General features: G+C 68.2%; 45 protein-coding genes. 33 read left to right on the top strand and 12 right to left on the bottom strand.

Annotated elements, in window-relative coordinates; all coding sequences use genetic code 11:
* Positions 1 to 131 precede the first annotated feature (131 nt).
* The 3 genes from CA234_RS17680 (at position 132) to CA234_RS17670 (ending at position 5059) form a co-directional block, all read left to right on the top strand.
* The gene (locus CA234_RS17680; protein ID WP_241213566.1) at positions 132 to 2483 is read left to right on the top strand and encodes a S8 family peptidase; all 2352 of its coding nucleotides are present in this window, start codon (positions 132 to 134) and stop codon (positions 2481 to 2483) included.
* A gap of 57 nt (positions 2484 to 2540) precedes the next feature.
* Positions 2541 to 3404, top strand: a complete 864-nt coding sequence (locus CA234_RS17675) for an aldose 1-epimerase family protein (protein ID WP_126002373.1) — start codon at positions 2541 to 2543, stop codon at positions 3402 to 3404.
* 86 nt (positions 3405 to 3490) lie between these two features.
* Positions 3491 to 5059, top strand: coding sequence for a peptide chain release factor 3 (locus CA234_RS17670; protein ID WP_125975435.1), 1569 nt, complete (start codon positions 3491 to 3493; stop codon positions 5057 to 5059).
* On the opposite strand, the gene CA234_RS17665 is transcribed toward CA234_RS17670, so the two are convergent.
* From CA234_RS17665 to CA234_RS17655, 3 genes are all read right to left on the bottom strand, one after another.
* The gene (locus CA234_RS17665) at positions 5060 to 5296 is read right to left on the bottom strand and encodes a hypothetical protein (protein ID WP_125975437.1); all 237 of its coding nucleotides are present in this window, start codon (positions 5294 to 5296) and stop codon (positions 5060 to 5062) included.
* A 44-nt stretch (positions 5297 to 5340) separates the two neighbouring features.
* Positions 5341 to 6594: an MFS transporter gene (locus CA234_RS17660; protein WP_126002372.1), complete on the bottom strand. Its 1254-nt coding sequence runs from the start codon at positions 6592 to 6594 to the stop codon at positions 5341 to 5343.
* Between the two features lie 179 nt (positions 6595 to 6773).
* Positions 6774 to 9107, bottom strand: a complete 2334-nt coding sequence (locus CA234_RS17655) for a TonB-dependent receptor (RefSeq protein ID WP_126002371.1) — start codon at positions 9105 to 9107, stop codon at positions 6774 to 6776.
* 114 nt (positions 9108 to 9221) lie between these two features.
* Here CA234_RS17655 and CA234_RS17650 point away from each other — a divergent pair, with 114 nt between their 5' ends.
* Entirely contained in the window at positions 9222 to 9890 is a 669-nt protein-coding gene (locus tag CA234_RS17650) for a TetR/AcrR family transcriptional regulator (RefSeq protein ID WP_125975443.1), read from the top strand.
* Here CA234_RS17650 and CA234_RS17645 read toward each other — a convergent pair.
* Together CA234_RS17645 and CA234_RS17640 are read right to left on the bottom strand one after the other, a co-directional pair.
* Positions 9865 to 10392, bottom strand: coding sequence for a DUF177 domain-containing protein (locus CA234_RS17645; RefSeq protein ID WP_126002370.1), 528 nt, complete (start codon positions 10390 to 10392; stop codon positions 9865 to 9867). The genes CA234_RS17650 and CA234_RS17645 overlap by 26 nt on opposite strands.
* Complete coding sequence (locus CA234_RS17640) at positions 10389 to 10901, bottom strand: ubiquinol-cytochrome C chaperone family protein (RefSeq protein WP_125975447.1); 513 nt, start codon at positions 10899 to 10901, stop codon at positions 10389 to 10391. Before CA234_RS17640 ends, CA234_RS17645 begins: the two co-directional genes overlap by 4 nt.
* Positions 10902 to 11017: 116 nt before the next feature.
* Between CA234_RS17640 and bamE the strand changes: the two genes are divergently transcribed.
* From bamE to CA234_RS17605, 7 genes are all read left to right on the top strand, one after another.
* The gene (bamE, locus tag CA234_RS17635) at positions 11018 to 11494 is read left to right on the top strand and encodes an outer membrane protein assembly factor BamE (RefSeq protein WP_125975449.1); all 477 of its coding nucleotides are present in this window, start codon (positions 11018 to 11020) and stop codon (positions 11492 to 11494) included.
* A 111-nt stretch (positions 11495 to 11605) separates the two neighbouring features.
* A complete protein-coding gene (locus CA234_RS17630) occupies positions 11606 to 12127 on the top strand; it encodes an RcnB family protein (protein ID WP_125975451.1) in 522 nt (173 codons plus the stop codon).
* A gap of 271 nt (positions 12128 to 12398) precedes the next feature.
* Positions 12399 to 13784: a glycosyl transferase family protein gene (locus CA234_RS17625; RefSeq protein WP_125975453.1), complete on the top strand. Its 1386-nt coding sequence runs from the start codon at positions 12399 to 12401 to the stop codon at positions 13782 to 13784.
* Between the two features lie 92 nt (positions 13785 to 13876).
* Positions 13877 to 14800 (top strand): hypothetical protein, encoded by a 924-nt coding sequence (locus tag CA234_RS17620; RefSeq protein WP_241213565.1) that lies wholly within the window; start codon positions 13877 to 13879, stop codon positions 14798 to 14800.
* 141 nt (positions 14801 to 14941) lie between these two features.
* Positions 14942 to 15856, top strand: a complete 915-nt coding sequence (locus CA234_RS17615) for a sulfite exporter TauE/SafE family protein (protein WP_125975455.1) — start codon at positions 14942 to 14944, stop codon at positions 15854 to 15856.
* A 38-nt stretch (positions 15857 to 15894) separates the two neighbouring features.
* Positions 15895 to 16617 carry a TIGR02186 family protein gene (locus tag CA234_RS17610; RefSeq protein WP_125975586.1) on the top strand — a complete coding sequence of 241 codons (723 nt, stop codon included), beginning with the start codon at positions 15895 to 15897 and terminating at the stop codon, positions 16615 to 16617.
* Between the two features lie 64 nt (positions 16618 to 16681).
* Positions 16682 to 18358 carry a DUF87 domain-containing protein gene (locus CA234_RS17605; RefSeq protein ID WP_126002369.1) on the top strand — a complete coding sequence of 559 codons (1677 nt, stop codon included), beginning with the start codon at positions 16682 to 16684 and terminating at the stop codon, positions 18356 to 18358.
* Positions 18359 to 18502: 144 nt separating this feature from the next.
* Here CA234_RS17605 and CA234_RS17600 read toward each other — a convergent pair whose 3' ends face one another.
* On the bottom strand, positions 18503 to 19981 hold the full coding sequence (locus CA234_RS17600) for a M23 family metallopeptidase (protein WP_126002368.1): 1479 nt from the start codon (positions 19979 to 19981) through the stop codon (positions 18503 to 18505).
* Between the two features lie 236 nt (positions 19982 to 20217).
* Here CA234_RS17600 and CA234_RS17595 point away from each other — a divergent pair, with 236 nt between their 5' ends.
* The 5 genes from CA234_RS17595 to CA234_RS17575 all read left to right on the top strand — a co-directional run bounded on the left by CA234_RS17595 (position 20218) and on the right by CA234_RS17575 (position 25038).
* Complete coding sequence (locus CA234_RS17595) at positions 20218 to 22695, top strand: helicase-related protein (protein ID WP_126002367.1); 2478 nt, start codon at positions 20218 to 20220, stop codon at positions 22693 to 22695.
* A complete protein-coding gene (locus CA234_RS17590; RefSeq protein ID WP_126002366.1) occupies positions 22688 to 22999 on the top strand; it encodes a S4 domain-containing protein in 312 nt (103 codons plus the stop codon). The genes CA234_RS17595 and CA234_RS17590 overlap by 8 nt, the downstream gene beginning before the upstream one ends.
* A 67-nt stretch (positions 23000 to 23066) precedes the next feature.
* Complete coding sequence (fdxA, locus tag CA234_RS17585; protein WP_066722732.1) at positions 23067 to 23405, top strand: ferredoxin FdxA; 339 nt, start codon at positions 23067 to 23069, stop codon at positions 23403 to 23405.
* 257 nt (positions 23406 to 23662) lie between these two features.
* Complete coding sequence (locus CA234_RS17580; RefSeq protein ID WP_066722729.1) at positions 23663 to 24196, top strand: CarD family transcriptional regulator; 534 nt, start codon at positions 23663 to 23665, stop codon at positions 24194 to 24196.
* Positions 24197 to 24312: 116 nt separating this feature from the next.
* Entirely contained in the window at positions 24313 to 25038 is a 726-nt protein-coding gene (locus CA234_RS17575; protein ID WP_126002365.1) for a head GIN domain-containing protein, read from the top strand.
* Between the two features lie 16 nt (positions 25039 to 25054).
* Here the strand turns inward: CA234_RS17575 and CA234_RS17570 are convergent, their stop codons facing one another.
* Positions 25055 to 25507: an Rrf2 family transcriptional regulator gene (locus CA234_RS17570; protein WP_125975588.1), complete on the bottom strand. Its 453-nt coding sequence runs from the start codon at positions 25505 to 25507 to the stop codon at positions 25055 to 25057.
* 104 nt (positions 25508 to 25611) lie between these two features.
* Between CA234_RS17570 and CA234_RS17565 the strand changes: the two genes are divergently transcribed.
* Positions 25612 to 26505 carry an NAD(P)/FAD-dependent oxidoreductase gene (locus CA234_RS17565; protein ID WP_126002364.1) on the top strand — a complete coding sequence of 298 codons (894 nt, stop codon included), beginning with the start codon at positions 25612 to 25614 and terminating at the stop codon, positions 26503 to 26505.
* A gap of 58 nt (positions 26506 to 26563) precedes the next feature.
* Here CA234_RS17565 and pdeM read toward each other — a convergent pair whose 3' ends face one another.
* Both pdeM and CA234_RS17555 read right to left on the bottom strand, forming a co-directional pair.
* Positions 26564 to 27226, bottom strand: coding sequence for a ligase-associated DNA damage response endonuclease PdeM (pdeM, locus tag CA234_RS17560; RefSeq protein ID WP_125975469.1), 663 nt, complete (start codon positions 27224 to 27226; stop codon positions 26564 to 26566).
* Positions 27227 to 27267: 41 nt separating this feature from the next.
* On the bottom strand, positions 27268 to 28674 hold the full coding sequence (locus CA234_RS17555) for a M20/M25/M40 family metallo-hydrolase (RefSeq protein WP_125975471.1): 1407 nt from the start codon (positions 28672 to 28674) through the stop codon (positions 27268 to 27270).
* 69 nt (positions 28675 to 28743) lie between these two features.
* On the opposite strand from CA234_RS17555, the gene CA234_RS17550 reads away from it, so the two are divergent.
* From CA234_RS17550 to CA234_RS17540, 3 genes are read left to right on the top strand one after another with little or no spacing between them, the layout of a single operon-like run.
* Positions 28744 to 30384 (top strand): toll/interleukin-1 receptor domain-containing protein, encoded by a 1641-nt coding sequence (locus CA234_RS17550; RefSeq protein WP_164521860.1) that lies wholly within the window; start codon positions 28744 to 28746, stop codon positions 30382 to 30384.
* The gene (locus tag CA234_RS17545) at positions 30381 to 31001 is read left to right on the top strand and encodes a nucleotide synthetase (RefSeq protein WP_126002362.1); all 621 of its coding nucleotides are present in this window, start codon (positions 30381 to 30383) and stop codon (positions 30999 to 31001) included. Before CA234_RS17550 ends, CA234_RS17545 begins: the two co-directional genes overlap by 4 nt.
* A 43-nt stretch (positions 31002 to 31044) precedes the next feature.
* Positions 31045 to 32631, top strand: coding sequence for a TRAFs-binding domain-containing protein (locus tag CA234_RS17540; protein ID WP_164521859.1), 1587 nt, complete (start codon positions 31045 to 31047; stop codon positions 32629 to 32631).
* Here CA234_RS17540 and CA234_RS17535 read toward each other — a convergent pair.
* A complete protein-coding gene (locus CA234_RS17535) occupies positions 32621 to 33286 on the bottom strand; it encodes a Crp/Fnr family transcriptional regulator (RefSeq protein ID WP_164521858.1) in 666 nt (221 codons plus the stop codon). The two genes, CA234_RS17540 and CA234_RS17535, sit on opposite strands and share 11 nt — an antisense overlap.
* Before the next feature lie 118 nt (positions 33287 to 33404).
* Positions 33405 to 36023, bottom strand: coding sequence for a sensor histidine kinase KdpD (locus tag CA234_RS17530; protein ID WP_126002360.1), 2619 nt, complete (start codon positions 36021 to 36023; stop codon positions 33405 to 33407).
* A gap of 252 nt (positions 36024 to 36275) precedes the next feature.
* Here CA234_RS17530 and kdpF point away from each other — a divergent pair, with 252 nt between their 5' ends.
* The 13 genes from kdpF to CA234_RS17465 all read left to right on the top strand — a co-directional run bounded on the left by kdpF (position 36276) and on the right by CA234_RS17465 (position 56642).
* Positions 36276 to 36365 carry a K(+)-transporting ATPase subunit F gene (kdpF, locus tag CA234_RS17525; protein WP_093295902.1) on the top strand — a complete coding sequence of 30 codons (90 nt, stop codon included), beginning with the start codon at positions 36276 to 36278 and terminating at the stop codon, positions 36363 to 36365.
* 10 nt (positions 36366 to 36375) lie between these two features.
* Entirely contained in the window at positions 36376 to 38079 is a 1704-nt protein-coding gene (gene kdpA / locus CA234_RS17520; RefSeq protein ID WP_126002359.1) for a potassium-transporting ATPase subunit KdpA, read from the top strand.
* A gap of 12 nt (positions 38080 to 38091) precedes the next feature.
* On the top strand, positions 38092 to 40110 hold the full coding sequence (gene kdpB, locus CA234_RS17515) for a potassium-transporting ATPase subunit KdpB (RefSeq protein WP_126002358.1): 2019 nt from the start codon (positions 38092 to 38094) through the stop codon (positions 40108 to 40110).
* A 14-nt stretch (positions 40111 to 40124) separates the two neighbouring features.
* Complete coding sequence (locus tag CA234_RS17510) at positions 40125 to 40952, top strand: transporter (protein WP_126002357.1); 828 nt, start codon at positions 40125 to 40127, stop codon at positions 40950 to 40952.
* A gap of 13 nt (positions 40953 to 40965) precedes the next feature.
* Positions 40966 to 41538: a potassium-transporting ATPase subunit KdpC gene (kdpC, locus tag CA234_RS17505; protein ID WP_126002356.1), complete on the top strand. Its 573-nt coding sequence runs from the start codon at positions 40966 to 40968 to the stop codon at positions 41536 to 41538.
* Positions 41539 to 41546: 8 nt separating this feature from the next.
* On the top strand, positions 41547 to 42233 hold the full coding sequence (locus CA234_RS17500) for a response regulator (protein ID WP_126002355.1): 687 nt from the start codon (positions 41547 to 41549) through the stop codon (positions 42231 to 42233).
* 261 nt (positions 42234 to 42494) lie between these two features.
* The gene (locus tag CA234_RS17495; protein ID WP_241213563.1) at positions 42495 to 45494 is read left to right on the top strand and encodes a TonB-dependent receptor; all 3000 of its coding nucleotides are present in this window, start codon (positions 42495 to 42497) and stop codon (positions 45492 to 45494) included.
* An 87-nt stretch (positions 45495 to 45581) separates the two neighbouring features.
* Complete coding sequence (locus tag CA234_RS17490; RefSeq protein ID WP_125975493.1) at positions 45582 to 46640, top strand: glycoside hydrolase family 43 protein; 1059 nt, start codon at positions 45582 to 45584, stop codon at positions 46638 to 46640.
* A 26-nt stretch (positions 46641 to 46666) separates the two neighbouring features.
* Positions 46667 to 49003, top strand: coding sequence for a GH92 family glycosyl hydrolase (locus CA234_RS17485; protein WP_126002354.1), 2337 nt, complete (start codon positions 46667 to 46669; stop codon positions 49001 to 49003).
* Between the two features lie 17 nt (positions 49004 to 49020).
* Entirely contained in the window at positions 49021 to 50457 is a 1437-nt protein-coding gene (locus tag CA234_RS17480) for a glycoside hydrolase family 125 protein (protein WP_125975499.1), read from the top strand.
* A gap of 28 nt (positions 50458 to 50485) precedes the next feature.
* Complete coding sequence (locus tag CA234_RS17475) at positions 50486 to 52807, top strand: GH92 family glycosyl hydrolase (protein WP_126002353.1); 2322 nt, start codon at positions 50486 to 50488, stop codon at positions 52805 to 52807.
* A gap of 317 nt (positions 52808 to 53124) precedes the next feature.
* Positions 53125 to 56139 carry a TonB-dependent receptor plug domain-containing protein gene (locus CA234_RS17470; protein ID WP_241213562.1) on the top strand — a complete coding sequence of 1005 codons (3015 nt, stop codon included), beginning with the start codon at positions 53125 to 53127 and terminating at the stop codon, positions 56137 to 56139.
* A 212-nt stretch (positions 56140 to 56351) separates the two neighbouring features.
* Positions 56352 to 56642 (top strand): UvrB/UvrC motif-containing protein, encoded by a 291-nt coding sequence (locus tag CA234_RS17465; RefSeq protein WP_125975503.1) that lies wholly within the window; start codon positions 56352 to 56354, stop codon positions 56640 to 56642.
* 100 nt (positions 56643 to 56742) lie between these two features.
* On the opposite strand, the gene era is transcribed toward CA234_RS17465, so the two are convergent.
* The gene (era, locus tag CA234_RS17460) at positions 56743 to 57651 is read right to left on the bottom strand and encodes a GTPase Era (protein WP_126002352.1); all 909 of its coding nucleotides are present in this window, start codon (positions 57649 to 57651) and stop codon (positions 56743 to 56745) included.
* Positions 57652 to 57671 lie beyond the last annotated feature (20 nt).

Below are 57671 nucleotides of genomic sequence, written 5' to 3'. Positions count from 1 at the left end.
CGCAAGCGCCGAGCGCGGCCTCGGGGCTTCCCCGGCACCCGGGTAAACGCAAAAAAAACCACTCCGCGCGTAGGGGAAGACCCTCCTGACGAGAGGGTTTCGGTATGCGGGTGGCGTTGCGCGTAGGATGGATGCACACGGCGGCGCTCGGCGGGCTCGTGGCGCTGGGCGCGTGCAGCGGCGGCGGCGGCGGCGGGATTGCAAGCACGCCCGCGCCTGCGCCCGCGCAGATTCCCGCGCCGACTCCGACACCGACCCCCGCGCCCACCCCGACGCCCACCCCAACGCCGGTGCCCTCGCCTACGCCCACGCCCACGCCGGTACCGACCACCAATTACGACACGACCGAGTACCGCGCTACGGTGGGGGCCGTTTCGATGAACGCGCTCGTCGCCTACAAGAACGGTGCCACTGGCAGCGGCATCAAGGTGGGCGTGATCGATTCGGGCATCGACGTGCAGAGCGCCGAATTCGGCGACTGCTCGGGCGGGCTGGGCGTCGGCACCTGCCGCATCCTCGCCAGTTCGAGCGACCCGGGCGGCAACGGGTCGGTCGACGATGTCGGCGGCCACGGCACCGCGGTAGCCTTTACCATCGCGGGGCGGCGCAACGCTGCCGGCACGCAGGGCGTGGCATTCAATTCCCAGCTCGTCGTCGAGCGTGCCGACCAGCCGGGCAGCTGCAACGGCACCGATACCAGCACCTGCAAATTCTCCGACACCGCCATCGCCCAGGGGCTCGACCGCGCCCGGCAGGCAGGCGCACGCGTCGTCAACATCTCGCTCGGCGGCGATTCGGCCTCGTCGGCTCTCGCCTCCGCGATCGACCGCGCGACGGCCGCAGGGGTGATCGTGGTGATCGCCGCCGGCAATGACGGCAGCGCGAACCCGGACGCCTTCACCAGCGCGGCGACCAATGCCGCGATCTCGCGCGGGCTGGTGATCATCGCCGGCTCGGTCAATTCCAGCGACACGATTTCGAGCTTCTCGAACCGCGCCGGTTCCTCCGCTGCCGTCTATCTGGCCGCGGTCGGCGAGGGCGTACGCGCACCGGACGCGAACAACACCGCCTATATCTGGTCGGGCACGTCCTTCTCGGCGCCGCAAATCACCGGTGCGATCGCGCTGCTCGCCCAGGCCTTCCCGAACCTGACCGGCAAGCAGATCGTCGATCTGCTCTACGCCACCGCGCGCGACGCGGGCGATGCCGGAGTCGATCCGATCTACGGGCGCGGCGTGCTCGATCTTACCCGCGCCTTCCAGCCGGTCGGCACCATGTCGGTGGCGGGGACCAGCGCGGTGATTTCGCCGACGATCAACGGCACCCTCAGCGGGCCAATGGGCGATGCCAGCCAGGGCGCGCTGGGCATGGCGGCGCTCGATTCGTTCGGCCGCGCCTATGCGACGACGATCACCAACAGCTTCCAGCGCCAGAGCCTGTCACGCAACCTGCCGGCGCTGATGGCGACGCGGGACCGCAGCTTCTCGATCGGCGGGGATCAGGTGCGCGTCGCGGTGTCACTCGTGCCCACGGTCGATTCGGTGCGGATCGAGCGGCTCGGCATCACCAGCCGCGATGCCGGCGTGGCGCGGATGCTGGCGACGACGGTGAGCGGCCGGCTGGGTTCGAAGGCGCAATTCGCCTTCGGCGCCTCGCAGACCGGCAATGTGCTCACCGCGCAGCTGGCGGGCCGCGACGACCCCGCCTTCCTGATCGCGCGCGATCCGCTGAGCAACGCGGGCTTCGATACCGATGTCGGTGGATCGGCGGCGGTGCGGCAGATGATCGGCCCCTGGGGCCTGACCGTCGCCAGCGAAGTCGGCGACGTGCTGAGCCAGCGGGCGGGCGACGCGGCGGCGCTGCAGGCGCGGTGGCTGCGCTTCGGCTATGATCGCAGCACCGTGGCGGTGGACCGCCGCTTCGGCGGGCTGAACGCCAGCGTTGGCGTCACCCGCCTGTCGGAGGACAATACGGTGCTCGGCGCGCGATTCAGCGCCGGCCTGGGGGCGGCGCGGGCGAGCAGCCTGTTCGCCGATCTGGGCCTGCGCTGGGATCTCGGCCTGGGGCTGAGCGTCGGCGGATCCCTCCGCCAGGGCTGGACCAACGTCCGGCTGCGCGAGGGCATCCAGGGCGCGGGCCTGCTCCGCACCAATGCCTGGGCGGCGGACATCGGCAAGGACGGGCTGTTCGGCAGCGACTCGATCGGCCTGCGCATTGCCCAGCCGCTGCGGGTCGCGCGCGGCGGGATCGGCCTCACCCTGCCGCAAGGCTGGGACTATGATACGCTGAGCGTCACCAGCTGGAGCAGCCAGCGGATCAACCTCGCGCCGGTCGGCCGCGAAATCGATTACGAGCTCCGCTACCACTGGCGCTTCGCCGACGGCGATGTGAGCAGCAACCTGTTCCTTCGCCGCCAGCCGGGCAACATCGCCGCGATGCCGAGCGACCTGGGCGGCGCGGTGCGGCTGAGCTGGGGCTTCTGACGGCTTCCCCTGGCGGCGGCGCGCCTGTAGGGCGGGCAGGCTGCCAAGGGAGACGTGATGATCGAGATCGCCAGCGCGCGGCTGACTGCCGCGATCAACCCGCACGGGGCCGAGCTTTCCTCGCTACGCGACCCCGCCGGGCGCGAGCTGATGACCGACGGCGATCCCGCCTTCTGGTCCGGCCGGGCGCCGCTGCTGTTTCCGATCGTCGGGCGGCTGGTGGGCGACCGCTACCGGCTGGACGGCCAGGACTACAGCCTGCCCCAGCACGGCTTCGCGCGGCGCCGCGATTTCGCGCTGGCCGAGCAGGGTGCCGATCGGGTGACCTTCCGGCTGGAGGACGATGCCGAGACCCGCGCGGCCTATCCCTTCGCCTTCACGCTCGATGCGACCTATCGGCTGGACGACTCCACGCTGTGGATCGAGATCGCGGTAACCAACCGCGACACGCGCGACATGCCGGCCAGCTTCGGCTTCCATCCCGCCTTCGCCTGGCCGCTGCCCTATGGGCGTGCACGTGCCGATCACCGCATCCTGTTCGACGAGCCGGAATTCTCCTTGCTCCGCTACATCGGCGAGGGCGGCATCGCGCCGGACCGCCGAACCAGCCCGGTGGAGGGGCAGAAGCTGCCGCTCTCCGACGACCTGTTCACCGCCGACGCGCTGATCTGGGACCAGCTCGCCAGCCGCGGGCTGTTGTACGGGGCGGAAGACGGGCCGCAGCTGCGCATCCGCTTCCCCGATACCGGCCTGCTCGGCATCTGGACCAAGCCCGGCGCGCGCTTCGTCTGCGTCGAGCCCTGGTGGGGCATCGCCGATCCGGCGGGCTTTGACGGCGAGATCTGGGACAAGTCCGGCATCCAGCGGCTGGCCCCCGGCGAGACCCGGCGCTTCGGCATGGACGTGACGCTCATCGACTGAGCGACAGGGCGGCGCACTCGCTGCTGGATAAAGAACGCGTCTCCGACTAAGGCGTCGCGATTCTCCCTCCCGTTCGAAGCACCCGCATGTCCCCCTCCGATCGTCGTACGTTCGCCATCATCTCGCACCCGGACGCGGGCAAGACCACGCTCACCGAAAAGCTGCTGCTGTTCGGCGGCGCGATTCACCTTGCCGGTGAAGTGAAGGCGCGCGGTGCCGCCCGCCGTGCGCGCTCGGACTGGATGAAGATCGAGCAGCAGCGCGGCATCTCGGTCACCAGCTCGGTGATGACCTTCGAGCGCGACGGGATCACTTTCAACCTGCTCGACACGCCGGGCCACGAGGACTTCTCGGAAGACACCTACCGCACGCTCACCGCCGTGGACTCCGCGGTGATGGTGATCGACGTCGCCAAGGGCATCGAAAGCCAGACGCGCAAGCTGTTCGAGGTCTGCCGCCTGCGCAACGTGCCGATCATCACCTTCGTCAACAAGGTGGACCGCGAGGGCCGCGAGGTGTTCGCGACGCTCGACGAAGTGGCCGAGCTGCTCCAGCTCGACGTGGTGCCGATGACCTGGCCGGTGGGCATGGGCGGCACCTTCGAGGGCATTTACGACCTTGCGACCAAGCGCCTGCTGCTCCCCGAGGGCGATGCCCGTGAATTCCACGGCAAGGTGATCCAGACGACCGGGCTCGACGATCCGCAGCTCGACGCGATCGTCTCGCCCGACAATCTCGCCAAGCTGCGCGAGGATGTGGAACTCGCCCAGGCGGGCTATGCCGAGTTCGACGGGGAGGCCTATCGCAACGGCGACATGACGCCGGTCTATTTCGGCTCGGCGCTGAAGGAGTTCGGCGTGGACTCGCTGATCGCCGCGATCGCCGAGTTCGCCCCGCCGCCGCACGCGCTGCCGGCCGAACCCGCGCCGGTCGAGCCGACCCGCGACGAGGTGACCGGCTTCGTGTTCAAGGTCCAGGCGAACATGGACCCGAACCACCGCGACCGCATCGCGTTCATGCGGCTGGTCTCGGGCACGTTCAAGCGCGGCATGAAGCTGACGCCGACTGGCCATGGCAAGCCGATCGCGATCCACTCGCCGATCCTGTTCTTCGCGCGCGAGCGCGAACTGGCGGACGAGGCCTTCCCGGGCGACATCATCGGCATCCCCAACCACGGCACGCTGCGGGTGGGCGATACGCTGTCCGAGCGGGCGGGGGTGCGCTTCACCGGGCTGCCCAACTTCGCGCCGGAAATCCTGCGCCGCGTGGCGCTCAAGGACCCGACCAAGACCAAGCAGCTGCGCAAGGCGCTGGACGATCTGTCCGAGGAGGGCGTGATCCAGGTCTTCTATCCGGAGATCGGATCGAACTGGATCATCGGCGTGGTCGGCCAGCTGCAGCTCGACGTGCTGCTCAGCCGGCTCGAGGCGGAATACAAGGTCGGCGCGGTGCTCGAACCTTCGCCCTATGACACCGCGCGCTGGATTTCGTCGGACGATGCCGCCGCCCTCAAGGAGTTCCTCGATCTCAACCGCGGCGCGCTCGCCAAGGATCGCGACGGCAATCCGGTGTTCCTGGCCAAGTCGGCCTGGGAAGTCGGCTATATCGCCGAGCGCTATAACAAGGTGAAGTTCGCGGCGACGCGCGAGCGGTAATCAGGCCGCGGCGCGCTGTTCCCGGCCGCGCTCGCCGAGACCGCTGGCGATCCAGTCGCGGATGCGCTCGGCGCGGCCGAGATCGGCTTCGAACTTGGCGAGCAGCTCCTCGGCGCCGCTGGTGTCGGTGCCGGCGGCACGCATCATGGCGAGGACTTCCTGCTGGGCGGCAATGTGACGCTCGGCGAGCACCACATTCTTCTCGGCTTTGACGAGGTCGGTCGGGGTATAGCTCATGTGGTTATTATAGAAGTAACTACGCGGCAGCGGGAATCGCGCGGCTATTCGACCCAGTCCGCCGCCAGCCGCCGGCTCGCCAGCGCCATCAGGATGCCGGCGACGAGATACAGGCCGAGCCCCGCCGCGATCGCGTAGCGCAGGCCGTCGGCGGCACCATAGGCAGGCGTCAGCTGCTGGGAGAGCAGGCCGATCACCCAGCTGCCGAGGCCCAGCCCGATCAGGTTGTTGATCAGCAGGAACGAGGCCGAGGCGGTGGCGCGCATCTGCGGCGGCACGAGGTGCTGGACGGCGGTGAGTACCGGCCCCAGCCAGACATAGACCAATGCCTGCGGCACCAGGAACAGCAGGAACGCTGTCTGCCAGCTCTGCGCCAGCACGCCTGCGACGAACAGCGGCAGGCCGAGGACGTAGCAGATGGCCGGCGCCAGCGCGTACCACTTCCGATCGCGTGTGCCCAGCCGGTCGCCCAGCCAGCCGCCGAGCAGGATGCCCGCCACGCCGCCGGTGAGTGCAAGTGCCCCGAAGAACTGACCGACCTGCGCCAGGTCGAGCCGGAAGCTGCGCAGGATCAGGCTCGGCAGCCAGAAGGCCACGCCGTAGCCGCACATCGATCCCGCCGCCGCGCCGAAGGCGAGCAGCCAGAAGCTCGGCTTGGCGGCGAGGATGCCGAAGACGCGGGAGAGGGGGACCTGGTCCTTGGCCGGCGCGGCGCGCGGGGGATCGCGGACGAGCAGCTTGAACGGCACCGCGATGACCAGCCCGAGCAGCCCGACGACGAGGAAGGCGGTGCGCCACTCCACCGCCTGGGCGATATAGCCGCCGAGCAGGGCGCCGCCCGCCGAGCCGAGCGGGATGCCGAGCGAATAGATCGACAGCGCGCGCGACCGGCGCTCGGCCGGATAGGCATCGGCGATCAGCGCATAGCTCGGCGCCACCCCGCCCGCCTCGCCAACCCCGACGCCGAGCCGGAAGAGGAACATGCTCGTGAAATGCTGCGCCGTGCCGCACAGCGCAGTGAACGCGCTCCATACGCCCAGCGAGACGGCGATCACCCAGCTGCGGCTGGTGCGGTCGGCCAGCATCGCCAGCGGGATGGCGAGGGTGGAATAGAGCAAGGCGAAGGCGAAGCCGCCCAGCATGCCGAGCTGCCCGTCGTCGAGCCCCAGGTCCGCCTTCACCGGCTGGGCGAGGATGGACAGGATCTGCCGGTCGAGGAAGTTGAAGATATAGACCAGCAGCAGCATCGCGAGGACGATGCCGCGCGGCGTCGCGGGACGGGTGGGGTGCGGGGGCATGATGGGTCCTTTGTGCGCCGGTGGTCGGCGTGATGCTAGCGCCGTGATCACCCTCACCCTCCCTACCGCCCGCGGCGGCGCCTCCCTCCCTCTCCCAAAGGGAGAGGGCGCTCATTCCCTCTCCCTTTGGGAGAGGGAGGGAGGCGCGAAGCGCCGGAAGGGTGAGGCTGAAAAGCCCCCTAGAACTTCACCGTGCCCGACACGAACACCTGGCGCGGGTTGCCATAATAGCCGGTCAGTACGCCCTCGGTCCCCAGCGTCGGTACATAGGTCCCAGCGGGCGTACGCAGGAAATCGCCCGTGTCGGGGTTCTGCGCGAGGAAGTTGTAGCCCGAGACGATGTAGCGCTTGTCGAACAGATTGCGGCCGTGCACCCCGATCGAGAATCGCTTGTCGATGTCCCAGTTGAGGTTCGCATCGAACAGCGTGAAGCCCGGTTGGTCGAGCATCGGCGTGCGCAGCTCGAACTGCTGCGAGGCACTGCGGTACGAGGCGGTGAAGCTCGCTGCGACCTGACCCTCGCCGCCGACCGGCACCGAATAGCCGATCGTGCCGCTCGCGGTCCAATCGGGCGTGTTCTGGATGCGGCGGCGGCTGGCGACGTCGATGCCGCGCGAATCGATGAAGCGCTTGTAGCGGGCATCGAGATAGCCGACCGACCAGTTGAGGTTGAGCGTCCCGCCGGGCGCCGCGAGGTCGCGCGCAGCGATCAGGTTGCCCTCGAACTCGACGCCCCGCATCCGCGCCTTGCCGGCGTTGGTGGTGATGCCGATGAACGTCTGCTGGCCGTTGATCGTGGTACCGATCGAGCCCGGCACCTGCACGTCGGTGTAATCGGCGTGGAAGGCAGCGAGCGCGAAGGTCAGCCGGCGATCGAACAGCGCCGCCTTGTAGCCGATCTCGTAGCTCGTGACGGTCTCGGGATCGAACGACATGAAGTCATAAACCTGCTGCGGCGTGCAGGCGCCGCCGCTCGGCGTGCGGCAGGCGCTGGTCTGGCCGCGCGGGTCGAAGCCGCCGCCCTTGAAGCCGTCCGCCCAGCTCGCATAGAGCGTGTGATCGGCGCTGGGCTTGAAGCTGACCGAGGCGCGCGGCGTGAACTTCTTGAAATCGGCGCTGCCGCGGAAGTCCGAGGTGGTGGCGAACAGCACACCGGTGCCGCCGAAATAGGGCGAGCCGCCGCCGAGATAGGTCTGGCGCAGCACGCGCGACTGACGCTGGTCCCAGGTGTAGCGCCCGCCCGCCGAGACGCTGAACATCGGGGAGAGGTCGTAGGTGAAGTCGCCGAACACCGCGACGGTATCGGTGTTCACGTCGCCAAAGGTCAGCGCGGTCACGCCGCCGGGCAGCCGCACGTCGAATACGGTGCGCGCCTTTGCGTCGAGATAATAGACGCCGAGCAGGCCCGAGAGGCTGCCGGTATCCACCAGCAGCTGCGCTTCCTGGCTGAACTGCTTGTTGTTGTAGAAGGCCGGCACGTCGACCTGCACCGCCGGCAGCGCGTCGAAGTCGATCGGGGTGGCGCTGTCGTCCTTGCGATAGGCGGTGATCGAGCGGAAGGTCAGCCAGGTGGCAGGGCGCAGTTCGGCGAGGCCGGTGACGCCCCAGGCTTTCACGTCCTGACGCGGATTGATCAGGCCGCCCTGCGAATCGAACACGTCCGCCAGTACGGGCGTGCCGCTGACGATGCCGGGGATCAGCCGGTGGCCGCCGCGGCTGTTGCTCTTGTCATGGGTATAGTCGCCCGAGACGCGGAAGAAGGCGCTGCTGCTCGGTTCATATTCCACCGTACCGCGCGCAGCCCACAGGTCCTTGTTGTAATTGTCCTCGCCGGTGGTGAGGTTGGTGCCGAAGCCGCCGCGGCTCAGCCGCGCGCCCGCGGCGCCGATCTTGAGCCCGGTGTCGCCGATCGGCGCGCTGGCGCTCACCACCAGATCGGCCTGGTTGTACGAGCCATAGCTGCCGCGCAGCTGGAGCGTGGGATCCGCACCGATCCGCTTGGTGACGTATTTCACCGCGCCGCCGATGGTGTTGCGGCCATAGAGCGTGCCCTGCGGCCCGCGCAGCACCTCGATTCGCTCGACGTCATAGATGTCGAGCACCGCCGCCTGCGGGCGGTTGAGGTACACGTCGTCGAGATAGAGGCCAACGCCGGCCTCGAACCCGGCGACCGGATCCTGCTGGCCGACGCCGCGGATGAAGGCCGACAGCGTGTTGTTGGTACCGCGCGACACCTCTAGCGAAACGTTCGGCGCGGACTGGGCGATGTCGGTGATGTCGAGCGCACCCTGCGCATTCAGCTGCGCGCCGCTGATCGCGGTGACGGCGATCGGCACGTCGATCAGGCTTTCCGCGCGGCGGCGGGCAGTGACGATGATCTCGCCGTCCTGCTGTTGCTGCGCGGCATCGGCGCTCTGGCCGGCGGCTTCGCTGTCCTGGGCGAAGGCTGGCGTGGCGGCGAGCAGTGCGGCGCTCGCGAGCAGGGCGATACGAACGGAATCGTGCCGTGACATGGTAATCCTCCCCTGGTGCAACCCATCTTTGAACGCGGGTTGTAAGCCGTTGCCCGAAGCTATACTGAAACCTGAACCGGGTTTCAACTTGGGATTGGCAGGGGGAGGCGAAGCATGGCGGGCGAGCGTGGCATTTCAGCCACTTCCGTGCCGGAAGGCGGCGAGACGGCCCGCGATGCGAAGGTGCCGCGCACAGAGCGCGGCCGCCGGACGCTGCGCGCGATCCTCGACGCGGCCGCGGCCGAATTTGGCGAGAAGGGCTTTCACGAAGGTTCGATCAGCGGGATCACCCGCCGCGCCGGCGTCGCGCTAGGCAGCTTCTACACCTATTTCGATTCGAAGGACGCGGTGTTCCGCGCGCTGGTCCGCGACATGAGCGACCAGGTGCGCGAGCATGTCGGCCCGGCGCTGCGCGGCGCGCGCGACCAGATCGACGCCGAGCGCGCGGCGCTGCTCGCCTTCATCCGCTTCGCGCGCACGCACAAGGAAATCTACCGGATCGTCGACGAGGCCGAGTTCGTCGACCCCGCCAGCTTCCGCCACCATTATGCCAGCACCGCCGATCGCATCGCCGCCCGCCTCCGCGCCGCTGCCGAGCGCGGCGAGGTGCGCGACGACGTGAGCGAGATCCACGCCTGGGCGATCATGGGGATGAACGTCTTTCTCGGCCTGCGCTACAGCGTGTGGGACGAAGGCACGCCGCCCGAAGCCATCGCCGACGCAGTGGCGCAGCTGCTGGCGCGGGGGATCGGCGCTGCTACTTCTTCGCGAGCAGATCCTTGAGGCCGGCCAGCGCCTTGGTCGGCCCGGCTTCCTCCTCGCTTTTCACGCCGGCTTCGCGCAGCACCTCGGCGGCGCGGGGGCTGCGCGGATAGGGATCGAGCTCGAGTGCCATCGTCTCGGCCGCGGCCTCGCCCAGGTCGATCGTGCCGCCGGCATAGAAGACGGTGTCGCACTCGTCCTCGGTCAGCTCCACCTCGTCCTCGCCGGTAGTGGTGGGTTCGGGGACGAAGCGGATCGCGAAATCCTGCTCGATCTTGGCGGGCAGCGGATCGCCGGTGACGACACAGGCCTGCGTCAGCCGGGCGGAGAGATGCCCGCGCGCGACCACCCCCTGCGCATCGCGGCGCAGATGGTAGACGGCCTCCAGCTTCTCGATCGCCTTCAGGCCGAAGCGGGTGCTGAGCGCCGCGCGCTCATCTTCGTCGGCGGTGATCCGGACGTCGCTTTCGCCGGCGCCGATCTGGTCGAGCCGGTGGGGGCGGGAAAATTCTACATCGGTCATTCGGGAAGCTCTCCTGCAATCACACGCGCGAGCGGCATCGCCGCCAGCGCATCGCGAAAGGCGCGCAGCCGCGCCTCGACATGGGTGAGTGCGGCGGCCGCAGGGGCCTCGCCGCGATACAGGTTGCGGATCAGCGCGGGCCCCAGCTCGCCTTCGGCCAGCCCGCTGCGATAGGCGCCGAGCCGGCCGCCGAGCATGCCCATCATCCGCCCGACATGCTTGCCGACGATGATGTCACCGATGCCGATCTCGCGCAGCTGGCCGTCCATGTCGTCGATGAAGCACTCCGCTACCGCGGTGCTGGTCGGGATCCCGGCAGGTTCCGCCTCCAGCCGGAGCAGTACCAGGCAGAGCACCGCCGCGATCATGTCGAACCGGCCGTCGACCGTGTCCGGCACCGCGCCCTCGGTGTACCAGTGGGGCGCGCGGCCGCGCGCGACGACGCCCGCATAGAGCTGCGGGGCGGTGCCGCGATCGGGCTTGCCGAAGAGCCGCTGGAGCATGCGCATCGCCGTTGTTCGTGCCTTCCTTGGGTGCGACCTTGTTTGGCCGCATTTTGCCGCATATTGAGGCCTTCGGCCCGCGATGCAATCCGGGGGTCGCTCGTGTTTGCCTGGAGATCCTGATGTCGCTTCCCGTTCGCACGCTCGGCACCGCCGCGTTGTTGGTCGTGCTCGGCACCACCGCCTGTACGCCGGTGCGGACGCATCAGGGCTATGTCGTCGATCACGACCTGGTCGCCTCGGTGCAGCCGGGCATCGATACGCGCGATTCGGTGATGCAGACGCTGGGCCATCCCAGCTTCACCAGCCAGTTCAACGAAGGCGAGTGGTTCTACGTCTCGCGCGACAGCAGCAACTTTGCCTTCCGCAACCCGAAGGTGAAGAGCCAGACGACGCTGCGCATCCGCTTCGACCAGGCCGGCAACGTCACCTCGATCGACCAGACCGGCGTCGACCTCGTCGCCTCGATCGACCCCTATGGCAAGACCACGCCGACGCTGGGCCGCCGCCGCAGCTTCTTCTCCGACCTGTTCGGCAATATCGGTACCGTCGGCGCGCCGGGTGCCGGCCCGGGCGGCGGCGGCAACACCGGCCCGTAAGTTTCTTTCCATCCGCTGACCGGATCGTTCGCGCAACGTTCAGCGAGGCTTGTTCATAGATGCTCCCAAGCCGGCCGTCGGACCGGCGGTTCGATCAGGATGGAGAAGCATATGAAGAAGCTCGTTCCCATCGCCCTGCTGATGGCGATCGCGGCCCCTGCGCTGCTGGTGCCGGCGAGCGCGATGGCGCAGTCGCGCGCCGAGCTGCGCGAAGATCGCCGCGACATTCGCGACGCCCAGCACGACCTGCGCCGGGCGCAATGGTCGGGCGATCCGCGCCGCATCCACGAGGAGCGCCGTGACCTGCGCGAGGCGCGCCGCGAATATCGCGAGGACCTGCGCGACCGCGACCGTCGCTGGGCCGAGAATGACTGGCGCAGCTGGCGCGACCGCAACCGCGGCCTCTATGCCCGCGGCGCGTGGCGGGCGCCGTTCCGCTATTATCGCTTCCAGCCGGGCGCGCGGATCGGCCCGGTCTATTATGGCCCGCGCTACGTGATCGGCGATCCGTGGCGCTATCATCTGCCCCGCCCGGTGTTCGGCCAGCAATGGGTGCGCCACTATAACGACGTGCTGCTCGTCGATACGCGGCGCGGCACCGTGATCCGGGTGGTGCCGGGCTTCTACTGGTAACAAAAAAACGGCCGCATCGATTCTGTCGATGCGGCCGTTTCAGGTTGCGGGTTATCCAAGGGATCTATTGCACCGGCAGAACGTCGCTCGCGCTGAACGGTTCCAGATAAATTGCCGCCGCAATGGTGCAATCCTTTGGGCAAAAGCGTCATCAGAATAGGCATTTACGGCTTTCTCTTCGCGGTTCCTGAAACGTTCACGTTGCCCTAGCTGCACTTCCTCGCAAATATGCCGATGTCCGATTCGGATGCATCGCCCGGGGGGAATGCTGATGGCGTTGAGTATTCTCGATGCGGTGACGCGCGAACTCACCTTATTCGCTGCCATATTTCTTGCCGTCGGCGGGTTGGACGACTTGATCGTCGACATGATTTTTCTTTTCTCTTGCCTGGGCGGGGGCAGGCGGAACCAGCGCATCATTGCTGGGGATCGGTCTGAGACGGCGGAATACCGGTTCGCCATTTTCGTGCCGGCCTGGGACGAATCGGCGGTGATCGCGCCGATGCTGCGGTCGATGCTCGCGCGCTGGGGAGACGGCCCATACCGCATCTATGTCGGTACCTATCCGAACGATCCGGCAACAATTGCCGCGGTGCTTTCGCTCGGGGCGGAGGATTGGCGGGTGCGCCTTGTGATTGGCGCCCGCCCCGGGCCCACAACCAAGGCAGATTGCCTGAATGTACTATGGGCGGCGCTGGAGCGAGACGAGGCCGCCGAAGGAGAAGCCTTCACGGCGGTGGTCCTGCATGATGCGGAAGACGTGGTGCACCCGCAGGAACTCGCCGTCTATGCCAGTTGGGTCGGCACCCATGGCGCCGTGCAGCTGCCGGTCGCGCCGCTCTGCCAGCCGGGGTCGCGACTGGTGTCGGGCCATTATCTCGACGAATTCGCCCAGTCGCACGGCGCGACGCTGCCGGTGCGGCAGATGCTGGGCGCCAGCCTGCCGCTCGCCGGCGTGGGGTGCGCGATCCGCTGCGACGTGTTGCGCCGGATCGCCGATGCGCGTGGCACGCCCTTCGACGCGACGAGCCTCACCGAGGATTACGAGCTCGGCCTCCGCCTCCGGGCGCTGGGCACGCGCTGCGCCTTCGTGCGGGTGCCCGAGCGCGCCAATGGTCCCCCGGTGGCGATTCGCGCCTATTTCCCGGCCACGGTGCCGGCTGCCGTGCGGCAAAAGGCGCGCTGGATGGCCGGCATCGCACTCGCCGGCTGGGATCGGACTGGCTGGGGGCAGCGCTGGGACCTGGGCGACCACTGGATGCGGATGCGCGATCGCCGGGTCACGCTGGCGATGCTCGTGCTCGCCATCGCCTATGCCGCGCTGGTCTGTTGGGGTCTTTCGGCGCTTTGTCATGCGCTGCTCGGCGGTCCCCCGCCTGCCTGGGACCCGCTGCTCGCGCAGCTCGTGGCGCTCAACCTCACGCTGCTCGGCTGGCGGGTGGCGATGCGCACCGCATTGGTGACGCGCCTCCATGGCTGGCGCGAGGGGGGCTGGGCGGTGCCGCGGATGGTGGTCGGCAACTATATCGGGCTGCTCGCCGCGCGTCGGGCGCTGTGGATCTATGTCCGCCTGCTCGCCGGCGGCCCGTTGCGTTGGGACAAGACGGCGCACCAGTTTCCCAGCACGCCGTTCGATCCCCAATCGGCCGTTGCATGAACCGCGCGGGCCGCGGCCGGCCGCTGCGGTTCGTCGGACTGATTGGACTCGGCTGGGTCGGGCTGCGGTGCGTGCTGCTGTGGCCGCCTCCGGTGAACACGGGCCCCATCGCTGCGTATCGGATGCCGGGTAGCGGCGCCCTGGTCGCCCGCCCCTTGGCCCCGCCGAGGGTTCGGCCACCCGCCCGTGCGGCGCTGGTTCGGCTGCCGACCCGGCGTGCGTCCCCGCATCCTGCCGCGGACGAACGTCGTCCGCGGCTGTCGATCCTCGCGCCCGATGCCGTGTTGCCGTCGCCGACCTCGGAAACCCAGGGTGCTGGTGCTGCGTCCGCGCCGGAGGCGGTACAGGCTTTTCCCGGGCAGCGGCTGGACCCACCGGCTGGCGCCGGTCCGCGGCGGTGGAGCGGCAGTGCCTGGTTCGCCCTGCGGCCCGGCCAGGGTATCGGCGCAGCGCCGGCGGCGGGGCAGCTCGGCGGCAGCCAGTATGGCGTGCGTGTGGTGCGCGCGCTGGACCGGCGCGGCAGGCTCGCGGCGGTCGGCCGAATCGCCGGGCCGCTGCGGGGGCAGGGGGCGGAAGTGGCGCTCGGGTTCGAGTGGCGGCCTGCCGGCATACCCGTACGGATCGCGGTCGAAGAGCGATTCGGCCTGGACGGCATCCAGGGCGGGCCGGGGCTCGGGGCGGTGGCCGGCCTCTATCGCGAGCGCGCGGCTTTTCGCCTCGAGGCCTATGGCCAGGCCGGCGCGATCCTCCGCGTCCGACTGGAGCCCTATGCCGATGGCGCGCTGCGCCTGACCCGCACCATCGCCGCCGGCCGCGCGACCGCGCTTGCCGTGGGTATCGGCAGCTGGGGCGCCGCGCAGCGCGGTGTGCAGCGGCTCGATATCGGCCCGACATTGGTCACCAGCGTGCCGATCGGCGCGCTGCAGACGCGCATCGCGCTGGACTGGCGGCAGCGGATCGCCGGCAATGCGCGGCCGGGCTCGGGCGTCGCGCTCACGCTGGGCAGCGATTTCTGAGAGCCTGTTTGGAGACGCGCCGGTCCCGACTCGAAATTCGCTCTTTCGCGGATTTCCAAACGGTCTCTGAGGCTAGCGCCGACCCAACCCCCACCTTCTCCCTTTCGCAAGGCCGCACAAACCGGCTAGGCCTAGGGCCGCATGGATCTCTATCTTCCCATCGCCAACCTGTCGGTCAACGCGCTCGTGATCGTGGCGCTGGGGCTGGGCGTGGGGCTGCTCTCGGGCATGTTCGGCGTGGGCGGCGGATTCCTCACCACGCCGCTGCTGATCTTCTACGGCATCCCGCCCACCGTCGCGGCTGCCTCGGCGGCGAGCCAGGTGACCGGCGCCAGCGTCTCCGGCGTGTTCGCCCACTTCCGCCGCAAGGGCGTCGACGTGCAGATGGGGGCGGTGCTCGTCGCCGGCGGGATTCTCGGCAGCCTGCTCGGCGGCTGGCTGTTCAAATTGCTCCAAGCGAGCGGCCAGATCGACGTGGTGATCGGCGTGCTCTACGTCGTGCTGCTCGGATCGATCGGCGGGCTGATGGCGAAGGAATCGGTCGGCGCGATCCGGGTGTCGCGCGGCGCGCGACCGCCCAGGGCCCGCAAGCGGCGGCACCATCCGCTGGTTGCCTCGCTGCCGTTCCGCTGGCGCTTCTACGCCTCGGGCCTCTACATCTCGCCCCTGGCGCCGCTGCTGCTCGGCGTGTTCACCGGCGTGCTGACGATGCTGCTCGGCGTGGGTGGCGGATTCATCCTGGTGCCGGCGATGCTCTATATCCTCGGCATGGGGACGCAGACGGTGGTCGGCACCTCGCTGTTCCAGACGCTGTTCACCACGGCGGTGGCGACGATGGTGCACGCGACGACGACCAAGGCGGTCGACATCGTGCTGGCGATCCTGCTGCTGCTCGGCTCGGTGGTCGGCGCGCAGCTCGGCGCGCGCTTCGCCGCCAAGGCCAAGCCCGAATATTTGCGGCTGCTGCTCGCCGTGATCGTGCTGCTGGTCGCGGCGCGGATGCTCGCGGGCCTCGCCTGGCGCCCGGACGAGATCTATTCGGTGACCGCGGCGTGAGACGGGCGGGCGCGCTGGCGCTGCTTGCCCCCCTGTTGATGGGGCAGGCCAAGCCCGAGCTGGTGCCCGACGTCTCGCAGCGCGACATCGAGATCGCCTACAGCTTTACCGGCGCCGAGCTGCTGCTGTTCGGCGCGATCCTCTATCCCGGCGGCCGCGCGCCAGGCGAGGGCGAGCGGCCGGCGGATATCGTCGTTGTGATCAAGGGACCGACCGAATCGGTGGTGGTCCGCGAAAAGTCGAAGGTCGCCGGCATCTGGGTCAACGCCGCGCAGATGCACTACCGCTCGGCGCCGAGCTTTTACGCCATGGCGTCGTCGCGGCCGATCCGCCAGCTCGTCGACGAGCGGACGCGGGCGATCTACGAGCTGGGGCTGGACAGCCTGCAGCTTTCTCCCGCCTCGGGCGCCACGCCGCAGATCCAGCAGCGCTTCGACAGCGGCTTGGTCGACCTCAAGCGGCGCAACGGGCTGTTCTACGAGGCACCCGGCGCGGTGGAGATCACCGGTGGCGTGCTGTACCGCGCGCGGCTCACCATCCCGGCGCGCGTGCCGGTGGGGCGCTTCACTGCCGAAACCTTCCTGATCCGCGACGGCCGCGTGCTGGCGGCGGCGGTGCGGCCGATCGAGATCCGCAAATCGGGGTTCGAGCGCTTCGTCGCGACCAGCGCCGATCGCAACGCCGTCGCCTATGGCCTGGTTGCGGTGGGCGTCTCGTTCCTGTTCGGCTGGGGGGCGGGGGCGCTCTGGCGCCGCTTCTGACGCCGCACACCCAAAATTTACCCGGACCTGCGCATGCTACTTCCGCCTTTTTGGGGGATGCACGATGGAAGGCCAGTTTCGCGTTGGCGGGTTCGAGGGAGAAGCGACGGGCGGCGGCGGCTTTTCCGCCGGGCGCGTGCCCGGTGCCGTGCGCGCGATCGGCGCGGTGTTCGAGATCGCCGGCGCGTCGAGCCAGGTGCTGCTCGACCTCGCCGAACTGGATGCGCTCGCCCGCAGTGAGGATGCCGCGCTTGCCAATGCCGGCCAGGTCGGCGCGCAGGTCAAGATCCGTGTCGGCAACGCCTGGCTGATCGCCAGCATTCGCACCGCGCTGCTCGATGCGTCGGGCACGCGCGTCGCTGCCGCGATCGATTTTCTCGGCGAGGGCGACGAGGAGAAGCTGACGGGCAAGCTCTACCGCTTCCGCCGCGGCGTCACCCGTTATCCCACGCCTGGTGCCGAGGTGTTCCCGGTCACCACCGCCGATCTCTGCCAGATCTATGCCGCCGACGAGCGCCCCCATATCGAGGTCGGGACCGTCTACCCGACCAAGGACATCCGCGCCGCGCTCTATGTCGACGCGATGCTCGGCAAGCATTTCGCGCTGCTCGGCTCGACCGGTACCGGCAAGTCGACGTCCGCGGCGCTGATTTTGCACCGGATCTGCGCGCTGGCGCCGCAGGGCCATGTCGTGATGATCGATCCGCACGGCGAATATGGCAGCGCCTTCCAGCACAACGGCGCGCTGTTCGACGTTTCGAACCTGCAGCTCCCCTATTGGCTGATGAACTTCGAGGAACATTGCGAGGTGTTCCTGACCAGCGAGGGCAGCGATCGCCAGGTGGATGCCGACATCCTCGCCAAGTGCCTGCTCGCCGCGCGCTCGAAGAACCGGATCGGGCAGGAGATCGGCAAGCTCACGGTCGACGCGCCGGTGCCCTATCTGCTTTCCGACCTGACCAACGCGCTCACGCTCGAAATGGGCAAGATGGACAAGGCGACCGATACGGCGCCCTATCTCCGCCTGAAGAGCAAGATCGACGAGGTGAAGGGCGATCCGCGCTACGCCTTCATGTTCTCGGGCATGCTGGTGGCGGACACGATGGCGGCGTTTCTGTCGCGGATCTTCCGACTGCCGGGCGACGGCAAGCCGATCTCGATCATCGACGTGTCGGGGGTGCCCAACGAGATCACGAGCGTGGTCGTCGCGGTGCTCAGCCGGATGGTGTTCGACTACGCGATCTGGTCGCGCGGCGAGGCCAAGCGGCCGGTGCTGCTCGTCTGCGAGGAGGCGCACCGCTATGTGCCCAACGAGCGCAACGCCGATGGTTCGTCGGTGGGGCGGATCCTCAGCCGCATCGCCAAGGAAGGGCGCAAATATGGCGTGTCGCTGGGGCTGATCACGCAGCGGCCATCGGACCTTGCCGAGGGCGTGCTCTCCCAGTGCGGCACGATCCTGTCGATGCGGCTCAACAACGAGCGCGACCAGGCCTTTGTCCGCGCGGCGATGCCGGAGGGGGCCCGCGGCTTCCTCGATGCGATTCCGGCGCTGCGCAACCGCGAGTGCATCGCGGTGGGCGAGGGCGTGGCGACGCCGGTGCGGCTGCTGTTCGACGACCTCGATCCCGCCCAGCGCCCGGCCTCGGACGATCCGCTCTTCTCGGAGCTGTGGCGCGAAGTCGGCGGCGAGGAGGCGATGCTCGAGCGGACGATCCGCCGCTGGCGTTCGCAGGGGCGGTAAGGCACTCGTTCCGCCCCAACCATCGTCATTCCCGCGCAGGCGGGAATCCATTGGCCGAGTCCGTGTGGTTCTTGCTGCGGCGAAACGGCGAATGGATCCCCGCCTCCGCGGGGATGACGAGGGGTTCATGGTCCTCGGAGTAGCTTACTCCGCCGCGTCCTTCTGGACGCCGTGGCCGACGGGCACCGCCATCAGGCCGTGCAGCCTGGCCTTGAAGGCACCCAGCGCACCGCCCGCGAGGCGCCGTACAGAAGTGAACGACACCGCGCGCGGATTGACCGCCTGCCCGTTGCGGGTGGTCTCGAAGTGCAGGTGCGGCCCGGTCGACAGGCCGGAATTGCCGCTGCGGCCGATCTGCTGGCCCTTGCGCACCGACTGGCCGCGGCGGACCATCACCTTGCTCAGATGCGCATAGCCGGTGGCGAAGCCGCCGCCATGGTCGATTCGCACGAGGTTGCCATAGCCCGACGCGCCCCCCGCCACGCGCACCACCCCGTCGACCGCGGCGAAGACCGGCGAGCCATAGGGCGCGGCGATGTCGATGCCCTTGTGCATTCGGGTGAAGCCGAGGATCGGGTGCATCCGCATGCCGAAGGCGGAGGAGAAGCGGCCGTTGACCGGCATGGTCATCATGCCCGTCTTGCTGCCGGTGCCGTTGGCGTCGAACCATTCGGTCTTGCCGTCGCTCTCCCAAGGAGCGAGTTGGATACCGTTGGCGCAGCCGGTGACGCCGGCATACATCAGCTGGCCATATTGGACTTCCCCGGTCGCCGCGCGCGCCTGGCCGAGGATCAGGTCGAACTTGCACGACGATCCCAGCTTCGACACCGACACCCGGCTCGCCAGCGTGCGCAGGAAGGTCTCCACCGCCTTCGCCGGCGCGCCAGCGGCACGCGCCGAGCGATAGAGGCTGGATCCGATCAGCCCCTGCACGCGCAGCGGCGTGTGGTCGATCGCGATCGGGATGGACTTGATGGCGAGCGCGGCGCCGGTGCGGACCACCTCGATGCGGCGATCGAAGGCGGCGCGGAAGGCGAGCTTTTCGAGCGGGCGCGGCTGCGACGTGTCCACGCGGCGGCCCAGCGTCATCTCCAGCACGGTGTTGCGCTGGATCTGGCCGAGCGGCATCGCGCCCGAGACGAGGCTGGCGACGATCCCGGCATCCGCCTCGCCCACGCCCGAGCGCTGCAGCACGCTGCGCAGCATCGTGCCGCTGGCGAGTCGCGCCTCGTGTTCGATGATCGGGCGTTCGGGGGTGTCGGTGAGCGGCTTCACCAGGCTGGTGGCGGCGACGTGGCCCCCGGTGCGCGATCCCTTGGCCAGCGGCGCGATCGCCTGCGCCTGCTGCGCCTGCTCGGCTTCGCCGGTCAGCGGCGCGGGGACGATGCCCGTGATCGGCCGGTCGAAGCCGGGCGACAGCATCCAGGTAGTGGCACAGAGCGCTGCGCAGGTGGCAGCGCCTCGGAACCAGGTTCGCGAGCCGATGTCGGCGCCGAGATCGGGTACCAGGTCGAGCGTCGCCAGCCGCTGGCCGATCCGGGTAGGGACGACGGCCGGAATCGCGCGCGCCAGGCCACCGCCGCCACCGGCCAGGCCCGAGCCATGATCGTCGCGAAAGAACAAGCCGTGCTGCCCCTAAGACCCGATTGCGCGCGGCAAGAAGCGGCGCGTCCATCGATTCACTCTGGAATCATGGTCTTAAAGTCAAATTAAGTTTGCCACCCGGTGACACCGTACGCGCCGACCCGTGCAGCGCGCGCGGCGAAATGGCCGAGTCGGGCGCAACCGTCACGAAGTCGTGGAAAAGCGGCGGCAAGGCGTTGCCTAATGCCGCGCGGGCGCCGATCTTGGATGTCGACATGAGCCAGTTCTCCCGTTCGCCCGTCACGGCAGTGCTGGGGCCCACCAACACCGGCAAGACCCACCTCGCCGTCGAGCGGATGTGCGGTCATGCCAGCGGCATGATCGGCTTCCCGCTGCGGCTGCTGGCGCGCGAGGTGTACGACCGGGTCGTCCGGATGAAGGGGCCGACCGAGGTCGCGCTGATCACCGGCGAGGAGAAGATCCTGCCGCCCAAGGCGCGCTGGTTCTGCTGCACGGCCGAGAGCATGCCGCTGGAGCGGGAGACCGCGTTCGTCGCGCTCGACGAGGCGCAGCTCGGCGCCGATCCGGAGCGCGGGCATGTCTTCACCGACCGGTTGCTGCGCGCCCGCGGCCGCGAGGAGACCATGATTCTCGGCTCGGACAGCCTGCGGCCGATGCTCAAGGCGCTGGTGCCCGAGGCGGAGATCGTCGGCCGGCCGCGCTTCTCGACGCTCAGCTATGCCGGGGCGAAGAAGCTCTCGCGCCTGCCGCGCCGCTCGGCGATCGTCGCCTTCTCGGCCGAGGAGGTCTATGCCGTGGCCGAGGCGCTTCGGCGGCTGCGCGGCGGCGCGGCGGTGGTGATGGGCGCGCTCAGCCCCCGCACCCGCAACGCGCAGGTAGCGATGTTCCAGGCGGGCGAGGTCGATTATCTCGTCGCCACCGACGCGATCGGCATGGGGCTCAACATGGACGTGCACCATGTCGCCTTCGCCTCGCTCCACAAGTTCGACGGGCGGCGCCAGCGCCGGCTGACCATCGCCGAGATGGCGCAGATCGCCGGCCGCGCCGGCCGCCACCAGAAGGACGGCACCTTCGGCGCGCTGCACGCGGAGGGGCCGAGCGCCTTCACCCCCGAGGAAGTGCTGGCGATCGAAGGGCACCAGGTACCCAGGCTCGAACATCTCTACTGGCGCGAGGGCGAGCCAGATTTCGACAGCATCGACGCGCTCATCGGCAGCCTCGAGCGCAAGCCCGAGGCCGAGGTGCTGCGCGCCGCGCCCCAGGCGACCGACCTCGCCGTGCTCAAGCGGCTGGCCGAGGAAAGCTGGGTCCGCGATCGGGTGCGCCATCCGCGGATGGTCGCGCGGCTCTGGGCGGCCTGCGGGCTGCCCGATTTCCGCAAGCTCGGCGTCGATCCGCATGCACGCTTCGTAGGAAGGCTGTTCGGGCATCTGTCCGAGGGGCGCGGGCATGTGCCGCACCAATGGTTCGCCGACGAGATCCAGCGGCTCGACAATATGGGCGGCGATGTCGAGACGCTGGCCGGGCGCATCGCCGCGGCGCGCAGCTGGGCCTATATCGCCCACCGCGCCGACTGGCTGGAGCAGCCCGCGCATTGGGCCGAGCGCACGCGTGCGATCGAGGAAAAGCTCTCCGACGCGCTCCACGCCAGCCTCACCCAGCGTTTCGTCGACAAGCGCACCACGGTGCTGCTGCGGCAGATTGGTGCCGATGCCTCGAACCTGCCGGTGACGATCGGGCCCGAGGGCGAGGTGAGCGTCGAGGACCATCCGCTCGGCACGCTGCAGGGCTTCCGCTTCACCGTCGCCGCCGAGGCACGCGCCGGGGACAAGCGGATGCTGCTCGCCGCCGCCGAGAAAAGGCTGGCGGGCGAATATCGCCGGCGCGGTGCGTCGCTCGCCGAGGCGCCCGATGCGGAGCTGGCGCAGGTCGGCACCGCGATCCACTGGCGCGGGCATGACGTCGCGCTGCTCAAGCCCGGCGCAAACCTGGTGCGCCCGCGCGTGCAGCTCGATCGCGCGCTCGACATACTCGATCCGCAGACGAAGGTTGCCGTGCAGGCGCGGCTGGAGCGCTGGTTCGCCGAGCGGATCGCCGCCGATCTGCCGGTGCTCGCCAAGCTCGACGCGATCACCCGCGAGGAAGCGGCGGGGGCACCCCTGCGCGCGCTGGCCAATGCACTGCTCGAGCAAGGCGGGCTGCTGCCGCGGCGTGCAGCCGGGTCAATGCTCGAAGCGCTCGACGGGCCCGCGCGCCATCGCCTCCGCAAGATCGGCATGACGATCGGCACGCTGGACGTGTTCGCGCCGTCGCTGCTCAAGCCCCGCGCCGCCGCCCGGCGCCGCGCGCTGATGGGGTTGGCTGAGGGCCCGCCCGATGCCGCCGTGGTGTTGCCGCGCGATGCGCAGGGTGCGGAGCTCATCCATGGCTTCCGCCCCTTCGGCGCGCAGGCGGTTCGGGTTGACCTGGTCGAGCGCATCGCGCGTGCGGCGCACGAGGCGCGGCAGGGCCGCAAGCCCTTCGCGCCCGATCCGGCGCTCGCCACCTCGATCGGCCTCAAGCCTGAGACGATCGCACGGCTGATGGCGCAGCTCGGCTTTCGCACCGCGCGCGGCGATGCCGATGCGCCGCAGCGCTGGATCTGGCAGGGCCTCACCCCGCTCGCCAAGCCCAAGCCGGTGGTGGTGCCCGGCAATGCCTTCGCGGCGCTGGTGGCGCTCCGCAATGGCTGAGCCTTCGGGGCATGGGCCGGCGATGCGGCTCGATCGCTTCCTCTGGTATGCGCGGATCGTGAAGACGCGCAGTGCCGCGCAGGCCTTGTGCGAGAAAGGCCTGCTGCGGATCGACGGCCGCCGGATCGAGCGTTCGGCGGTTTCGGTGCGGGTGGGCTCGATTCTCGCCTTCCCGATCCAGGGCAAGGTGCGCGTGCTCCGCATCGAGGCGCTGCCGATCCGGCGTGGGCCGCCGGGCGAGGCGCGGCTGTGCTACGAGGATCTCGTCACCGATCGGGGCGTTCAGCCTCTGTCCGATGATTGACGTGCGCGCCCGGCGCGCATAGCAGGGCCCCCGCATTGATCGTTCGCAACCAAGGACCGTTTCCCCAATGACCTATGTCGTCACCGACGCATGCATCCGGTGCAAGTACATGGACTGTGTCGAGGTCTGTCCGGTGGACTGTTTCTACGAGGGCGAGAACATGCTCGTCATCAACCCCAGCGAATGCATCGATTGCGGCGTGTGCGAGCCGGAATGCCCGGCCGAGGCGATCCTGCCCGATACCGAGAACGGCCTGGAAAAGTGGCTGGAGCTCAACCGCACCTATTCGGAGCAGTGGCCGAACATCACCACCAAGGGGGAGGCCCCGGCCGATGCCGATGCGATGAAGGCCGAGACCGACAAGTTCGACAAATATTTCTCGCCGAATCCCGGCTCGGGCGACTGATCCCCGGGCGGCGCCTGCCGCCCTCCCGCGATGGGCCCGAAATGGTGCAGCGCGCATGGAATTATGCGCCTTTTGCATGACCTTTCACTGGTAATTTTATTACGAGCGTGTTAAATAGCGCCCGACGAAGGCAAGGACTCGCCTTCGCCCGGAGACGCTAGCGTATGCCCCGTGTTCCCTCGTCCGCCGCGCCTTGCGCGCTTGGGCGGGATCCACACTCCAACCGGGGCCGGTAATTCACGAAAGGTTCCTCGCACATGGCTGCCAAGGCGCTGTCCTTCGATGTCGGCGATTATGTCGTTTACCCCAAGCACGGCGTGGGCCGTGTGATCGAGCTGCAGAAGCAGGAAATTGCAGGCATGCAGCTCGAGCTTTACGTCCTGCGTTTCGAAAAAGAGAAGATGACGCTCCGCGTGCCGACCAACAAGGCCGAGAGCGTGGGCATGCGCAAGCTTTCCAGCGACAAGACGCTTCGCGAAGCGCTCGACACGCTGAAGGGCAAGCCCAAGGTCAAGCGCACCATGTGGTCGCGTCGCGCCCAGGAATATGAAGCCAAGATCAACTCGGGCGACCTCGTGTCGATCGCCGAAGTGGTCCGCGACCTGTTCCGTGCCGACGACCAGCCCGAGCAGAGCTATTCCGAGCGCCAGATCTTCGAGGGCGCGGCCAGCCGCCTCGCCCGCGAACTGGCGGCGATGGAAGAGATCGACGAGCCGGCGGCGCTGGAAAAGATCCTGGACATCCTGCGCAAGGCCGCGGCGATCCACAACAAGGACAAGGTTCCCGCCTGACGGCGCGGAAGCCGAAAGGTCGGATCAAAAGGGGGCGGAGCCACGGGCTCGCGCCCCCTTTTCGTTACGCCCGGATCGTGTATTGTGTGGGCAATACACGATCCGGGAGGTTCCACATGCGTCCGTTGCTCGCCCTAGCGCTGCTGCCCTTTGCCACTGCCTGCCATTCCAGCTGGGGCGACAACAAGGGCACCAAGATCGAGGCCAGTGGCACGGGCACAAGCCGCAGCTTCGCCGCGACGGGGTTTACCGGTGTGGCGCTCAAGAGCTCGGACGATGTCGACGTCCGTACCGGCGCCGCCTTTTCGGTTACGGCGGAGGGCGATCCGGCCGTGCTCGACCAGCTCGACATCCGGCTCGACGACAAGACGCTGAACGTCGGGCGCAAGACCAAGGCCGGCATGTTCTGGGACAAGAGCGGCGGGGCCAAGATCCATGTCGTACTGCCACGACTGACCGACGCCACGGTGGCGGGGTCCGGCACGATGCTGGTCGATCGCGCCGAGGGTGCGTTTGACGGCGTGGTGGCCGGCTCGGGCGACCTGCGCCTCGTCTCGGTAGCGGCGCAATCGGCGTCGCTGTCGATCGCCGGTTCGGGCAACATCACGCTCGCGGGGCGTGCGGACAAGATGGATGTGTCGGTCGCGGGCTCCGGCGACCTCCAGGGGCAGCAGTTCACCGCGGGCAGCGCCGACATCTCGATCGCCGGCTCCGGCAGCGTGCGCGCGAACGTGCCCGGCCACGCGTCGGTCTCTATCCTCGGCTCGGGTGATGTCGAGCTGCGCGGCGGCGCCAAGTGCGAGGTGAGCAAGATGGGTTCGGGAGACGTGAAGTGCTCGTAAGGACGCGCGTTCCCGCCTAGGCGTGCTCGGCGCGGCCTTCCAAATGGCCGCGCAGGCGCCGATCGAAGTCGGCGGCAATATCGCCAAGCGTAATCGTCGAGAGCTGCTCCACCAACAGCCGTTCCGCGCGGTGCAGCGCCTCCGACATCGAGGCGTTGACCGCCTGCTCGACCAGGCACTGGGGGGCAGGGTCCGCAAGCCCGATCGCGAAGATGCGGGGCTCGCCCAACGCCTTATAGACATCGAGCATGCGAAGATCGTCGAGCGGTCTGGAAAGCGTCCAGCCGCCAGCATGCCCCTTGGTCGAGCGCACGATGCCGGCCTCGCGGAGCCCCGCGAGCGTCCGGCGGACCACCACCGCATTGGTGCCGAGCATGGCTGCTGCGGCTTCCGACGTCATCGGTCCTTCCGCCCGATCCAGGTGGATCAGGAGGTGGAGCATGCGCGACAATCTTCCGTCCAGTTGCAAGCGGCGACCTCCTCGTCCGGAAGTATCACGACACTTTTCGAGTTGCAAACCTGCCATCGCCCAGTAACGTAACTCTCGATGTTTCATGATTCGAGGTTTAGAGAATGTACGACGTCATCGTCATCGGGGGCAGCTTTGCAGGCCATGCGGCCGCGTTGCAGTTGGCACGGGCGCGGCAAGACGTGCTGCTGATCGACGCAGGCACGCCTCGCAATCGCTTTGCCGACGCCTCGCACGGATTTCTGTGCCAGGATGGCAGGGCTCCCCACGCGATTCTGCAGGAAGCGGCGCGCCAGCTGCTCGCCTATCCCACCGCCGAGATCGTGCAGGCCGAGGCGCTGCGTGCCGAGAAGCTTGCCGGCGGCTTCGTGGTGCCTCTGGCGAACGGCAGCGATCGCCGCGCGAAGCGTCTCGTTCTGGCCACCGGGGTGACGGATACGTTGCCGGAGCTTCCCGGCATGGCCGAGCGGTGGGGCGCTACCGTTCTCCATTGCCCCTATTGCCACGGCTATGAGGTGCGCGATCGCCCCCTGGGCATCATCGCCAACCACCCCATGTCCGCGCATCAGGCGGCGCTGATTCCGGACTGGGGGCCGGCGACCTTCTTCACCCAGGGCATGTACGAACCGGATGCGGAGCAGGCGGCGCTGCTCGCCCGGCGCGGGGTTTCGATCGAGCGCAGCCCCGTCGTCGCGCTGCTGGGCGACGCGCCCGCGCTCGCCGGCGTGCAGCTCGAGGACGGGCGGGTCTTACCGATGGAGGCGGTCTTCACGGCGCCTCGAACGCACCCGACCAGTGCGATCGCTTCGGAGCTCGGCTGCGCGATGGAAGAAGGGCCAAGCGGTCCGTTCCTGACGGTGGATGCCTGGGGTGCCACCAGCGTGGAGGGAGTTTATGCCGCGGGCGATGCGACCAGCCCGATGCACAATGCCACCCTCGCCGCTGCCTCGGGGGTGCTTGCCGGGGTGGGCGCGCATCAATCGCTGATGCGCTCCTGAGGGCGCTGCGGCTGGGATACTCCTGCCATGCCCTTCCAGGAGGAGGGCAGGGACCGAGTCATGCCGCCAGCGGGAAGCGCAGCAGCTTGCGCTCGGTCGCGATCAGCGCCTCGGCGCCCGGACCCACGGCGCGCACGATTTCCGGATGGCCCGCGTCCAGCCCGCCGGTGAGCGCGCCGAAGGCCGGCAGGATCAGCTTGGTCCCGGTCGCCACGAAGCAGCGGCGCGCGACATGGCGCCCGCGCACGGTCAGGCGGAGCTTGGGGTGGAAGTGGCCCGACAGCTCCGGCCGCGGCTCGCCCACTTCGGCTTCGTGGCGCAGCACCAGGCCGTCCACCTCGGCTTCCTCGTGCACCACGCCGCCGCAATGATCGACCAGCACCGAATCATGGTTGCCGGTGATCCAGTGCCAGGCGAGGCTGCCGGTCAACGCGGTCAGCATCGCGCGGGCCTGTGCGGGCAGCCGCTCGCAGCCTTCGACGTCATGGAAGCTGTCGCCCAGGCACCAGAGCTCGATCGGGGCCACCCGCTCGACCAGCGCGGTCAGTGCAGATAGTGTCGCCAGCGTGTCATAGGGCGGCAGCATCTGGCCGCCGAGGGCGAACCAGCTCGCCTTTTCGAAATGCAGGTCGGCGACGAGCAGCGCCCGCCGCGCCGGCCAGTAGAGCGCGCCCTCGGGCAGCGCGCGAAAGTCATGGCCGGCGAACGAAAGGGGAACCATGGTGCTGCTATCCCGCGTCCGTTCGCCGGCGTCAATGCTTGTCAGGCGGCTACCGTCGCGCGCTCGGCTGCGGCAGTCTCGCCCAGCGCTCCCAGGATGCGCACCCAGGAGCGGATGCCCTTGTGGAAGCTCTTCAGTTCGTACTTCTCGTTGGGCGAGTGGATATTGTCATCGGGCAGCGCGAAGCCGACCATCACGCTGTCCATCCCCAGGATCGAGCGGATCGAGTTGACCACCGGGATCGAGCCGCCGCAGCCGAGCAGCGCGGATTTGCCCCATTCGGCATCGAGCGCACCCTGCGTGGCCGCCAGCGGGCCGCTGTCGCTCGCCAGGCTGATCGCGAAGCTGCCGGGGCCGCGCGTTACGAACTCGGCCGAGCAATCCTCGGGCAGGCGGGCGCGGACATGGGCCTGGAACGCCTCCCACACCTGGTCCGGATCCTGGGTGCCGACCAGGCGGAAGCTCACCTTGGCATGCGCTTCGGCCGGGATCACCGTCTTGAAGCCCTCGCCGGTATAGCCGCCCCACATGCCGTTGATCTCGGCAGTCGGGCGCGACCAGACCTGTTCGAGCACGGTCTTGCCGGACTCGCCGGCGGGCACGCGCAGGCCGATCTCGCCGAGGAATTCGCCCGCGTCGAAGCCGAGCTTGTTCCAGCTCTCCAGCACGGTCGGGTCGGTATCGGGCACGCCGTCATAGAAGCCGTCGAGCGTCACCCGGCCGTCGGCGTCCTTCATCTCGCCGAGGATGCCGGCGAGCAGCTGGAGCGGGTTGCGCGCCGCGCCGCCATAGAGGCCCGAATGCAGGTCGCGCGAGGGCCCGCGCACCGTCACCTGGCCGGCGGCCATGCCGCGCAGGCCGATGGTGATGCCGGGGGTGTCGCGGTCCCACATCAGCGTGTCGCAAATCAGCGCGAAATCGGCCTTCAGCTCCTCGGCATGGGCGTGGAGGAAGGGCTCCAGGCTGGTCGAGCCCGATTCTTCCTCGCCCTCGAACAGGATGGTGACGCGGCAGGGCAGGCGGCCCTCGGCCTCCTTCCAGGCACGGCACGCCTCGACGAAGGTGCGCAGCTGGCCCTTGTCGTCCGAGGCGCCGCGGCCGACGATCGTCTTCGATCCGTCCGCGCGGGTGTCGATCCACGGATCGAACGGGTCGCGCGTCCACAGCTCGATCGGGTCGACCGGCTGGACGTCGTAATGGCCGTAGAACAGCACATGCGGCCCGTCGCCGTCATGGTGCGCGACCACCATCGGGTGCCCCGGCGTCTCCGCGACGCGCGCCTGGAAGCCGAGCTCCGCCAGTTCGGCGGCGAGCTGCTCGGCGGCGCGGCGGCAGTCGGCGGCATAGGCCGGATCGGTGGAGATGGAGCGCACGCGCATCAGCGCGGCGAGGCGCTCGACGCTGGAATCGAGCTGCGCATCGGCGATCGCAAGAACGGAGTCGGTCATGGGCCTCCAGCTATGCCGCGCCGTGCCCGCCCGCAACCCCGCCGGAGGGGCGGGGGTGTCTCGAAAGGGTTGCCGCTCCCCTGGCGCTCTGAGATAGTCGCGGGACGGGGAAGGGACCGCGTGACAACGATAAGCGAACCGGGGACGAGCGCGGGGTACGGCGCGTTCATCAGCTACAACCATGCCGATCGCGCCCGCGCGCGCTGGCTGCACCGCGCGCTGGAGCGCTATCGCATCCCCGCCAAGCTGGTCGGGCGCGCGGCGGCGTTCGGCCCGGTGCCGCGCCGGCTCGGGCGGATCTTCCGCGACCTCGACGAACTCTCCGCCGCCAGCGACCTCAGCGCCGAGGTGCGCGCGGCGCTGGCCGACTCCGCCTGCCTGATCGTCGTCTGCACGCCTGCGGGCGCCGCCTCGCAATGGGTGGCGCGCGAGATCGCGCTGTTCCGCGAACTCCATCCCGATCGCCCGGTGCTCGCCGCACTGTTCCATGGCGAGCCGGCCGAGGCGCTGCCGCTGCCGCTGCGGCGCACCGCCGACGGCTCCGAGACCGAGCCGCTCGCCGCCGATTTCCGCGAGGGCAAGGACGGCAGGCGGCTGGCATTGCTCAAGCTGGTCGCCGGCGCGGTGGGGGTGCCGCTCGACGCGCTGGTGCAGCGCGACGCGCAGGCACGCGTGCGGCGCGTGACGGCCGTCACGGCGCTCGCGATTCTTTTGCTGCTAGCCATGGCCGGATTGACGGTCCTGGCCGTGCGGGCCCGCGGGGAGGCGGAGGCTCGGCGTGCCCAGGCGGAGGGGCTGGTGGAATTCATGCTGACCGATCTGCGGGGCCGGCTGAAAGAGGTCGGCCGGCTCGACGTGCTTCGGGAAGCCAATGCGCGCGCGCTGCGCTATTATGGCGAGCAGGATCTGGCGACGCTGCCCCCCGACGTCCTCGCCCGCCGCGCCCGTGCGATCATGACGATGGGCGAGGATGCGATGGAGGCCAAGGAAACCGCCCGCGCTCGCACCGCCTTCCTCCAGGCCAACCGCATCACCCACGCGCTGATCGAGCGCGAGCCGAACCAGTACGACATCGTGTTCGCGCATGCGCAGAGCGAGTTCTATCTCGGCCTGCAGCATTTCAAGGCAGGCGAACTGGCGGCGACCGAGCCGCATTTCGAGGCCTATGCCGCGCTGGCGCATCGGCTGATGGCGCTCAATCCGGCTGATCCGCGCAGCGCGGAAGAGGTCTCATACGCTACAGGTAATCTATGCTCGCTGAGGCTAAAGCAGCATATGGTGGATCGCGCAGTGGCGCTTTGCGGAGATGCGCTTCGCGCCGCCGAGGCGCTGGCACGGCGCGAACCCAATTCAGAGCAGCGGTGGCGAGACGTTGCCAACCGACAAGGGTGGCTTGCAGACGCGCAAGTTGACGCGCGCAATTTTGATGCGGTTTTAGATTTAAGGCGCCAACAGGTCGCATTGCTTGACCGACTATTGATGCGGGACCAGCGGAATGCGCGCAACCGACGTCTGTTGATCTGGGCGGAACGCGCCCTCGCTGAGCGGGAGCACCACCGCGGCAACTCTGAAACTGCGGTAAGGGTAATGCATAAGGCTGTTGTCGATCTCCGTAGAATGACGGAGTTGGATACCAAAAATCAAGAACTCGCAGCTAGGTTGAAGGAGATGCAGAACGAACTTCGCAAAATGGAAAGGAATAATAAATGAACGGTCAATTTCCGCTGTCGATACTGCCGCCATCGTACATAAAGTTGGTTAAGCGATACCAGATATTTGCTAGCAGCAAGGGTGGTTATCCGCTGAGTGATTTGAAGTTTCATATCGAAGGGTATGAGGACGTCGATCGGTTTGGCAACGGAAAGCAAGTGACCGCGGCGGACGATTTTACCAAGATTGTCCGCGACTTCGTCGCTGCATCGCCGAACATCACGCCTGTCCTCGTCGGCCCGACGACTCCTCCGCCAACGCCGCTCGATATCATCGTCCGCGAGCCTTGCTGCGTCATCTTCAAGCTGATTGGCGATTTCTGGGAATATACGCCGAACAGCCTGTATGTCAGCACGAAGCACGAATATCCGGACGGCAAGTATCGACGTGCCTTCCCGTTGCTCGATGACAAGGGCAGGATTTCCGCCGTCGGGTTCTTCGTGGAGTATGTCACCGATCCGAAGGACTGTAAGACCTGCGAGGGACTCAATTTGTACGTGGACTTTTTGCAAGGAGATATGCGCATGCCGACGATGATTGATCCGGATGTCGAGAACCAGGGCGGTCATGAACCGCCGAAGGAGCCGAAGCCGCGGGAGCCCGATGGCGACGAGTGATCGGCGTTTCACTGTAACGTTTTAGGGGAGTATGCCGGGTAGGATGACGTCGAGTGTGCTAGCGATAACGGCCCAGGCGCGTGCCGGTGCGCTCGATCTTGCCTGGCGGATGTTCCGCGACGCGGGGTATGACCGCGTCGCGGACGATCCTGCCGTGCTCAGCCTTCGGGGCAGGCTCCTGAAGGACGAGGCGCTGCTGCTCGCCGGCGACGCCCGGCGGCAGCATGCCCGCGAAGCGGCCGCGGCCTATGGCGCGGCGGCACAGCTGGCACCTGCCCCCTATCCGCTCATCAACGCGGCGACGCTCGCGCTGATCGCCGGCGATACGGCGGGCAGCCGGGCGCTCGCCGCGGATGTGCAGGAGTTGCTGCAGGCGGGTGTTCCCGACGAGACGCCCTATTGGCTCGGCGCGACCGAGGCCGAGGCATTGCTGCTTGCGGGCAAGCGCGACGCGGCGGAGCAGGCGCTCGGCCGGGCGATCGCGGCGGCGCCGCGGGCGTGGGAAGACCATGCCTCCACCTTGCGCCAGTTCGGCGTGATACTGGCCGAGCAGGGGGCATCGGCCGCGTGGCTCGATTCCTATCGCCCGCCCCGCAGCCTGCACTTCGCCGGCCATATGCGCCTGCCCGAGGACGTCACCACGCTTTCCGACGCGATCGACGCGCTGCTGGTCGAGGAGCGGGTGGGCTTCGGCTATGGCGCGCTGGCGGCCGGCGCGGACCTGCTGATCGCCGAGCGGCTGATCGCGCGCGATGCCGAACTCCATGTCGTGCTCCCCGGCAATGTCGCGGCCTTTGTCGATCGATCGGTGCGGCCGCACGGCGAAAGCTGGGTCGCCCGCTTCGAGGCGGCGCTGGGCGAGGCGGCGAGCGTGCAGGAAATGGGCGAGGCGAGCCCGGCAGCGTTCGCGCCGTCGATCCGGCTTGCCGATCTCGTCGCGATGGGGCGCGCGGCGATGCATGCCGGGCTGCTCCAGTCCGAAGCGGTGCAGCTGCTGCTCGGCCCCGCCTCGGTCGACGAGGTCGGCCAGAGCGCGCATGCCGGCGGGCTGTGGCGCAAGGCGGGGCGGCGCCAGCATCTGCTGCCGCTGCACGCGCCCTCGGGGCCGCAAGGCGCCGATCGCACCGCGCCGCAGGTGATCTCGGTGCTCGCGGTCGACCTGCTCGGCGGCGAGGGCGAGGATTTCGCCGCGCTCGACCGCGACGTGGCCGGGCGCCTGCCGGCGCTGCGCCAGGCGCTGTGCCACACCCCGACGCTCGCCATCCGCTGGACCTCGCGGCGGCTGCTGATCGCCTTCGACGGTACCAGCCAGGCCTATGCCGCGGCGGTGCGGCTGTCGGCGACGCTGGGCGCGAGCGGGCCGTTCCGCCAGGCGCTGCATATCGGCCTCGCCACCTCGATCGACGATCCGGTGACCGGCGCACCGGTGCTGCTGGGCGGCGCCTTCGACCTCGCCGAACGGATGCTGGGGGTGACTACGGCGGGGGCCACCTTCGCCAGCGAGGCCTTCGCCGCCAGCCTCGCCGCGTGCGAGGCCGATGCGGGGCGCGCCGAACTGGTCGGCGAAATGGCGCTGGTCGGCCAGGCGCCGACGACCGTCTACGCGCTCAAGCCGCGGTTCAGACGATAAGCGCTTCGAGGCGGGCGGGCGCGACGATCTCCAGCCCGTCCTCGTGCCGCTGGACGATGCCGCGGCGCTCGAGCGCGGAGACGGCGCGGGAGACGGTCTCGCGTGCGGTCTGGACGCGCAGCGCCAGGTCGGACAGCACCGGCAGCGGGCGGATCCAGCGACCGTCCTGCGCGCGGGCAAGGCGCAGCAGCTCGGCATGGACGCGGCCGTTGGCGGAAAGCGTCAGCCGCGCCGAGACCAATTGGCTGAGCGCGCCGAACTGGCGCACCATCGTCTTCGCGAGGACGAGGCCGACACAGGCATGACGCTCGGCCAGCGCGTAGAAGTCGGCGGTGGCGAAGCTCGCGATCTGGCTGGCCATGGTGGCGGTGCAGTCGCTCGCCTGTTCGCGGCCGGGATCGACGCCGCCGAAGATGTCGCCGGGGTGATGCTCGGCGATCTGGAGCACGCGGCCGTCCAGCGTCACCATCGCGGCGCGGACATGGCCTTCGAGCAGCACCAGCACGCGGCCCAGCCGCTCGCCCTGATGCACGACGGTGGCACCTTGGGGGCAGCGACGGAGCATCGCTGCCCCGGCCAGCTCGGCCGCGACCGCTTCGCTGCACGCGAAGAGTTGGGCGAACCGCGTCGCCAGGTCGATCTCGCTTGCCCCCACGCCCTGCGTTCGATGTAAAACTGCGTCGCCACCATGTTGGCTGCAGCGCGGCATGGCAAGTCCGATCCGGAGGGACGGAGTCGGATTTGGATGTTTTATCCTATATTCGCGCGTCGGTTCAGACCGGCTGGAGATCGATCGCGAACAGCGCGCCGCCGCCCTCGGCATCCATCGCCCGGATCGGCGCGGACATCGCCCCGGCAAAACCCTTGGCGATGGCGAGCCCCAGCCCGCTGCCGCCCGCCCGGTCGCTGCCGGTGCCGCGCGCGAAGGTTTCGAAGATCGTCGCTTCCTCGCCGGGGGGGAGGCCCGGGCCATGGTCGCGCACCGCCAGCCGCACCGCATCGGGGCGGCGCTCGCCGAGGATCTCGATCGGGCCCTCGCCGCCATGCACCGCGGCGTTGGAGAGCAGGTTGAGCAGGATGTGGTGGAGCAGCCGCGGGTCGGCGCGGACCAGCGGCAGATCGGGCGGCACGCGCAGCACCAGTTCGCGTCCGGCCAGCACGTCGCGCAGGTCGTGGACGGCGGCGGCCGCGGCGTCGGTGAGGTCGATCGGCTCGAGGCTGAGCGCCACAGCGCCGGCGTCGATCCGCACCATGTCGATGAGGTTGTCGAGGAAGCGCCGCAGCCGGGCGACTTCGGCGCGGGCGATGGCGGTCGCCGGCTCGTCGGGATGGGCATGGGCGAGCGCATCCACTGCGGCTGCCACCGAGGTGAGCGGCGTGCGCAGATCATGGCCGATCGAGGAGAGCAAGGCCGCGCGCAACCGGTCGCGCTCGCGCAGCACCGAGACTTCGCGGACGTCCTGCTCCAGCCGTAGCCGCTCATGCGCCAGCGCCGCCTGGCCGAGCAGGGTGGAGAGCAGCAGCGCGCGATCGGGGGTGATCGGCTCGCGGCCATCGGGCGCGGCTAGGCCGATCACCGCGAGCACGCCCAGACTGGTGCGCAGGGGGTGAAACTGCCAGTCGGCAGCGATCAGCGTGCCGGTGCCGACCCCGCCCGCCTCGCCGCTGCTCCACGCCCATTCGGCGGCGGCTTGGTCGACCGCACCCATCGGCGGCGCGTCCTCCGGGCAGCTGGCGATCCGCGTCAGCGCGCCGTCGCGTCGGATCAGCAGCAGCACCGAAACGTCGAGCAGCCGGGCGATCTCCTCGCAGACGACGCGGCTGGTGGATTCGGTGTCCGAGGCGCGGGCGAGTGCCTGGCCGAAGGCGGCAATGGCGGCATTCTCCTGCGCGCTGCGCGTGCCGAGCGTCGCCCGCGTCCGCAGCCTTCCGGTGAGGTTGGCGGTGAACATTGCGATGCCGGTCAGCACGAAGAAGGTGAGCACGCTCTGCGGCTCGCCGATGGTGAAGGTGTAGAGCGGCGGCAGGAAGAAGAAGTTGTAGGCGAGCCCGCCGATCATTGCGGTCGACACGCCCGGTCCGAAGCCCGAGCGGAAGGCGATCAGGATCACCGGCAGCAGGAACAGCAGGTCGGTGCCGCCCGCGCCGATCAGCGGCAGCGTCAACCGGCCGAGGATTACCGTCAGCGCGACGGCAAGCGCGCCGAGCAGATGCTCCTGCCAGCGGCCGAGCGCGGGCAGGGCGGCGGGGCGCCGCTCACGCACCCGCTCCTCGGTCGAGGGCAGGACGTGGACCGCCACGCCCTGGCTGGCGCGCAGCATCGATTCGACCACCGATCCATGGCGCAGCTCGAACCACCAGCTGCGGCGCGAGCGGCCGATCACCAGTTGCGTCGCGCGCATGCCGGCGAGATGGGTGCGCAGCCCGTCGATCACGGTGGCGGCGGGCACGATGGCGACGGTGGCGCCGAGGCTGCTCGCCAGTTGCAGCGCCTCGGCGACGCGGTGGCGCTGCTCGGGGCGGAAGCGTTCGGCGCGCGGCGTCTCGATGAACACCACCTGCCAAGGGGCTTTCAACGCGTCGGAAAGCCGTTTGCCCGCGCGGACCAGCCCGTCGCCGCCGGGCAATTCGCTGACCGCCACCAGCACGCGCTCGCCGGCCGCGAAGGTGCCGGGCATGGCCAGCGCATCGAGATGGTCGAGCATCGCCCGGTCAACGCTGAGCGCGGCGCGGCGCAGCGCCATTTCGCGGAGCGCCGAAAGATTGGCTTTGGAGAAAAAGTGCGCCAGTGCGCGGCTGGCCTCGGCGGGCACATAGACCTTGCCTTCCTTCAGCCGGTCGATCAGCTCGTCGGGCGGCAGGTCGACCAGCTCGATCTCGGCATCGTCGAAGATCGCGTCGGGCACGGTCTCGCGGACCCGCACCCGGGTCACGCTCGCCACCACGTCGTTGAGGCTCTCGACATGCTGGACGTTGAGCGTGGTATAGACGTAGATGCCGGCGTCGCGCAGCTCCTCCACGTCCTGCCAGCGCTTGGGATGGCGACAGCCGGGGGCGTTGGTGTGGGCGAGCTCGTCGACCAGCACCAACGCAGGGCGGCGGGCGAGGATCGCGTCGAGATCCATCTCCTCGAGCCGGTGGCTCTGATGTTCCACCGCCTTGCGCGGCAGCACCTCGAACGGCGCGACCAGCGCCTCGGTCTCGGCGCGGCCATGGGTCTCGACCACGCCGATCACGACGTCCTTGCCGGCGCGCAGCCGCTCGGCGCCCTCGCGCAGCATCTCGAAGGTCTTGCCGACGCCCGGGGCCGCGCCGAGGAAGATCTTCAGCCGCCCGCGCGCCTCGCGCCGGGCTTCGCGCAGCAGCGCATCGGGATTGGGGCGGTCGTTCATCGTCGCCCTTGGTAGTGTGCGGCGTGCGCCGGCGCCACGGGCTAGCGGCCGACTATATGGAATCTTAATGCCCGGCCCCGGCATTTGCCGTCGAACCTTAACGGCCACCAGACCTAGATCGCGCCCAAGGCCGCCACCCGGCGGCAACAAGCAAGGGCCAACCCCATGTCCGACATTCTCTGGCTCGCCGCGCTCGGCGGGCTTTTCCTGCTGACGCTGACCTTCGTCCAGCTGTGCGTGAAGGCCTGAGCGATGGGCCTGCACCTGATGCTCGCCGGCGCGACCGCACTCGCGCTGCTCCTCTACCTGGTCGCGGTGCTGCTGCGGCCCGAGCGTTTCTGAGGAGGGCCGCATGACACTCCAAGGCTGGGGCTTCATCGCCCTGTTCGTCGCCATCCTCGCGGCCGCTGCCAAGCCGATGGGCCTGTGGCTCTTCGCGCTCTACGAAGGCCGCCGCACCCCGCTTCACCGCGTACTCGGCCCCGTCGAGCGCGGCATTTACCGTATCGGCGGCATCGATCCCAACGCCGAGCAGGGCTGGCGCGCCTATGCGCTGCACCTGATCCTGTTCAACCTCGCGCTCGCGCTGCTCACCTATGCGGTGCTGCGCCTCCAGGCGGTACTGCCGTGGAACCCGCGGGGGCTTGCCGGCATGGGCGCGGACGGCGCGTTCAACACCGCGATCAGCTTCGCCACCAACACCAACTGGCAGGGCTATGCGGGCGAATCGACGCTCTCCAACCTGTCGCAGGCGCTGGGGCTGGCGGTCCACAACTTCACCTCTGCGGCGACCGGTATCGCCATCGCCTTCGCGCTGTTCCGCGGTTTCGCCCGCAAGGAAGCGCGCGGGATCGGCAATTTCTGGGCCGACTTCACCCGCGTGACGCTCTACCTGCTGCTGCCGATCTGCCTCGTCTATGCGCTGTTCCTGGTGGCGTGCGGCGTGCCGCAGACGCTGGCCAGCAGTATCGACGTGACCACGCTGGAGGGCGCGCGCCAGACGATCGTGCTGGGCCCGGTCGCCAGCCAGGAAGCGATCAAGATGCTCGGCACCAATGGGGGCGGCTTCTTCAACGCCAACTCGGCGCACCCGTTCGAGAACCCGAGCGCGCTGACCAATCTGGTACAGATGCTGTCGATCTTCCTCGTCGGCGTCGGCCTCACCTGGACCTTTGGCAAGGCGGTGGGCGACACCCGCCAGGGCTGGGCGATCCTCGCCGCGATGGCGGTGCTGTTCCTCGGCGGCGTCGCGGTGACCTATGCGGCGGAATCGGCCGGCAACCCGGCACTGCATGCGCTCCATGTCGCCGGCGCGAACATGGAGGGCAAGGAGACGCGCTTCGGCATCGTCGCCAGCTCGCTGTTCGCAGTCGTCACCACGGCCGCGTCGTGCGGCGCGGTCAACGCGATGCACGACAGCTTCACCGCGCTGGGCGGCCTGATCCCCCTGTTCAACATCCAGCTCGGCGAGATCGTCGTCGGCGGCGTGGGTGCGGGCATCTATGGCTTCCTGCTGTTCGCCATCCTCGCGGTGTTCGTCGCCGGGCTGATGGTGGGGCGTACCCCCGAATATGTCGGCAAGAAGATCGAGGCGCGCGAAGTGAAGCTGGCGGTGCTCGCCGTCGCCGTGCTGCCGCTCTGCATCCTCGGCGGCGCTGCGCTCGCCTCGGTGCTGCCGGCGGGCCTTGCGGGCATCGCCAACAACGGCCCGCACGGCTTTTCGGAGATCCTCTACGCCTTCACGTCCGCGACCGGCAACAACGGCTCGGCCTTTGCCGGCCTCTCGGCGAACACGCCCTTCTACAACGCCATGCTCGGCATCGCGATGTGGCTCGGCCGCTTCTTCGTGATCGTGCCGGTGCTGGCGATCGCCGGTAGCCTCGCCGCCAAGAAGCAGGTCGCCGGCGGCGTCGGCGCCTTCCCGACCACCGGCGTGCTGTGGGTGGGGCTGCTCGTCGGCATCATCCTGATCCTGGGCGGGCTCACCTTCCTGCCGAGCCTGGCGCTGGGGCCGATCGCCGATCACGTCACGCTGCTTCGCGGCCAGCTCTTCTGAGGACGACAAGCAATGTCTGCACCCAAGTCCATTTTCGCGGCCGAGCTGATCGGCCCGGCCATCGGGGACGCGTTCCGCAAGCTTTCCCCACGCGAGCTGATCCGCAACCCCATCCTGTTCACCACGGCGGTCGCGGCACTGCTGCTTACCGTCCTGCTGGCGATCGGCGGCGAGCCGCTGCCGTTGGGGTTCCAGGTCCAGCTGATCGTCTGGCTGTGGCTGACCGTGCTGTTCGGCACCTTTGCGGAAGCGCTGGCCGAAGGCCGGGGCCGCGCCCAGGCGGCGTCGCTGCGCGCCACCAAGTCCGAGCTGGAAGCCAAGAAGCTCACCGGCGTCGGCGAGACCTGGCGCAAGGTCGAGGCGCATCTGCTCGAGCGGGACGACCTCGTGCTGGTCGAGACCGGTGACCTGATCCCGGCCGACGGCGAAGTCGTCGAGGGCGTCGCCTCGGTCAACGAGGCCGCGATCACCGGCGAAAGCGCGCCGGTGATCCGCGAGGCGGGCGGCGACCGCTCGGCCGTTACCGCCGGTACGCGCGTCATTTCCGACAAGATCATCATCCGCGTGACCCAGGATCCCGGCAAGGGCTTCCTCGACCGGATGATCGCGCTGGTCGAGGGCGCCGAGCGGCAGAAGACCCCGAACGAGATCGCGCTGACCATCCTGCTCGTCGGCCTGACGATCATCTTCCTGATCGCGGTGGGCACGATCCCGGCCTTCGCCACCTATGCCGGCGGTGCGATCCCGGTGGCGGTGCTGGCGGCACTGCTGATCACGCTGATCCCGACCACGATCGCCGCGCTGCTCTCCGCGATCGGCATTGCGGGCATGGACCGGCTGGTGCGCTTCAACGTGCTCGCCAAGTCCGGCCGCGCGGTGGAAGCCGCAGGCGACGTCGACGTGCTGCTGCTCGACAAGACCGGCACCATCACCATCGGCGACCGCCAGGCGAGCGCCTTCCACCCGCTGACCGGCGTGGAAGAGCGGACGCTGGCCGAAGCCGCGCTGATCGCCAGCCTTGCGGACGAGACCCCCGAGGGCCGCTCGATCGTGACGCTCGGCCGCGAGAAATTCGCGTTTGATGCCGAGCTCGATGCCGACGCCGAAGTGATCCCCTTCACCGCGCAGACCCGCAGCTCGGGCGTGCGCCAGGGCGATACGGTGATCCTGAAGGGCGCAGTGGATTCGATCCTGAAGGTGGATCCGGACGCCGCCGGTGCCGCCGAGCTCAAGCGCATCACCGACGGCATTGCCCGCGGCGGCATGACCCCGCTGGCGGTGACCCGCAATGGCCGCCTGCTCGGCGCGGTGGCGCTGAAGGACGTCGTGAAGGCAGGGGTGCGCGAGCGCTTCGCCGAGTTGCGCCGGATGGGCATCCGCACGGTGATGATCACCGGCGACAACCCGCTCACCGCCGCCGCCATCGCCGCCGAAGCGGGCGTGGACGACTTCCTCGCGGAAGCCACCCCCGAGGACAAGCTCGCGCTGATCCGCCAGGAGCAGCAGGGCGGCAAGCTGGTCGCGATGTGCGGCGACGGCACCAACGACGCCCCCGCGCTGGCCCAGGCGGATGTCGGCGTGGCGATGAACACCGGCACCCAGGCGGCGCGCGAGGCGGGCAACATGGTCGATCTCGACAGCGATCCGACCAAGCTCATCGAGATCGTCGGCCTCGGCAAGCAGCTGCTGATGACCCGCGGCGCGCTCACCACCTTCTCGATCGCCAACGACGTCGCCAAATATTTCGCGATCATCCCGGCGATGTTCGTCGCGCTCTATCCCGGCCTCGGCGTGCTCAACGTGATGGGCCTGTCGAGCCCGACCAGCGCGATCCTGTCGGCGGTGATCTTCAACGCGATCATCATCCCGTTCCTGGTGCCGCTGGCGCTCAAGGGCGTGACCTACAAGCCGATGGGTGCTGGACAACTGCTCGCCCGCAACCTTGCCATTTACGGCCTGGGCGGACTCGTCGCTCCCTTCATCGGCATAAAAGTAATTGATCTGGCCGTTGCCGGCCTCCACCTCGCCTGAGGATCTGCATCAACATGTTTCGTACGCTTCTTTCGTTCGCGTCGCTCACCGTCGTTGCCGCGCCGGCCTTTGCCCAGGACAGCGTGCCTGCCGCCCCGGCGATGACGGCGCCGGCAGCGCCGGCGCTGTGCACCGACCGCCCGACCAAGTCGAACTTCGCCTGCACCGTGCCGCAGGGCATGGTCCAGCTCGAGACCGATCTCGGCAACTGGGCCCGCACCGATGCGGGCGACACCCGCGTCGACACGATCCTCTACACCAACCCGACGTTCAAATATGGCCTGACCGGCTCGTCCGACATCGAGGCGAGCATCGCGCCCTATGCAACGGTGCGCACCCGCACCGCGGAGGGCACCCAGACGCTGCGTGGCGTCGGCGACCTCACGCTGCGGCTGAAGCAGCGGATCACCGATCCGGCGGGGCAGGTGCAGATCGCGCTGCTGCCTTTCGTGAAGATCCCCACGGCGAAGACGGGTATCGGCAATGGCCAGACCGAGGGCGGGGTGATCGTGCCGGTCAACATCGCGCTGCCCAAGGGCTTCACGCTCACCTTTGGGCCCGAAGGCGACGTGCTCGCCGACAGCGACGGGCACGGCCACCATGCCCAGCTGGTCGGCACCGCCAATCTCGGGAAGGCGGTCACGTCGAAGTTCACACTGATCGGCGAGTTCTGGGTTGCCCGCAATTTCGACCCCGCGGGCCATGTCACCCAGACCTCGGTCGACATCGCCGCGACCTATTTGCTGCGGCCGACGCTGCAGCTCGATCTCGGCGCCAATTTCGGCCTGAACCAGGCCACCCCCGATGCCCAGCTCTATCTGGGCGTCTCCACCCGCTTCTGAGGAGGATATCGCCATGCGTTCCGATCTCGTTTCCGGCCTTCGCCCCGCCCTCCTGTTCACCCTGATCTTCGCGGCGTTGCTGGGGATCGTCTATCCGCTGGTAGTGACCGGCGCCGGGCAGCTGCTGTTCCCGGCACAGGCCAATGGCTCGCTGGTGCGCGATGACGCCGGCAAGCTCCGCGGCTCGATGCTGCTGGGCCAGAGCTTTGTGGGCGACAGCTATTTCCAGGGTCGCCCGTCGGAGGCAGGCAATGGCTATGACTCGCTCGCCTCGGGCGGCTCGAACCTGGGCCCGGCCTCCAAGAAGCTTGTCGACCGGGTGGCTGCCGACCAGAAGCGCCTGGGTGCCGACGCCCCGGCCGACCTGCTCCAGGCCTCGGGTTCGGGCCTCGACCCCGAGATCAGCCCGGAAGCGGCGCGCTTCCAGGTGGTGCGCGTCGCCAAGGCGCGGGGCATCGCGCCCGATCGCGTCGCGCAGCTGGTCGACGCCAATGTGCAGGGCCGCCTGTTCGGCATCATCGGCGAGCCCCGGGTCAACGTGCTCGCGCTCAACCTCGCGCTCGACCGGCAGGGCGGCGCTCGCTAAGCCAAGCCATGGCGAGCGCAACCAAGGTCCTGATCGTCGAGGACGACAGCCATATCCGGCGGCTGCTGCGCGGGGCGCTCACCCGCGCAGAGCACCAGGTGATCGAGGCGGCGACCGCGCGCGAGGCGATCGCCGCCTTCGGCATCGACAAGCCCGACGCGGTGCTGCTCGACCTCGGCCTGCCCGATCGCGACGGCATCGAGCTGATCCAGCAGGTCAAGGCGGGCGGGGCGGCGGTGATCGTCGTTTCGGCGCGTACCGATACCAGCGAGAAGGTCGCCGCGCTCGATCTCGGCGCCGACGATTACTGCACCAAGCCGTTCGATACCGAGGAACTGCTCGCCCGCCTGCGCACCGCGCTCCGCCACCGCATCGCCGGATCGGCCGAGCGCGAGCAGCTGGTGGTGGGCAGCGTCGAGATCGACCTGCTCCATCGCCGCGTGCGCAGGAATGGCGCGCCGGTGCATCTCGCCCCTAAGGAATATGGCGTGCTGGCGCTGCTCGCCGCGCATCCCGACCGGGTGATCGCGCATGGCCAACTGCTCCGCGACGTGTGGGGCCCGGCGCATGTCCAGCAGCTTGACTATCTGCGCATCGTCGTGCGCAACCTGCGCCAGAAGCTGGAAGCCGACCCCAGCCGGCCGCAGCTGATCCTCAACGTGCCCGGCGTGGGCTACCGGCTGGTGGTGGCGTAGGGAGGATCGGCGGGTCCTGCACACGCTTTCTACCTCCCTCTGCTTCCCCACTTTATATGCTCGATGAAAACGTTTGCGCAGCAAACACAGTTTGTTGCTGCCCGTTGCTGAAAAGCCACAACAGCGCGCGCTCATTTAATTGACAATTTGTTTTTCTATTGCGAAACTCTCCGCAAGAACCGCGAAATCAAATCTGACAGCGCGGTCACAAAGAACCGATGAGGGGCCTGGGGGCCCTCGGGTGGAAGAGGGAGAAGGATCGTGTCCTACGGCAATCTGTTTCGTTCGTCGGCGTCCGCGCGTCAGCGGCTGCTGGCCCAGCTGATGCTCGGCACCAGCCTGTGTGCTGCGCTGCCGGGGCTGGCCTTCGCGCAGGCCGCGACGACGCAGCCGCAGGCCGGCAACACGTCCGCGCCGCAGAACGCCGCGCCCGGCGACGGCGAAGGCGACATCGTCGTCACCGGCTATCGTGCCTCGATCGAGACCAGCCTGGCGCAGAAGCGCGACGCCAATGCGTTCGTCGACGTGATCACCGCAGAGGACGTCGGCAAGTTCCCCGACAAGAACGTCGCCGACGCGCTGCAGCGCGTGCCGGGCGTCGTGATCGAGCGCGACGGCGGCGAAGGCAGCCGGGTGAGTATCCGCGGTCTCAGCTCGGACCTGACGCTGACCGAACTCAACGGCAACTTCATCGCCTCGGCGGATTCCGGCGATCCTTCGCGCAGCTTCAACTATCTGCTGCTCCCCGCCAACCTGATCGGCAGCGTCGAGGTGTTCAAGTCCTCCGAGGCGCGGCTGGACGAAGGCGGCGTCGGCGGCGTGATCATCAACCACACGCGGCGCCCGTTCGACCTCAAACCCTGGTCGGGCAACGTCCAGGTCGAGGGCACCTATTCGGACGTCACCAAGAAGGTCGAGCCGAGCGTCTCGGGCCTGCTTTCCTGGCACAACGAGGCCAAGACCTTCGGCCTGTTGCTGGGCGCCACCTACCAGGTCCGCACCAACCGTACGCTCAGCGCCGCCACCGAGAGCTGGCACTGGTGGACCGACGCGAACAACCCGAAGCAGGCGACCGACGTCAACGGCAAGACCTTCGCCAATGACGATGCCATCTCCTATTGGAACGACGGCGTGACCACCCAGGGCGGCACGCATTATAACGGTTATTGGGCGCCGCAGTCGGTCGACGAGACCGTGCTGATCGAGAAGCGCAAGCGGCTCGGCATCCAGGCGACCGCGCAGTGGCAGCCGTTCGAGGGCTTCAACCTCACCGCCAATTATTTCCGCTTCCAGCTCAACGGCGACAACGTCTCCAACCTCATCAAGATTCCCGAATGGGGCTATGGGAATTTCTTCACCGGCGGCCAGTTCGACAAGAGCGGCACGATCCTCACCTCGGCGACCTTCCAGGTGCCGCCCGATGGCACTGCTTGCCGCACCGGCACCTCGCCCTGCACGATGGAAACACCGGCGATGCAGAGCTATTATGCGCGCCAGAAGACCGTCTCGAACACCTACGATCTGCACGGCGACTATACGCATGATCGCCTGACCGTGTCGTTCGCCGGCGGCAAGACCCGCGCCACCGGCGGCCCCTCCTTCCAGTTCTACGCCCAGGCCAAGCCGCGGCTGGTGGTTGGTGACGGCCTTGCCAATCGCGTCAACGGGAACATGCTGAGCCAGTGGAGCTTCACCGACCAGTCGGTGGCGATGCAGTTCTCGCCCGAGCTCCAGCAGAACCTGATGAAGGGCATCTCGCAGGTCGATCTCGGCTCGACCGGATCGGGCTATACCAACAGCGCGATCGAGCAGAAATATGCCCAGATCGACCTGACCCGCCGCTTCGACAGCTTTATCGACTCGATCCAGGTCGGGGCCAAGTGGCGCGAGGGCAAGGTGGAGCGGCAGACCGGGCGCTTCGAATGGTATTCGGATGCGGCGAACACGCTGCGCTACCAGGATACCGCGGGCGCCGCGGTCACCCAGCCGGCCTTCTTCCTGAGCCAGCCGATCGGCAACATCGCCGGCGGCTTCTCGACGAGCGTCTTCCCGGCGTTCAACATGGACAATTATCTCGCCTATCTGAACAAGACCTATAACGGCCCGGTGCGCGTGCCCGAGCCCGAGAACCGCTACGACATCAAGGAGCGGATCTGGGCGGGCTATGCCCAGGCGAACTTCAAGATGAACAATGTGCGCGGCAATATCGGCCTGCGCGTGGTCAGTACCAAGCAGTCGGGCGTCTCGACCGACGTGATCTATTACGAGAATGATTACTGCCAGAACACCAACGGCAACCCGTTCACCCCGCCGCCGGTCGGCCCGGACGGCAACTGCCTGGTGCTGCCGCAGGCGCAGCGCGAAGTGAAGGTGTTCAGCCCGAACGACGAGTCCAAGAGCTACACGGACTTCCTGCCGAGCTTCAACATCTCGTGGGAGGTGACGCCCAACCTGCTGCTCCGCGGCGCGGCATCGAAGGTGATCGCGCGGCCGGGCTATGGCGACCTCGCCGGCGCGCGCTCGCTGACCTTCAACTCGGACGCGTTCGTCTATGACCGCGCGCAGTTCGGTGCGCTGCCCGGCTGGTTCGGCAGCGGCGGCAACTTCAACCTGAAGCCGTTCAAGGCGTGGCAGTATGACGTCGGCGTGGAATGGTATTTCCACCGTGGCTCGGTGCTGGGTGGCACGCTGTTCCGCAAGGACGTGTCGGACTTCATCGTGCCGCTGGTGCTCGACATCCAGAGCGAGGTCGCCGGCAACACCGTGACCGTGCAGCAATATTCGACCCAGGCGAACGGCTCCAACGCCGTCTCGCAGGGCATCGAGCTCTATGCCCAGCACACCTTGCCCTTCGGCCTCGGCGCGCAGGTGAACTTCACCTATAACGACACCTCCGTCGCCGAGATCACGCTGGACGGCAAGAAGGTGGGCGATTCCCCGCTGGTGGGCAGCGCGAAGACGCAGATCAACGGCTCGATTTTCTACGAGAACAGCAAGCTGCTGCTGCGCGCCTCGTACAACCGTCGCGGCGAGCGGGTCGGTGGCATCCAGTCGGGCCTGAACGTCTATTCGGACCCGTATGAGCAGATCGACCTCAACGCCTCGTACAATTTCTTCGAGAATTTGCAGCTGACCGCCTCGGTGATCAATCTCACCAAGTCGGAGGAGCGGGCGCATCTCGGCAATGACACCGACGCCCGCTTCATCAGCAATCAATATACCGGCCGCCGCGCCTATCTGGGCCTCGCCTACAAATTCTGATCAAACCCCCCTCTGGCGGGGCGGCCACGTGCCGCCCCGCCACCTTTTTTCCGCTTTTCATGCTGCGGATCGGCCAAGGAGAGGCTCATGCGAACGAAGCTCCGCCGGGCGCTCGCCCTTCTCGCCCTGATGGCGCCGCTCGCCGCCTCCGCGTCCAACCCGATCGTGCGCGGCTGGTATGCCGATCCCGAGATCCGGGTGTTCGCCGGGCAGTACTGGATCTACCCCACCTATTCCGCCGATGACGGCGCGCCCGATCGCACCCGCCGCTTCACGCCCGCGCAGGAAGAAGCGCGCAAGCGCAAGACGGTGCGGCCCTCCTACGCCTACCAGACCTTCTTTAACGCCTTCTCCTCGCCCGATCTCGTCCACTGGACGAAGCACTCCCATGTCCTCGACGTGACGCGGATTTCCTGGGCGGCCTATGCGATCTGGGCGCCCTCGGTGATCGAGGCGCAGGGGCGCTACTACATGTTCTTCTCCGCCAACGACATCCAGAGTGACAAGGAGCAGGGCGGCATCGGCCTCGCGGTCAGCGACAAGCCCGGCGGCCCCTTCCGCGATGCGCTCGGCAAGCCGCTGATCGGCGGCTTCCACAACGGCGCGCAGCCGATCGACCCCTTCGTGTTCCGCGACACCGATGGGCAGGTCTATCTCTATTATGGCGGCTGGCGGCACTGCAACGTGGTGCGGCTGAGCAAGGACCTGCGCCGCGTGCTGCCCTATCCCGACGGTTCGACCTGGAAGGAGATCACGCCGCCGGGCTATGTCGAGGGCTCCTTCGTCATCAAGCGCAAGGGGATCTATTACCTGATGTGGTCCGAAGGCGAATGGACGGGATCGGACTACCGCGTCGCCTATGCGACCGGGCCGAGTCCCACGGGTCCGTTCACGCCGCGCGGGACCATCCTCCAGGAGGATCCGAAGATCGCGCGCGGGGCGGGGCACCATTCGGTGGTCAACGTGCCCGGCACCGATCGCTGGTACATCGCCTATCACCGCCGCCCGCTCGCCGACCAGCAGGGCGAGCACCGCGAACTCGCCATCGACCGCATGACCTTCAACCCAGACGGCTCGATCCAGCCGGTCACGCTCACCAACCAGGGCGTGGCGCCCGAGCCGCTCCGCCGCACCCGCCGCAATTGACGACGCGCCCAGCCAAAGGAACCCTCGTGCCCCTTTTCTCCGCCAAGCCGCTCCGCGCCGCTGCCTTCGCGCTCCTCGCCAGCGTCGCCACGCTGCCTGCCATCGCGCAGCAATCCGATCGCAGCGAGGCGCTGGTCGATCTGGTGAACCCGCTGATGGGCACCGATTCCACCTATGAGCTGTCCTACGGCAACACCTATCCGGCGGTGGCGGTGCCCTGGGGCATGAACTTCTGGACCCCGGTCACCGGCAAGCCCGGCAGCGGCTGGGGCTATATGTACCATGACAACAAGATCAACGGCATCAAGCAGACCCACCAGCCCAGCCCGTGGATGAACGACTATGCCGCTTTCTCGCTGATGGCGGAGACCGGCCCGGTGCGGATCCGCGAGGCCGAGCGCGCCTCCTGGTACAGCCACAAGGCCGAGGAGAGCCACCCGTACAGCTACCGCGTCTACCTCGCCGACTATGACGTGACCGCCGAAGTGGCGCCCACCGCGCGCGCCGCGCAGTTCCGCTTCACCTTCCCCAAGGCCGACGACGCGCATATCGTGCTCGATGCCTTCGCCGGCGGATCGAGCGTCACCATCGACCGCGCACGGCGGCGGATCAGCGGCTGGGTGCGCAACAACCATGGCGGCGTGCCGGGCAATTTCCGCAACTATTTCGTCGCCGAGTTCGACCATGACTTCGCGGTCACGCGCAGCTGGGACGACAATTGGCAGCTGACCGCGGCCGCGCAGCGCGAGGGCGATCACGTCGGCGCAGTGGTGAGCTTCGCCACCCGCGCGGGCGAGCAAGTCCATGTGAAGGTCGCCTCGTCCTTCATCAGCCCCGAACAGGCCGAGCGCAACCTCGCCAGCGAGATCGGCGGCGACGACTTCGAGCAGACCAAGGCCAAGGCCAAGGCGGCGTGGGAGAAGGAGCTCGGCCGCGTCCGCGTGACCGACCCCAATCTCGACAACCGCCGCACCTTCTATTCGGCGCTCTACCGCATGCTGCAGTTCCCGCGCATGTTCTACGAGATCGATGCGCAAGGCCGCCAAGTCCATTACAGCCCCTATGACGGGCAGGTGCATCCCGGCCCGATGTATACCGACAACGGCTTCTGGGACACGTGGCGCGCGGTCTTCCCCTGGTTCGCGCTGATGTACCGCGAGCGCGATGCCGAGATCATGCAGGGGCTGGTCAACACCTACAAGGAAGGCGGCTGGCTGCCCGAATGGGCGAGCCCCGGCTATCGCGACGTGATGATCGGCTCCAACTCGGCGAACCTGATCGCCGATGCGTACCTCAACGGCGTGCGCGGGTTCGATATCGAGCCGCTCTACGAGGCGATGGTCAAGAACGCGACGACCAGCCAGGGCCGGCCGAAGGACAAGAACGGCAATGTCGTCGGCGCGGTCGGCCGCGAGGGCGCGGAGTATTATAACCAGCTCGGCTATGTGCCCTATGACGTCGGCATCAACGAGAATGCCGCGCGCACGCTCGAATATGCCACCGCCGATTTCTCGCTCTCGCGCCTCGCCGCGGCGCTGGGCAAGAAGGACGATGCCCGCCTCTATGCCGAGCGGGCGCAGAATTTCCGCAAGCTCTACGATCCCGAGAGCGGCTGGATGCGCGGCCGCAACAAGGACGGGTCGTGGGAGACGCCGTTCAATCCGTACAAATGGGGCGATGCCTTCACCGAGGGCAATGCGCTGCATTACAGCTGGTCGGTGATGCAGGACGTGCAGGGCCTGATCGACCTGATGGGCGGCGACGCCAAGTTCGTCGACCGGCTGGACTCGGTGTTCGCCACCGCGCCAATCTTCGACGACAGCTATTATGGGCAGGTGATCCACGAGATCCGCGAGATGCAGATCGTCGACATGGGGCAATACGCCCATGGCAACCAGCCGATCCAGCACATGATCTATCTGTACGACTGGGCCGGGGCGCCGTGGAAGACGCAGGCGCATGTCCGCGACGTGATGCGCAAGCTCTATGCCGCCACGCCGGACGGCTATCCTGGTGACGAGGACAATGGCCAGACCTCGGCCTGGTACGTCTTCTCGGCGCTCGGCTTCTATCCGGTGACGCCGACGGTCGGCCAATATGCGGTTGGCAGCCCGCTGTTCCGCAACGTCCGGCTCACCATGCCCGGCGGCAAGGTGCTGACGATCGAGGCGGCCAACAACAGCGCCGAGAATGTCTACATCCAGTCCGCCACGCTGAACGGCCGCGCTTATGCCAAGCCCTGGCTGTCGCGCGAGGCGCTGCAGGCCGGCGGCACGTTGCGCTTCGTGATGGGGCCGACGCCGAACAAGAACTGGGGCGCGCGCAAGGCCGATGCGCCCTTCTCGATGAGCGCGCCCAAGTGAGCGCGGGGGAGTATCGCATGCGGTTCGATCGACGTTCGCTGATGGCTGGTGCCGCGGCGCTGGGTGCCGCCGCCGCGCTGCCGGGTGCGGCGCGCGCGGCCACTGCCTTCACGAGCAAGCGCCCGCCGGTCGCCAAGCGCCGCTTCGTCAGCAAGGCGGTGGAGGCGGAGATCGCGCGGGTGAAGGCGCGCATCGCCGATCCCGAACTCGCCTGGCTGTTCGAAAATTGCTACCCGAACACGCTCGACACCACGGTGGAGATCGGCACGCTCGACGGCCGGCCCGACACCTTCATCATCACCGGCGACATCAACGCGATGTGGCTGCGCGACAGCTCGGCCCAGGCGCAGACCTATGTCCATCTCGCCGGCCAGGATCCGGCGTTGCGCCAGCTGTTCGTCGGGCTGATCCAGCGCCAGGCGCGCTGCATCCTGGTCGACCCCTATGCCAATGCGTTCGAGAAGGACCCCAAGGCCAAGTCGAGCCTCGAATGGTCGCAGGTCGACGTGACCGACATGAAGCCGGGCGTCGCCGAGCGGAAATGGGAAATCGATTCGCTCTGCTACACGATGCGGATCGCGCACGCTTATTGGACGCACACGCGCGACAAGACACCGTTCGACGATCTCTGGTCGCAGGGCGCCAAGCTGGCGGTCGCCACCTTCCGCGTGCAGCAGCGCAAGGAAGGGCCGGGTCCCTATCACTTCCAGCGTCAGGCGGTCGCGCCGACCGATAGCGTGCCGATGGGCGGCTATGGCGCGCCGACGCGCAAGATCGGGCTGATCCACTCGATGTTCCGCCCCTCGGACGATGCCTGTGTCTATCCCTTCCTGATCCCGTCCAACCTCTTCGCGGTATCGGCGTTGCGCAAGGTGGCCCAACTCCACCGCGAGACGCGCGGCGACGAAGCGGCGGCGAAGGATGCCGAGGCGCTCGCCGACGAGGTGGAGAAGGCGCTGCACGAACATGCGCTGGTGCCGGACGGCAAGGGCGGCAAGGTCTGGGCCTATGAGATCGACGGCTTCGGCAACTGGATCTTCATGGACGACGCCAACGTCCCCAGCCTCTCCGGCCTGGCGATGATCGACGCCGCGCGCCGCGACGATCCGCTGTTTCGTCGCACCGCCGATCTCGCCTGGAGCGATCGCAACCCGTATTATTTCGAGGGCAAGGCGGCGAAGGGCATCGGCGGGCCACATATTGGGCTCGACATGATCTGGCCGATGTCGATCATCACCCATGCGCTCAACAGCGACGACGATGCCGTGATCGCCCAGTGCCTGACCTGGCTGAAGACCACGCATGGCGGCACCGGCTTCATGCACGAGAGCTTCAACAAGGACGATCCCGCCAAGTTCACCCGTGCCTGGTTCGCCTGGACCAACGGGCTGTTCGGCGACCTGATCCTCGACCTCGAGCGGCGCCGCCCCGCGCTGCTCGCCCGCACCTACTGATCCCTTTGCTTCCATGGAGCCGATGCCGATGACCATCGCCACACGCCGCCAACTCCTGCTGGGCAGCGGCACCGCCGCGATCGCCGCCGCGCTGCCGCGCACCGCCTGGTCCGCCGCCTTCGAGGCCGCACGGCCCGATCTGTTCATCGGTACCGGCGGGCACGGCCACACCTTCCCCGGGCCGGCGCTGCCCTTCGGCATGGTCCAGCTCGGGCCGGATACCGACAACAGCCGCTGGGATGCCTGTTCGGGCTATCACAAGGACGATGCCACGCTCCTGGGCTTCTCCCATACGCATCTGTCCGGCACCGGCATCGGCGACATGCTCGACGTGCTGGTGGTGCCGCGCCGCGGTCCGCTCAAGCTGACCCCCGGCACGCTGGAAAAGCCCGAGGGCAGCTATCGCCAGCGTTATTCGGACGAGCATGCCGAGCCCGGCTATTACCGCGTCCGACTGGAATCGGGCGTGCTCGCGGAGCTGACCGTCACCGAGCGCACCGGCCAGCATCGCTACACCTTCCCCAAGGGCGAGGGGCATATCCTGATCGATTTCGCCCATGCGATCATCGACAGCTGGGACAAGGGCACGCTGGTCGAGGACGCAGCGCTGGCGCTTTCGCCGGACGGGCTGCTGACCGGCAGCCGCAAGGTCAATCGCTGGGCCAAGGGGCGGCACATCCACTTCGCGATGCAGCTGTCGCGCAAGCCGAGCCGCGTGCAGTTCTTCGGCGATGACGACGTGCCCGCGCCGGCCGGCGCGACGGGCGTCACCGGCAAGCGGCTGAAGGTCGCCTTCTTCTTCGACGATGCGGGCGCCGCGCCGATCGAGATCAAGACCGGCATCTCGGCGGTCGACGTCGCGGGCGCCAAGGCGGCGCTCGTGGCCGAAGCGCCGGGCTGGGCGTTCGACGCTACCCGCGCGGCGGCGGCGCGGACCTGGTCGCGCGAACTCGACTGCATCCGCGTCGAGGGCGGCACGCCCGCGCACCGCACGATCATGGCGAGCGCGCTCTACCATGCCTCGCTGTCGCCGACACTCTTCACCGATCGCGACGGCCGCTATGTCGGCCTCGACCGGCAGGTCCACCAGGCGCCGGCCGACGCGCCCGCCTACAGCACCTATTCGCTATGGGACACCTACCGCGCGCTGCACCCGCTGCTCACCCTGATCCGCCCGGACATGGCGGCGCGCTTTACCCAGGACCTTGTCCGCCAGACCCAGCAGAGCCCCTATGGCCCGCCGGTCTGGCCGCTCCAGGGCGTCGAGACCGCGTGCATGATCGGCTGGCACGCCGTGTCGGTGCTCGCCGAGGCGCGCAACAAGGGCATCCAGGCCGATTATGCCGCCGCCTGGCCCAAGATCCGCGCGCGTGCCTTCGACCGGACCTTCCCGGACATCGACAGCACGCTGGGCCGCGGCTTCTACTACGACCTCGGCTATGTGCCGGCCGACAAGATCTGGGAATCGGTCAGCCGCACCCAGGAATATGCCTATGACGATTGGGCGATGGCGGTGCTCGCCGAAGCGGCCGGCGCGCACGACGATGCGGCGGCGCTGCGCAAGCGCGCGCAGAACTATCGCAACGTGATCAGCACCGAGATCGGCTTTGCGCGGCCGCGCTTTTCCGACGGCAGCTGGTGGAAGGACTATGACCCGATCCAGCTCGGCCACAACCCCGACAAGCAGCGCGATTATACCGAAGCCAATGGCTGGCAGGCGACCTTCCTCAACCAGCATGACGTCTACGGCCTGATCGAGCTGTTCGGCGGCGACGCGAAGTTCGAGGCCAAGCTCGATGCGCTGTTCACCGCGCCCTCGACGCTGCCCAAGAACGCGCCGCCGGACATTTCCGGCCTGGTCGGCCAGTACGCGCATGGCAACGAGCCCAACCAGCACGTCGCCTATCTCTATGCCTATGCCGGCGCGCCGTGGAAGACGCAGGCGATGGTCCGCCGCCTGTGCAACGAGATGTACAAGGCCGATCCGGACGGCGTGATCGGCAACGACGATTGCGGCCAGACCAGCGCCTGGTTCATCCTCAGCGCGCTCGGCTTCTACCCCGTCGATCCGGTGAGCGGCGTCTATGTGTTCGGCTCGCCGCTGTTCGATCGGGCCGAGATGCAGCTGGGCGGCGGGCGGACCCTGCGCATCCGCGCGGTCGGCAATGCAGCGGACCGGCCCTATGTCCAATCCGTTACCTGGAACGGCAAGCCTTGGACCCGCAACTGGATCGGTCATGCCGATCTGGCACGCGGCGGCGAACTGGTCTTCACCATGGGGGCCAAGCCGTCCGGATTCGGCGCTGCCAAGGCGGATCGGCCGCCCTCCTATGGACGCCTCGCGGGCTGAACAGACTTTGCGGGGAGCCCACATGCTCCCCGCAAAACGTTTGCGCTAAAACCAGAATGTAACCTTTCGGCAACGCATCGCAAAATATCGCAATCAAATTTCCTTTTTCGGTAACCAGGATGTTGCCGGGATGAAACCAGCATGACACCTTCTTGACACCAGGCCCGGTAAGGCGGGTCGGGACCCCAGATGCGAGCATCGCGCAGCCGCGCTCCCCCGAGCGTGGCGGTCCCGATCGGCCGGATGTCCCGAGGCCCTGGTCAGCAAGAGGGGACTTGTTCATGATGCTACGGGGAGTTTGGGCCAGCAGCTGTTGCGTGGCCGCGTTGATGGCGGCGCCTGCCGCCGCGCAGACCAATGACAATCCGCCGGTCTCGATCGGCGACCCGGTCGCCTCGGCGAAGTTGGCCGACGAACCGGACCAGGACGCAGCCGGCGGTCCGATCGTCGTCACCGGCACCCGCATCGTGCGCCCGAACAACCGTTCGGCCGCGCCGATCGTCACCACCACCGCTGCCGAGATCGCCGCGCAGGGCGCGACCACGATCGAGGAAGTGACCAACCGCCTGCCGCAGGTGCAGGTCAATTCCGAGCAGAATTTCAGCGACTCCGAAGGCCGCCAGCGCATCAAGCTGCGCAGTCTGGGCTATGAGCGCACGCTGATGCTGATCGACGGCCTGCGCATCGGCCTGCCCAACTCGGTCGACGTCGGCATCATCCCGAACGCGCTGGTCGATCGCATCGACGTGCTCACCGGCGGCGCCTCGTCGGTCTACGGGTCGGACGCGGTCGCGGGCGTGGTCAACTTCGTCATGAAGAAGAACTTCACCGGCATCCGCATCGACGGCAACTACAGCTTCTTCAACCATAACAACCGCAGCAGCGCGGTGACCGACGCGGCAGAGCGCGCCGGGTTCAACGCGCCGCTGGGGATGAAGAACGACGGCGGCCGTGCCGACGTCAGCATCGCGGCAGGCACCAACCTGTTCGACGGCCGCGTCAACATCTCGGCCTTCGCCGACTATCGCCAGTCGAGCCTGGTCCGCCTGCGCGACCGCGCGAACGCCACGTGCGAAGTGGTGACCAGCAGCCGCACCTCGCCGCTCGCCTGCTCGCGCGCGACGTTCACGCCGGCGGGCACGATCATCCCGCAGTCGGGCGCCAGCGCCGGCCAGGTGCTGGTCAACAATCCGAACGGCAACGGCACCTTCATTCCGATCAACAGCGGCGGTCCCGGCAGCTCGGCCAATCCGTATGATGACTGGGCCTTCCAGCGGCCGTTCCACCGCGTCAACGCCGGCGGCTTCCTGACCGCGCAGCTCGACGATCACATCGAGCTGTACAGCAACGTGCTGTGGTATCGCGACAAGTCGTACAACACCCAGCTGAACCGCACGTTCAACTTCGGCGCCTATGGCACCACCCCGTTCCAGGTGAATTGCGACAACCCGTTCCTCTCGGCCTCGCAGGCCCAGACCCTGTGCGGACCGAATGCGGGCCTGGCGGGCCAGTACGCGCCGATCGACGTGCGCTATCGCTTCGATTCCCAGCCGCTGGTGCGCCAGGAGTACATCAACGCCGGCTATCGCATCGTCGCAGGCCTGCGCGGCCGGGTGCTCGACAATGCCTGGTCCTATGACGTGGCCGGCATGCTGTCGCGTGCCCAGCTCGACACGATCGATCTGCCACGCGCGCGCTACGCCAGCATCAACCGTTCGCTCGACGTGGTGAACGTGAACGGCCGACCGACCTGCCGCTCGGTGGTCAACGGCACCGATCCCGCCTGCGTGCCGTTCAACGCCTTCGCGCCGTTCAACAATGATTCGGCGCTGAACAACTATCTGTTCGGCGGTGCGACCGGCGGCATCGCCAAGCGCATTCCGCGCCTGATGCAGTTCCTTGGCACGGTGAGCGGCGATCTCGGCAAGTACGGCATCACCTCGCCCTTCGCCGAGCAGGGCATCGCGATCGCGATCGGCGCCGAATATCGCGACGAGATGGATCGTACCGACTACAACGAGGTCTTCCGTCAGAACAACAGCAGCGGCGCCAACGTTCGCGCCACCCAGAACATCCTGGAAGGCAACATCGAAATCCAGGCGCCGCTGGTCGAGCGCCAGTCCTGGACGCACCTGCTGCAGCTGAACGGCGGCTATCGTCTGTCCAAGTACAACCGCCTGGACGACAAGTTCGGTACGTGGAAGATCGAAGGCATCTGGGCGCCCGTCGAGGACATCACCTTCCGCGCCTCGATCAACAAGTCGCAGGCGGCGCCTGGCGTCGGTGCGGCGGCCAATGCGTCGAACATCTTCTGGAACCAGGGCTTCTACGCGGATCCCTGCGCCCCGCAGATCAATGCGTCGAACCCGAACGGCCCGCGCGTCGCGCCGTCCTGGACGCCGCAGCAGTGCGCGAATACGGGTCTGCCAACCAACCTCTACAACAGCGCCACGCTGATCTGCCCGAACGATGCCTGCACCGTTCGCGAAGGCGGCTTCGCGTTGCGGCCGGAAACGGCTTATGGCAAGACGTTCGGCGTGGTCCTCCGCCCGCGCTTCGTGCCGGGCCTCACCGTGTCGGTCGATCGCTGGCTGATCGATCTGGAAGACCAGCTTGAGTTCTTCAACCCGCTCGACTGGCTCAACGGCTGCCTCACCACCGGTAACGACTATTATTGCCGCGGCATCAAGCGCAACGCCGACGGCACGCTGTCCAGCTCGCCGACGACCAGCCCGGCGACCGGCTGGGTTTCGCGTGGGTCGACCAACGGCTACAAGTCCAAGTCGCATGGCTGGGACTTCCAGGGCCAGTATAATGTCGGCCTGGGCGGGGTCGGTTCGCTCGACATGAGCTTCAACGGCACGCTGATGACGCTGGTTGGCAGCCAGGGCGCGCCGACCATCACGCCGCGCGACTGCACCGGCTATTTCGGCAGCGGTTGCGGCGAGAGCATGCCGACCTGGGCGCACCAGTTCCGCACCACCTGGATGGCGCCGAGCCGCATCGTCAGCGTGTCGCTCAACTGGCGTCACCGCAGCGGCATGCCGATGACGGCCTACGCCCCCGCCAGCACCGGCATCCCGGCACTGCCGGAAGCCGACAAGCGCGATGCCTATCCGGGCATCAAGGCCTATGACTGGTTCGACCTGGCGCTGACCTTCGACATCAACAAGCGCATGACCTTCCGTCTTGCCGCCAACAACATCTTCGATCGCGACCCGCCGATCGTGCCGGACAGCCGCAGCCGTATCGGCCTGCTGCGCGGCAACACGATCATGGGCTACGACCTGCTGGGCCGCCAGCTGGTCGCGGGCGTCTCGCTGCGCCTGTAACGAAACTGCAGCCTTCCCCCCGGAGATTCGTCTCCGGGGGATTATACCCGACGGGGCATCACCCCGCGACGGCCGACCTCGGCAGGCCGAACCGCACCAGATTCCGCGCAGCCCGTCGGCGTCGCTGGCCGAGCTCCGGCGAGGCCGCGGCGCACTGCGCCCGATTGTCGGCGGCCCTGTGGCCCGGATGCGTCCTCGTGCGTTACCGCCGAATGCCTATGACGATCGAACGCCTGCAGCAGCAGATGGATGAAGCCGTCGCCGCTCTCGATTTCGAGACTGCGCGACGATGCCGGGACATGATCAGTGCGATGCGCGCCGGCGCCACCGCCGCGGAGGCGGCGGCGTCCGATTTTGCCGGCCTGCAGCGCCAGACACCCGGCGCCATGGGCTTGGGAACAAGCCAACAAAAGGTGATACCGCCGCCGGGATGGAGCCCGCCGCCTCGGCCCGATCCGATGACTGCGCGGCGTTCCCGGCGGGGTCGCGGCCGCACCCGCTGACGCGGCCGACGGTGCTATCGGCGCGGAATGGACGCGCTGGAGTTTGCCCTTGCATGCTCGCGGGCCTGCCGGTGGAACGGTGTCCGCCCGGGGCCGGGCCTCAGTCTACCCAGTCGAGCCCGATTTCGCGGTACAGGCCGCGATCTTCCTCCCACTTGGGATTGACCTTGACGTGCAGGTACAGGTGCACCGGCACGCCGAGCAGCTTCGCGAGCTCGGCGCGGGCGCGGCTGCCGATTTCCTTGAGGCGCTGGCCGCCCTTGCCCAGCACGATCGCCCGCTGGGTGTCGCGCGCGACGAGGATCTGCTGGTGGATCTCGACCGAGCCGTCCGCCCGCTCGCTATACTTCTCGGTCTCGATCGCGCTGGCATAGGGCAGCTCGGCATGGAGCTGCAGGTAGAGCTGCTCGCGGGTCACTTCGGCGGCGAGCATGCGATCGGTCGCGTCCGAGACCTGGTCCTCGGGGAAATGCCACTCGCCCTGCGGCATCGCGCCGGCGAGCGCGGCCTTTAGTTCGGGGACGCCGTCGCCGGTCTGGGCCGAGACGAAATAGGTCTCGTCGAACGCCAGCGCCTCGTTGAGCTTGGCGGCATGGCCGAGCAGGCGCGGCTTGTCGGCGATGTCGACCTTGTTGAGGATCAGGATCTTGCGCCCCTTGCGGCCGCGCAGGCTGTCGATCACCGCATGGACCTTGGGGCCGATACCGCCCTTGCCGTCGACGACCAGCGCGACGAGATCGGCGCCATCGGTGCCGTCCCACGCCGCTGCGACCATCGCTCGGTCCAGCCGCCGCTCGGGTTCGAAGATGCCGGGGGTGTCGACCAGGATGATCTGGGTGTCGCCTTCGATGGCGATGCCCATCACGCGCGCGCGCGTCGTCTGCGCCTTGGGGCTGACGATGGCGACCTTCTGGCCGACCAGGGCATTGACCAGCGTCGACTTGCCGGCATTCGGCGCGCCGAGGATCGCGACGACGCCGCAGGATTGGGGGGTGGTGGGTTCGGTCATGGGTTCCGGTTGTACTGGGG

This window comes from Sphingomonas sp. ABOLE, assembly GCF_003950455.1.
GTDB lineage: Bacteria > Pseudomonadota > Alphaproteobacteria > Sphingomonadales > Sphingomonadaceae > Sphingomonas > Sphingomonas trueperi.
This window is presented reverse-complemented; position numbering and strand designations above follow the sequence as displayed.

Bases quoted from the DNA above. Each gene is read 5' to 3' on its own strand.
- pdeM (WP_125975469.1), bottom strand. From the start codon at position 27,226: ATGGTTCCCCTTTCGTTCGCCGGCCATGACTTTCGCGCGCTGCCCGAG.
- CA234_RS17640 (WP_125975447.1), bottom strand. From the start codon at position 10,901: ATGCGCATGCTCCAGCGGCTCTTCGGCAAGCCCGATCGCGGCACCGCC.
- CA234_RS17555 (WP_125975471.1), bottom strand. From the start codon at position 28,674: ATGACCGACTCCGTTCTTGCGATCGCCGATGCGCAGCTCGATTCCAGC.
- kdpF (WP_093295902.1), top strand. From the start codon at position 36,276: ATGGGCCTGCACCTGATGCTCGCCGGCGCGACCGCACTCGCGCTGCTC.
- CA234_RS17665 (WP_125975437.1), bottom strand. From the start codon at position 5,296: ATGAGCTATACCCCGACCGACCTCGTCAAAGCCGAGAAGAATGTGGTG.
- fdxA (WP_066722732.1), top strand. From the start codon at position 23,067: ATGACCTATGTCGTCACCGACGCATGCATCCGGTGCAAGTACATGGAC.
- CA234_RS17565 (WP_126002364.1), top strand. From the start codon at position 25,612: ATGTACGACGTCATCGTCATCGGGGGCAGCTTTGCAGGCCATGCGGCC.
- CA234_RS17490 (WP_125975493.1), top strand. From the start codon at position 45,582: ATGCGAACGAAGCTCCGCCGGGCGCTCGCCCTTCTCGCCCTGATGGCG.
- CA234_RS17590 (WP_126002366.1), top strand. From the start codon at position 22,688: ATGGCTGAGCCTTCGGGGCATGGGCCGGCGATGCGGCTCGATCGCTTC.
- kdpC (WP_126002356.1), top strand. From the start codon at position 40,966: ATGCGTTCCGATCTCGTTTCCGGCCTTCGCCCCGCCCTCCTGTTCACC.
- CA234_RS17610 (WP_125975586.1), top strand. From the start codon at position 15,895: ATGGGGCAGGCCAAGCCCGAGCTGGTGCCCGACGTCTCGCAGCGCGAC.
- CA234_RS17595 (WP_126002367.1), top strand. From the start codon at position 20,218: ATGAGCCAGTTCTCCCGTTCGCCCGTCACGGCAGTGCTGGGGCCCACC.
- CA234_RS17510 (WP_126002357.1), top strand. From the start codon at position 40,125: ATGTTTCGTACGCTTCTTTCGTTCGCGTCGCTCACCGTCGTTGCCGCG.
- CA234_RS17545 (WP_126002362.1), top strand. From the start codon at position 30,381: ATGAACGGTCAATTTCCGCTGTCGATACTGCCGCCATCGTACATAAAG.
- CA234_RS17580 (WP_066722729.1), top strand. From the start codon at position 23,663: ATGGCTGCCAAGGCGCTGTCCTTCGATGTCGGCGATTATGTCGTTTAC.
- CA234_RS17500 (WP_126002355.1), top strand. From the start codon at position 41,547: ATGGCGAGCGCAACCAAGGTCCTGATCGTCGAGGACGACAGCCATATC.
- CA234_RS17540 (WP_164521859.1), top strand. From the start codon at position 31,045: ATGACGTCGAGTGTGCTAGCGATAACGGCCCAGGCGCGTGCCGGTGCG.
- CA234_RS17655 (WP_126002371.1), bottom strand. From the start codon at position 9,107: ATGTCACGGCACGATTCCGTTCGTATCGCCCTGCTCGCGAGCGCCGCA.
- kdpA (WP_126002359.1), top strand. From the start codon at position 36,376: ATGACACTCCAAGGCTGGGGCTTCATCGCCCTGTTCGTCGCCATCCTC.
- CA234_RS17675 (WP_126002373.1), top strand. From the start codon at position 2,541: ATGATCGAGATCGCCAGCGCGCGGCTGACTGCCGCGATCAACCCGCAC.
- CA234_RS17605 (WP_126002369.1), top strand. From the start codon at position 16,682: ATGGAAGGCCAGTTTCGCGTTGGCGGGTTCGAGGGAGAAGCGACGGGC.
- era (WP_126002352.1), bottom strand. From the start codon at position 57,651: ATGACCGAACCCACCACCCCCCAATCCTGCGGCGTCGTCGCGATCCTC.
- CA234_RS17465 (WP_125975503.1), top strand. From the start codon at position 56,352: ATGCCTATGACGATCGAACGCCTGCAGCAGCAGATGGATGAAGCCGTC.
- CA234_RS17660 (WP_126002372.1), bottom strand. From the start codon at position 6,594: ATGCCCCCGCACCCCACCCGTCCCGCGACGCCGCGCGGCATCGTCCTC.
- CA234_RS17670 (WP_125975435.1), top strand. From the start codon at position 3,491: ATGTCCCCCTCCGATCGTCGTACGTTCGCCATCATCTCGCACCCGGAC.
- CA234_RS17630 (WP_125975451.1), top strand. From the start codon at position 11,606: ATGAAGAAGCTCGTTCCCATCGCCCTGCTGATGGCGATCGCGGCCCCT.
- CA234_RS17475 (WP_126002353.1), top strand. From the start codon at position 50,486: ATGACCATCGCCACACGCCGCCAACTCCTGCTGGGCAGCGGCACCGCC.
- CA234_RS17575 (WP_126002365.1), top strand. From the start codon at position 24,313: ATGCGTCCGTTGCTCGCCCTAGCGCTGCTGCCCTTTGCCACTGCCTGC.
- CA234_RS17680 (WP_241213566.1), top strand. From the start codon at position 132: ATGCACACGGCGGCGCTCGGCGGGCTCGTGGCGCTGGGCGCGTGCAGC.
- bamE (WP_125975449.1), top strand. From the start codon at position 11,018: ATGTCGCTTCCCGTTCGCACGCTCGGCACCGCCGCGTTGTTGGTCGTG.
- kdpB (WP_126002358.1), top strand. From the start codon at position 38,092: ATGTCTGCACCCAAGTCCATTTTCGCGGCCGAGCTGATCGGCCCGGCC.
- CA234_RS17625 (WP_125975453.1), top strand. From the start codon at position 12,399: ATGGCGTTGAGTATTCTCGATGCGGTGACGCGCGAACTCACCTTATTC.
- CA234_RS17650 (WP_125975443.1), top strand. From the start codon at position 9,222: ATGGCGGGCGAGCGTGGCATTTCAGCCACTTCCGTGCCGGAAGGCGGC.
- CA234_RS17615 (WP_125975455.1), top strand. From the start codon at position 14,942: ATGGATCTCTATCTTCCCATCGCCAACCTGTCGGTCAACGCGCTCGTG.
- CA234_RS17645 (WP_126002370.1), bottom strand. From the start codon at position 10,392: ATGACCGATGTAGAATTTTCCCGCCCCCACCGGCTCGACCAGATCGGC.
- CA234_RS17530 (WP_126002360.1), bottom strand. From the start codon at position 36,023: ATGAACGACCGCCCCAATCCCGATGCGCTGCTGCGCGAAGCCCGGCGC.
- CA234_RS17480 (WP_125975499.1), top strand. From the start codon at position 49,021: ATGCGGTTCGATCGACGTTCGCTGATGGCTGGTGCCGCGGCGCTGGGT.